Origin of the sequence: Lysinibacillus sphaericus (genome assembly GCF_006864135.1) — a bacterium.
Taxonomy (GTDB): domain Bacteria; phylum Bacillota; class Bacilli; order Bacillales_A; family Planococcaceae; genus Lysinibacillus.
Map to the genome: position 1 here is coordinate 1 of NZ_SADV01000029.1, position 48,362 is coordinate 48,362.

Sequence of the window (48,362 nt, forward strand, 5' to 3'; positions counted from 1 at the left end):
CGCTGATCCCCGAGGAGTCGCCCAGTCTCCACTCCAATCAACTATTTACATAGTAGACGTTTTAACAAAAGTCATCCACAACTTTTGGTGATGAACCCTTACTATAGCGACTGCACATGCTCATTCAAACGGTCCCAAGTTTCTGCGATGCCTTGTAGCATACCCATATCCATAACGGTCTTAAGGGCCTCTTCAGACACATATTCTGCACGATTTATCAGCTTAGTCTTTCCTCCCAAATCGACGAATTCCAATGTAATCTCGGTCGACGGCATGGAGTCATTCGAATTACCTTCAGCATCCGAAAAGTAATCGATATAGCTGATCTTCTCAGGCTCAATAATCTCCTTATAAACCCCTTTTCCCCATGCTTCCATACCAAAAAAGTCACCTAGGTTTTCATCAACGCACTTCATACAGTAGTGCCAAACTCCTCCCGGACGGAAATCAACTGTGCAGACTGGGATTTCCCATCCTCTCGGACCCCACCAATGTTTCAGATGTTCTGGCTCTTTAAACATATTGAATAGTAAGTCTCGTGGTGCATCGAAAACGCGCTCTAATATAAGTACGCGATCGTTCTCTACTCTTGATATCATTGAATTGTTAGACATGGTAGTTCCTCCTTGATGATGAAATGGTTTTATGATTTTTCTTTTTTCTGCAATTTTTTCAAATATTCATCTAAATTATCGAATCTTTCTTGCATTACACCCTGGAAGGACTGTATCCAAGAATCCAGCGCTTGGAATGGCTCGGGCCGGAGCTTATAGATTCGACGGTTAGCTTCAGCATGCACTTCCACAAGCCCGTTGTCACTAAGTACTTTTAGATGCTTTGAAGTTTGAGGTTGCCTCAATCCCAGTTGGTTGGCAATCTCACCCACGGTTAGAGGACCATGGCGCAGGAGTTCGACGATATTCATGCGGTTTGGTTCAGACAAAGCACTCAACGTCGTTAAGTTTACTCCTGGAACTTTCCCTGACATGTCGCTCACCTCGTAAAATGATGGTCGCCGGTAAATTATCATCTACATCAGCACAGGTTTTATGATCCTGTTAATCGCAATATAACTCAGTTAGAATATTCCTGTTAAGGAATATTTAAGAAAGTAGCCCACTTCAACCTTTAAGCCAAAATATTGTCTCTCACTTTAATATAGTTATACTAATAGCAAAACACTTAATTATAGAAACAAACCCTCTTCAATCCTTACTATTACTTAAGTATAAACGTTGAAATAAATATGTACGAAAATGCCTGTTTAACCAAGTACATTTTTGATTCCCTTTGTATATTACAACTTTACAGGGAGACTTGGCGATCCATTCCGCATCTTTAACATCAGTCTTACGACCGGGAGCCGCTTTGATATGTTGGGCATTTACAACTAAAAATTTGATATTCTCAGCCTCGAATATGTTTACAATAGGCTTCCAAAATACACCTGTACTTTCCATAGCTACGTGCGTACAACCATGTTCTTTAATTCAAGCAATTAACTGCAATAGAAAAACCGTTTTGGTTTGAATCACTTTGTCTTCTGGTGTCATAATACATCCGGTAATCGAATCCTTATGAATATCCATACCACATGCACGTTCAATGATGACTTCCATTAGAAACATCCTTTCTACGGCCAATCAAATTAGAGGCTGGTGCAGCAACCTGAGTAGGATGAATCTCCTATGAGTGCTTCCTGTGAGGGAGCGACAGTCAGTGATACACCGAGGTCGTTGGAGTCAGATTAACGGAAGGACTCAAGGCACTATACTTAGTATTCAATACCCGTTCTGAATATATTTTCATCTTCTGTGGTGTAACGCTAGCTTTTACACTACATGGATGGCTAATGGGGCAGTTAAATTTAATAAAAATTTTCGAAAATTGAAACTTATAGGAATAATAATCGTATTAACTTTACAAGAATAAATAAAAATTAATGATTTAAGGGGGAAATAATGAACTACATACAAACAATTCGTAAGTTAATTGGAAATGAAGTGCTAATGACTGTTGGTTGTGGAATTATTATTGAACAAGAGAATCAAATTTTACTACAACATCGAAAAGATCGGGATGTTTGGGGTATCCCAGGCGGTGTTATGGAGCCTGGAGAAACCTTTCTTGAAACTGCTGTCCGCGAAACATTTGAAGAGACAGGATTGATAGTTGAACAATTAGAGTTGTTTGGTCTTTATTCAGGAGGAGAAGGATTTGCAGAATATCCGAATGGAGATAAGGTCTTCAGCATCCAGATCATTTTCCATTCAAGTTGTTTTTTAGGAGAATTAATTCATGAAACAGAAGAAAGTCATGAACATAGGTTCTTCACTCGCGATGACCTACCACTTTTGAACGCACATCAAGAGCGATTCATTCAGGATTGGGTAAACCAAGTGACTTTGCCCATAATAAAATAATCTGACGGAGTTCGACATCAAAAAGGGTAGAGATAACAACCTTTTTCTTAATCAACTCCCATGAAAATAAAATCTCTGGCACTAAAAAAGTCCATGCTAAAAAGGTAAACGATTCGATCATAAATTTTTTACATAAAGAACTTTCCATGTGAACTGGGCTATTTAGTAACAGGTGCTAATGTTCAAGAAGTATAAGTTATTTAGTCATTTTGTATTTATTAAATTCATGGAACAAAAAAGCCCGATTTTTCAATTTGAATACTGAGAAATCGGCTTTTTGATATTGATGAAGCAATCACAATTTTTGTACTAGCTTAGCTGTTTTATTTTTGTTATAACATTAAATTGTTCTCGCAATGATTTGAATTGTATGAGTACTTATAATTAAAAATCCTAAAACAATACAACATGTCGCTAGCGTACTTTTTTTATGATTTTTTTGCTTTACAAGACAAAAAAAAATCAGGCATAGTCCAATCACAATAGATACTATTGATAGAAATTATAAAAAACGGTGTACCTATATCGGTTAATTGCATATAAAGTTCTCCCTTTTTTAGATTCAAAGTTTACATATAGCTCTTCACCAAAATATGTACTTCCCTACACATCACACTTTGTGAGAACGCTTTGCGCAGGCGTTGTTTGAGCCACCTCAGCCCTCATACCGAGGCATTTCTCTCTGCTTCGTATGCTAAAACACCAATAACAGGGAATTGTCACTATGTAATTTCCCCAGTTTCTACTTTAAATTGTACGAACTGATTTTCTCTTTTTCCTTACTCATTCCTTATAAATTTATTAATTTTAACAATCAATTAAATTGTAGGTTAAAAATTGCAGTCAGTGAAAAGTTTGAAGGGACTGTCAATATTTTAGTGTAACTGACAAGCCATCTTTTCGACGGGAATGATTTTGATTTTGGAAGGCCAAACTCTTCCCAAAAAACAAAATTTCGCTGCGTGTTCCTTCTCCTTCTTTTTGTCACTCAAACAACGCTTCAAGTTCTGCACTCGGGCGTAAAGTGATTAGATTTTATTATTAATCACATCATTACTAAAATGATCGACCAAAAAATACACAGTAATCTCGTTTACAAAAAATGCAGTGCGAATTTGTATATATATCGCACTGCGTATATAGAAGTAATTGGAAAGCGGAAAAAATTATCACTATTTTTAAAAAGTTACGATCAATATGTATAGAAATGTTATCCCTTAGTTTCCCCAAAATATGTGTTAAAATGACAATCCTCATTATCAGCCATGATTTTCAACTACTTCTCATAATTTTATTCAAATAAAGAGATGATTGCTATAATCCACACGCCTACCACTAGTATTAAAAACCACCAGCCCGTAAACTTTACGAACTTTTTTAAAAATGGTTTCTTAGTAAATTTATCTGAAAAGGAACTCATTTTTAAAAAATCTTCTGGAAACTTTAATAACATGTAAGAAAAACTACCGAAAATTAAAGTGACCAATATTGCCATAATAAACATTGTACCTACTCCTAAACTTTAAGTTTTTACATCACTCAATAATTATATTATGTAGCAACTAGATTGCACATCAAAAATTTAATAGCTAGTACATGTTTTAGAAACGAATATACAGATGTTGGTTTAATAAAGGTAAAATCCTCCTTGCAGTATTTTTTCACGTTTTTGGCATCTTCGTGAAAAGCGTATACATTGCCGCGATTTACACAAAACAATTCTGTTAATTCTTATCTAAGAATCAACAGAAGAAACTCCAATAAAATTCGTATGAATCTGTCATTAGGAGCAAATGCTGTAGGTATGTTCTAAAGTCTAAAACAGTAACTTCTCCTACTTCAATAAATGCGTACTCAATAGCAACATTAGCGCAGAACATCACAAAGTAAATAAAACTCCATCACTTTCTAAAGGAGGAAAAAATGAATATAACATTGCGTCTTAAAATAATGATTTTTCTACAGTTTTTTATTTGGGGATCTTGGCTTGTTACATTTGGTTCTTATATGATCAATACGTTGCATTTTACTGGTGCACAAGTTGGAGTCGTGTATAGTTCTAACGGGCTTGCAGCCATTATTATGCCTAGCCTTATAGGTATTATTGCAGATCGGTGGGTAAAAGCAAATGTGTTATACGGAATATTGCATTTCCTCGGTGCGATTACCTTATTTTTTGCTGCTCAAATTTCAGATCCTTCAATGATGTTCTGGGTAATGTTCTTTAACTCAATCGTTTATATGCCAACACTTGCTTTATCGAATACAATTTCTTATTTTTACCTGGAAGACAAAGGACTTGATGTTGTAAAGGACTTCCCACCTATTCGTGTCTATGGGACAATTGGTTTTATTCTTGCGATGTGGATTATTAGTCTTGCCAAAATTGAATTAAGTAATATTCAGCTTTTTATTGCTAGCGGCTCTTCGTTGCTACTTGCACTATATACAATTTCACTTCCTGCCTGCCCAACTTCTAATGCAGTTAAGGGCAAGTCGTTGGTAAGCCTTTTGGGACTAGACGCTTTTGTTCTTTTTAAAGATAAAAAAATGGCGTTGTTTTTAATTTTTGCAATGCTATTAGGTGTTGCGCTTCAAATTACTAATACATTTGGTGATCCATTTTTACACGACTTCGCCTTAAACCCTGATTATAAAAATAGCTTTGCGGTAAAATACCCAGCTATTTTATTATCAGTGTCACAAATTTCAGAGGTATTCTTTATTCTGACCATTCCATTTTTCTTACGTAAGTATGGCATTAAAAATGTAATACTGATCAGTATGGTGGGATGGACATTACGTTTTGTTTTCTTTGGGTATGGAAACCCAATTGGCGGAGGATTTTTCTTATTGTTATTATCAATGATTGTTTACGGCTGCGCCTTTGATTTCTTTAATATTTCGGGAGCCATTTTTATGGAAAAAGAAGTCGACCACCGCATTCGTGGTAGTGCTCAAGGATTATTTAGTACAATGGTCAATGGCATAGGTGCCTATTTAGGAGCTGTTATTAGTGGAAAAGTAGTTGATTATTTTACAGTTGACGGAATAAGGAATTGGCAATATATTTGGTTGTTCTTTGGAGCGTATACACTCGTTTTGGCCATCATTTTTGCCATCGTTTTTAAATATAACCATGCCAGTAATGAAATGAAAAATGTAACAATGAAATAGTGCATTATTTCTTCAAGGAAAAGAAAGAGCCTTACCGTCCATGGTGTAAGGCTCTTTACTATAATAAAACTACTTAAAGAATTACGCAAATTACGCTACAAGGAATAATTTTTTTCCACTCTTCAAGAGACATTTCATCAAAGCTCTCAACATCATCTAGTTTCAAGGGTGTAATTAATTCTAATGAATTAGCATGTGGAATATTTGATAGAACTAGAAGTTGCTGTTTAGTTGAAGACAACCACTCTTATACATGCTCAAGGTCTTCTTCGTCAATTTTAAACGCCAAATGTCGAATAGATGGATGGTATTTTAAGTGCACACTTTCATTGGTTTGAAATCAAAGGCTTTAAAAACCTGCACCTCCAAATTGTTAGAAACATCAACAATACGGGGCCGACCCGTTTTTTTGTATTATCAAATATTTTCAAATTTTAGTAAATAGTATTGTTGTAATGATACCTACGAGAGTAACTACGATACCAATTATTAAAGCTATTAAAAACCTCAAAAAGCGCGAGAAATCAATTTAAAAACGTTGATTTCTTGCGCTATTCTGATGTTTATTTTCTTCTTGGAAATATAATTATGTCACAGTCTCTTTTAGTCTACTAATAACCTTTATAGGCTTCTCGTTTTAAAAAGATTCCCTTTCCTTTTTCATAACAAGCGACTTTAATGTATCACTTAATTCCTGAATACGACTAGTTGTGTTCGTCATCATCTCTAGCATATTATGTTCGTCCTCCACTGAGTGTACAATCTCACCTGTGGAAGTCGCATTTTGTTCGGTCATATCATTAAGCTTTTCAATCTGTAATCGGATTGTTTCAAACTGCGAAATAGCGCTGCTTAGTTCATTCATTCCTCTTGTTAAATCGAAGTTAGACTTTGAAAATGAATCTTTTAAAATAGTAAAGAAGTTGCTTACATCTTGTAACAGCATTTCCCCTTGTTGTAACGCTTTTTCACCGTCATCAGAGCGTTGATGAGCTTCTGTGGATTTTGCGAACAAAGTTCTCGTTACATTCGTAATACTTACCGTAATAGTAGCACTTTCTTCCGCTAATTTCCGTACTTCATCAGCAACGATGGCGAATCCTTTACCATTCTCCCCCGCTCTTGCCGCTTCAATTGCAGCATTAAGAGCAAGTAAATTCGTCTGCTCTGCAATATGCCGTATACCATTTAGTAAGCTATCTACCGTTTTCAAGCTTGTCTGTAACTCATTCACAGTTTCAGCTGTAGAACTCATCGCTTGATTCATAACGCCCATTTGCACCATCGCATCTTGCATTTTCTCCCATCCTACTAGTATCTCTTGCTGCAATTCAGTAGATTTAGAAATAGTATCCTTTGAAATTGAGAATGTTTCGTTGACAAAATGCACAGATTCCTTCATCGTGCCATGAATCATTTGCAAGCTAGATGACTCCTGCTGAATGCTTTCGGAAATATCCTCTGTAGCTATAAGAATTTGTTTACTTGATCCAGATATTTGCTGCATTGTTTGTTGGAATTGTGTAACGTGTTCATCCAACGCTTGACTACTTTTTTCAATTTCCTGAAACGTATTTTCAAGCTGATTTAATGACGCCTTCACCTCATTTTGTTGAATTGTAGCATGTTCAATTAGTTCATTGCCCCATTTAGCGATTAAATATAATGCAATAATGACGCCATTCATTATCGCAAATAGCGTTATAAATACAGTCATATCATCAAATGGCCCTAATAATGATTTCGAATTAGCCATATAAAGAATCAGAAAGCAGATATTTGTCAGCACACCAAAAAATACAAGTAATTCTTTTTTAAAATAAAGGGCGATAATGGCCACCGAACAAAGTAAAATATAATGTTTATTTAATGAAAAACTATCAACTAAAAATAAAGCAAAAACAGTACTTGAAGGAATCATTCCAAAAATAAAGCCTTTAACATACGTGTTAATTGGTAAAAAGTAATTACAAACTGCTAATGCCATAACGGCTAGTCCAACAAATAAGAACATAATGCCCTTTGAGAGTATCAACGGTCCACAAATTAAAACAGCCAAAATTGAAATAATGGCTAAATTAACACGATGGACTTTTCTTGTATCGTAACGAATATTTTTCTCCATAATAGTCCCCCTAAAAAATGAATGGACATTCATTGCATTTTACTATTATTATAAAGTATAACAACTACTTTTTGTAGATAAAAAATGCGTTTTAGAGAATTTTTAATACGTTTCGAAAATAAAAGGGGGATTATTTAATGGGGAGAGTCCAAAAACTTGCACCAAATTTTTATTGTATTGATACACACGATTTAAATCGGGAACAGCGTACAAGCTCTTATTTGCTTATCGATGAAAAAATTGCATTAATCGAGACTTCCGCCAGTCCTTCTATGCCATTTATAGTAGAAGGTTTAGATGAATTACATATTTCTCTAGAGGATATTCAATATGTAATCGTTACGCATATCCATTTAGACCACGCCGGAGGTGCAGGCTTGTTTTTACAAAGCTGTCCAAATGCAACATTCGTTGTACATCCACGAGGTGTATCTCATATGGTTGATCCTAGTCGTCTAATTGCAAGTGCGCAGAGTGTTTATGGAGCAGAATTCGATCGTCTATTTGATCCAATTGTTCCTATCGATGCTGAACGCATTATAGAAATTGGACATGAGGAAGTACTATCTTTAGGTCAACATCAGTTAACGTTTTATCATACAGAAGGTCATGCAAGGCATCATGTATCTATGCATTATTCTGCTACGAATGGATTGTTTGTAGGAGATACTACTGGTGTACGTTATCCGGAAATGGAGAACGAATCCATTGATTTAATTATTCCCTCCACTTCACCGAATCAGTATGATCCAGATACAATGGAGCAGTCTATCCAGCTTTATGAAAAATTAAATGCTTCAGAATTGTATTTCGGTCATTTCGGTGCTTATAAAAATCCAGCTGAAGCTTATAGACAAGTGCGCTACTGGACACCGCTATTTTTAGCTGAGGGGAAAAAGGCGTTAACGGTATCTAGCAATTTTAAAGAACAAGTACAATTTTTAGATACTCGCTTGAAGGAACTTTTGTATAACTACTTACAGGAAAATGGCATCTCAGAAAATCATCCGGTTTATCAAACAATCCCATTCGATACCATTGTTTCGTCTATGGGGATTCTGGATTACTTAGAGAAAAAGAATTCCCAAAATTAAAGCAGACTTAACTGGAGAGGAGTAATCCTCTCTGTTTTCTTTTATGTTCTTTTTTCTTCAACAGTTATCGACTAAGGGAATTGTCAATTCAATAAAACCAACCTCCCCTTCAAACCTGCATTAATTAAAAAAACTAATAAAAAAATTACAAGGGAACCTAAATAAATATAGTTCCTCATTCTTATTCTTTAGTACAAATCTCCATAGTCTTTATAAAAGTAAGTGTTTTTTTAAATAACCTGGGCTGAATCTCAGGATATGTTAGAAATTTTGGTAGACTACTAAAAAGTTTTACTTCATCAATTTCAGAAACAGGTAATTGACCAATTTCCTTAATCCTTGCAAAGTATAATCTTCCATAAACTTTTTTTAAGGAATCATCCATTGAATAATCGCAGATTGGTGATAGGTTAATTTCTTTACATCCAGTCTCTTCAAACAACTCTCTTTTTGCCGTTTCATCAATCATCTCACCTGGTTCTCTGTGACCACCAGGTATCTCCCAAGATTGCCGATTAAAATGTCTAACATAAACCCATTGTCCCTGATAACAAGCACTTATCACAGAAAATCCTAACTCTTCTTCATTTACTGAACCAATATCATAAAATTCGATTTTCATTTTTCACCTCATACCTTTTTCATTTGCATAGGTTTTAATTACTCAAATTTTTGAATTTGCGAAATCTGTGCATTAGGACATCGTTTTTTTAACTCTAAAATAAACTTCATTTTATCTTCTGGTAAAATTTTTATACGACCATTGGCTGCCGTTTTATAAAATATTTCCAGCCCCTTATCAGATGATGAAATTAGATAACCAGTATACTTATCTGTCGTAGGAGAAACCCTTGTTATACTTTGATACGGAATCTTACTTTTGAATGGCCCACCTTTGACTAAAAGATAATTTTCACAGAAAACAAACTTAATCGAATTTGCGTACAAAAAAATAAAAACTATTGAAACAATAAAGGCCGTTGACATAATAAAAACAGTTGATAAAGATGTGATGAACGGAAGAAGTGATATAGCGCCAAATATCCAAACCAATAAAAACATAATGATTGTGAAAAAAATATTTGCTTTTGCTTGATAAACCATAATAGTTATCCCCCTTTCTTATTAATCTTCGCTAAAAAATCACCAATTTAACGAACAGAAATAATAAGTAAACTCAACCTTATAAGTAATTTAACATTAATTTTCGATTTATTAAACAAAACTAAAGCTATTAAAGCACCGACAATAATGCCGACGCTTGTTCCTTTACATCGAAGTTTTGCTCCTATCAGCCTGGTTATACATAGTAAGCACATCATTGCTCTTTTAAACGCTCTAAAGCTAATTTAAAATCCTGACTTTCCCCTACTTGACGGAAATTTTTAAATGGGTTGCTCACATTTTTCATTCGCTCCAGAACGGCGGGAATAGTAAAAAGGTCTGGTGTTAAATGCTCATTGACTTCTTCCCAGTGTAATGGCGTTGCTACTAACCCCTTTTCGTTGCCACGAGTCGAGTATGGAGCAATAATCGTTTTGCCTTCTGCATGCTGCACATAATCTAAATATAATTTTTGATGTCTATTTTTCTTTAATCGCTCGATCGTATACAATTCCGGTTTTTGCTCACATAAAAAACGACAAACAAATTCAGTAAATACTCGCACCTCTTCATAAGTAAAGGCATTTTCGGGTAACGGTATATATAACTGTATGCCTTTGCCTCCTGATGTTTTAACAAAAGATTGTAGCTTAAAATATTCGATAATTTCCTTTAAATCCAGTGCCCCGGTAACAGCAAGTGAAAATTGCTCAACAGAAGGAGGATCTAAATCGAAAACAATCTCAGTCGGATGCTCAGTTTGCAATGTTTGGAATGGTATGTGCAGCTCTAATGCAAGCTGATTACCTAACCATAGTAATGCTTCAAGATTGTTGCATACAAGATAATGAATATCGTCCATCCATCCTGTTGAAGCAAATGCAGGTATTTTCTCAGGACTACTTTTTTGATAAAAGCTTTCACCAGGCACTCCATGAGGAAATCGTATTAACGTAAGTGGTCGGTCTCGCAAAAAAGGAAGCAAATACGGAGAAATCATTTGCAAATAATACAAATAATCATCCTTCGTAATACCGATTTCAGGCCAAACAGGCTTCTCAGGATGCGTAATCTGCACCGAATCAGGGATAGGATAAAGTTGACGTTGCATATGCTGCCAATGACAGTCCTCTGGCAACATCTCCAGTCGGAATGCATGGAAACGCGGTTCTCGACATTTGCTTCCATCGAAATCAATACAGGCAATATCAAGGCAAATGGATGGCTCCAGCTCCCATGTTTCATTTTTCCTCTGTCCATTTGCTTGAAAAAATGCTATGAGTGTTTTCCGCTCTTCCTCTGACATTCCATGTTTAAAAATAACTACTTCAACTAACACTCCCTGTTGATAAATACTGCCATGAAAATAACCATTTCCATGATCATATTTCGTCACTATGACGGTTACATATCTCCAATTCTTTATTTTTAACCAATGGGTCGAGCGTGTATCACCTATCCATTTACTCGTTTTTTTCTTTGCAACCATTCCCTCTCCATTGTAAATCTTAATAGCCTGCCAAAGAGGCTCACTATGTTCCACACAGTTAATCACTTGCAAAGGACATGAATCCTCATAATTGACAGTCGCCGGGAGCTTTAAAGTTGTAAAAAGCTTAGAAAGTTGCTGTTTGCGTGTTTTTAAATATTTATTGCTCAGCGACTCCCCTTTATAGCTCAGTAAATCAAACGCAATATAATGACAAGGAAAGTCTTTTGCATGCGTAGCAATAACCTCTTTGTTTTGCATCCGCCCTCTTTTTTGGACAAGTGAAAAATCACTTTTAAAGTTATTCGTTAAACAAACTAATTCACCATCCAATGTTAATGGTAAAAACTTTTTAATGTGATTAAATATGCTTTTACAAAAATCAAGTATCTCTGGAAACAGGTGAGTTAAGTTATTGCCATTTCTGCTTATTAGCATCGGCTGTTCGTCCCATACTAACATACATCTAAATCCATCATATTTTGTTTCGTACATCCATTCCTCACCGATAGGCGTTTCGAGCACTTCTTTTAATAGCATTGGTTTCATTTGAATACCTACTTTGCTTTTTACCTTCAGTTTTTGACGATTTCACTTTAAGATACATAAAAATAAGCAAAATATATCATAGTAAGAAAAAACGAGGTGATACAAATGCATACAGTTTGGAAAGGCAGCATCTCATTTGGTCTTGTCAATATACCAGTAAAACTTCATGCTGCAACTGAAAATAAAGACATTAAATTACGACAACTCCATAAAGAATGCCATACCCCTATTAGCTATAAAAAGGTTTGTGAAGGCTGTAACCAAGAAGTAAAAGATGAGGATATTGTTAAAGCATATGAATATGCCAAAAATAAGTTTGTCGTATTAGATCCAGAAGAAATAGAGAACTTGCGGAAGGAAAATGAAGATAAGGCAGTTGAAATCATTGATTTTGTAAAATTAACTGAAATCGATCCTATTTATTTTGAACGTACTTATTTTTTATCCCCTGATTCGACTGGCGGAAAGGCTTATGCCCTATTACGTCAAACATTAGAACAATCTGGAAAAATAGGTGTGGCCAAAATTATTATCCGTTCAAAAGAGCAATTAGCCATTGTCCGTGTTTATCAAAACGCTTTAGTGATGGAAACGATTCATTACCCTGATGAAGTAAGGAGTGTTGGTGATGTTCCAAGTATTCCAAATGAACAAAACATTGTTCCAAAAGAGCTAGAAACCGCACTCATGTTAGTCGATCAATTAACAACAGAATTTAATCCTGAAAAATATACAGATGACTATCGCAATGCTTTAATGGAGCTTATAGAGGAGAAAAAAGCTACAAATACAATCTCGACAAGCGATAAACGTCCAGTACCTGATAATGTAACGGACTTAATGACAGCTCTTCAAGCCTCACTAGAAAAAACAAAAAAGCCAGCAACAAGAAAACGAGCACCGAGAACGAAAAAAAATGCTTAAAATGTACACGGAAGAAGCGTATCCATTATTTTTGGATATGCTTTTTTTAAAGAATCTGCCTCTTACTTGCTACGACCAATAGCTTGTCATAATATACTCCATATTTGTGATAAAAATTAGGTTTGCCAATCTCCTCAAAATAATGATTCCACTTAAACATTTTAATAAAAATTGCAAAAGTTAGTTTGTAATTGGATTTTTCCAAACCGAGTTTTTGTAGCGTAAATATTTTTATTATTCGATAGATTCTGATGAAATCATTTGTATCTAAAAAAATAATTAAGTCGGCATTCAAAAAGCTTTGTGCTACCCAGTCCTCATTATGAACGCCCTCAATAATCCACGCATTTGTAAGAATAATATTATGTAAATAATCCACTTTTTGTTGATCGGTCCTTCTAATATCACCGGAATTTTGCCTTATCCAAACAACATTATCTAATTCATAATATGGTATGTTTAATTTCGTGGATAATTCTTTCGCAAAAGTTGTTTTCCCACTAGCAACAGAGCCTATGACATGTATTTTGCGTGGAAATTTCTTGTTCAAACGAATCCCCTCTATTCTTTATAGTTTGTTAATTATGTAACTCATCACCAATATTTAGTGATGTCAGTTTATCAGTTGATTGGAATACTTGGAAATAAATACCATATTCATGGCATGGTCCGATTTGTGTGAATATTGGATTTATTACATAATATATCTCAAATAAAAATATAATTGGTGGAGTTGAATTATATGTATCAAAATGAGTTTAATGGAAATTTGCAGAAATATAATAACCCTATTGAATATGATGCACTTCATGAAAATTATAACGTGGATTTATATTTTATTGAAAATCTTCTTAACAAAAATAACGATACGATAATTGAATTAGCCTGTGGCACAGGCCGATTAGCTATTCCGCTTGCCAAGCAGGGATTCAATGTTTATGCAGTAGATATCCATGAAGGGATGCTGCAATTGGCAATTGAAAAAGCGAGAAAGGAGAATGTTAATATACATTTTACTGTGCAAGACTGTACACAGCTTCAATTACCAATCACATCAAATTTTGTCTTTATGACAGGAAATGCATTTCAACATTTTTTAAGTAATGAAAGTCAAAATGCTTTATTCCATTCCGTTAAAAAGCACTTACATCCAGGAGGAGAATTTGTATTCGATACGAGAAACACTATTCTAAGTGAACTGTCTATCGTAGATGAATACGAAGAAAGTTCAGTCAATAGCGAAGGTGGAAAACTAACTATTCAGCATCGTGAAGAATATGACCCTATCACACAAATCTTAACTTGCCGTTCTATAAATAAGCTAGAACACGCTACCTTCGAAGATTCAATTCGACTTCGCTATACATATCCAATGGAAATGAAGAGGCTATTAGAACAACTTGGGTTCGAAGTGTTACACATATATGGATCATGGAACAAAAATGACTTTACAAAAGATAGTCCATCAATGATTGTACACGCACGTTTACTAAAACAAAACGAAAAAACGAACACCAGTTTCGACATTCTGTTATAGTTAAGAAAAAATTAGGAGCTAAGTAGATGATAAACATTCGTGAACGCATGGAGTATTACCGTATTGCTGGCCTAAGTCTAGTAGCTATCGATAAGGGGAAAATCAGTAACACAGGTCATTTTGGTGTTCTGGAGGCAGGTACCGAGTAAAAAAGTTAATGAACATACCGTTTTTAATGCTTGCTCGATCAGTAAATTTCTAACAAGTATTTTAGTGATGAAATTAGTGGCGCAAGGGATGGTAGATTTAGATGAAGATGTTAATAAAAAATTAGTTTCATGGAAAATTCCTGACAATCCATTGACAAAGCACAAAAAAGTTACATTACGCAACTTACTATGTCATCAATCTGGTATTGTGGACCCTGATGGCAGTTTTATGGAACTAAAATCTTTTCACGAAATACCGTTCTTGGTGGAAATATTGAATGGTACAACTCCTTATTGCGCAACTTCAATCGAAGTGACTTCTGAGCCTGAAAGTGAATTTCACTATTCTGATGCAGGCTTTTGTCTTATTCAATTATTAATTGAAGATATAACACAAAAACCTTTTTCTCATCTCATGGACAATATTATTTTTAAACCACTGTGCATGACGAACAGTACTTTTTCTACTTCTCTTTCAACATCAAATTTAGATAATTTTGCATGTGGTCACGATCGAAATGGGGCATTAATTCCAGGGAACTATTCTATTTACCCTTATATTGCAGCTTGTGGTATATGGACTACTCCAAGCGATTTAACAAAATTATTACTGGATGTAATGAAAGTTGTTAAAGGACAAAGTAAAATCGGCATTACGACAAAACAACTAAATGAACTGTGCCGCCCACAAGGATGTAAAGAATGGGCGGGCCTTGGGGTATTTCTAGATGGCACGGGCGAAAAGCTCGAATTTTCTTCTCTTGGCTGGGGTACTGGGTTTCAATGTATGCTAGTCGCCTATCCACACCTCGAACAAGGACTTATTATGATGACTAATACTGATACAGGTACGCATCAAATGAAGGGTATCATGGGTGAAATCTACCATTCGCATGACTAAAAACAGAAAAAGAGGCTATCATTCAGCCTCTTTCTTCACCTCATAATGCATTTGCACCATTTGCCCATAGCGTTGTGTATTGACTAACTTCAAATCTTGATATGGGTTATGATCCTTAAACAGTGGAATTCCAGAGCCTAAAAGATGCGGTGTCATTGTAATAATAATTTCATCTATTAACGCTTCCTTCATGAAGGCATCAAGAATTTCTGCTCCACCTACCATCCAAATTTTTGAGCCATCCTGTTCCGTTAATTTTTTCGTAAACGCTACAACTTCTTCATTCACAAACTCAACATGTTCGTTTTTACCAGATCGTGATGTTGTGAATACATAACATTTCTTATCGGAATATGGAAAAGGCTCAATATGGTCTACAACGTAATCATACGTTCTCTTGCCCATAATAATAGTATCGATGGATTGATACATGTCTGAATAGCCAGCATCCCCTTCCCCCTCTGTTTCTTCTAGCCATTGTAAATCATCATTCTCTTTCGCAATAAATCCATCCAAACTAGTCGCAATAAATAAAATAATTTCTCGTGACATACTGTCATCTCCTTTTCTTTTTTGTAAAAATCATGAACAATATTTATACTATACACAATACATGACAACTACTGGCATGATTAAAAGAAAAGGTGAGAAAATGTCAAAAGCACAACGTTTATTAGATATCCTACTGTTTGTTAGTGCAAAAAAGAAATTTACCGCTCAGGAAATTGCTGATGAATTCAATATATCGATTCGTACGGTCCATCGATATATTTTAGATTTAAGTGATATGGGCTTATCTATTTACGCTGAACAAGGGCGAAACGGTGGCTATACTGTTCTATCGAGCAGACTTCTTCCCCCTATTTTATTTACAGAAGATGAAGCCGTTTCAATTTTCTTTGCGTTTCAATCACTGCACTATTATCGTGATTTACCTTTTAATACGGAAAGTAAGTCCGCTTCTCATAAGCTTTATAACTCGCTTCAGGAGGCGGCGAAGCGGAAAGTGGATAAACTTCAATCCTATATCGCGTTTTGGAATCCTAAACGCGCGATTGAAACACCTTTATTGAAAGCTGTTTTAGAGCTAGCTATTGAAAACAAAAATCTACATATTCAATATGAATCTAAATCGGGTACAACAACGAAACATATTCATCCTATTGGTGTTTACGCACATGATGGATTATGGTATATGCCCGCCTTTGATTTCACGAAACAAAAAATATTATTGTTTCGTGTAGATCGTATTCTTTCTATCGTAAAAAGCGAAGAAAACAAAGAGGAATTTTTTAATCTAGAGGAGTGGTTTGGCAACACCTATGAGATTAAACAACCCATTCGTTTACATGTACTATTATCAAGAGAAGGTGTACGACAATGCAAAAGCGAACCAAACCTTGAAGACTTAGTCGTCATCAATGAAGATGGCACAGGCTATATCGATTCCATGATAGACAAAGGTGAACTAAATTTTATAAGTCCCCTCTTTTATCGACTTTGTATGCATGCTCAAATTGTAGAACCAAAAGAATTAATCAATATTTTACGACAGCAGGCAAAGGACATCCTATCTATATATCCAGAAAATGATTAATGTTATATGACGATTTTGTAAGATTGGCGTAACATTTATCGTTACTACTTTATGGATAATTTTCTTATACTTTGTAAGTGAGGAGGAGAAAACATGCAACCAATTGAATTAAACAAACGAATTGATACATTAGATTATTTAAGAGGATTTGCTTTATTAGGCATTATTTTAGTAAATATTCCGGCATTATTATGGATTAAAACACCGGACACATCTATAGATATTGCATATAATAGATTTTTAATATTATTTGTGGAAGGGAAGTTTTTCTCGATTTTTTCATTTTTATTTGGTGTAGGATTTTATATTTTTATTTCCCGAGCAATGGCTAAAAATAATAACGCCTATCTTTTATTTATTAGAAGAATTATTATTTTATTGTTAATCGGGCTTGTACATTTTTATTTCCAACCTGGAGAAGCATTAACCGTCTATGCAATTTTCGGGCTAATTGCTTTACCATTTTACAAAGTTTGTAAAGAAATAAACGTCACTTTAGGGCTTATCCTATTAGCCGTAACAGCGTATCATGGCATCAAAATCGCTATGCCGTTTCCACTAATTTTACTAGGATTAGCTGCTGGGCAATATCGAATTTTTGAAAAGATCCATGACAATCGTAAAAGCATATTAACCTTTACATTTATTATGTTCATGATTAGCATAGGTGGCTTGCTGTATCAATGGAATTATGTCCCCGAGGCAATGGTGAACATTGACAATATGACAACGGATGAAATGACAGAACATATGACAAACATTGAAAAATTTTCATTAATCGGTCTTCAATTCAGCCCTTTTGTATCGGCATTTTATGTAGGTTTATTAATGTTATTACTTAAACTTCCTTTATGGCAGACCTTACTTTCACCATTAAAAGACTATGGCCGAATGGCATTAACAAATTATTTAGGGCAAACAGCGCTCATCTTACTAATTGGCAATGCTTTTGACCTTATTGGCAATATTCGTTTTATCCAATCTCTTTGGATTTGCATAAGCATTTACATTTTCCAATTACTGTTTAGCAAAATTTGGCTTAAATACTTTAAATTTGGACCATTAGAATGGTTGTGGCGAATGGGTACTTATTGGACAGTACCTTCATTGCTAAAAACTTCTAACTTTAAGGAACGCTCCTAACCAAAAAACTTAAAATGACAAATACCTAACAATTAGTTTTAATTCTTCATAAAATAGTAATGTACCTAATTCGCTTCCAACTTGCTCAGACAATGGGCAAGACACACACCCCCATCATTAATTCTTTACTTTTTGGTCACTTTTCTTAGGAAAAGTGACCTTTTTTCTATTTACTGTAAATAAAAAGCCGACAAAATCATAAAGATTTTGTCGGTAGTCTGCTTATTTAGCAGCCCAAATATCTATTTCTAATTTAATATCGGGGAGTCCTAAAGCTGTAATATAGGCTATCGTCATAGAAGGATAGGGATTTCCAAACATCGATTCCCATTGTTGATCGAAGTCATCCCAATCAATTTCTTCTGTTGCCCAAATATTGGCCTTCACCACATTGTCTGCATTAAGTCCCTCTGCCTCTAATATAAGTTGAATATTTTTCAACGTATTTTTAACCTGCTCAGATAGTGATGATGGCAACTCACCGCTAACCCCTACTCCAATCTGTCCAGATAATGCATACATTGTTGCATTCTTAGGGATTATTGTAAGATGACTGTAATTGCCAACTGGGCTAGGTACTTGGATAGGATTTTTGCGTGTTATTTTATGATTCATAGTTATTCTCCTTTAGGTTTGTATTTTCTAAAAAAGGGCAGACTCGTCCCTTAAAACTCAATTTTAGAAAAAAACAGCTGTTGAGAATCCAATACCCATACTTAAAAAACGTATTGATCTTTTTTTCATTTGGATTCTCCCCCTTACCTAAAGTTATTCTCAATTTACCATGTTTTTCATAAACAATCAAATCTCTACATTTTTAATTCATTTTGCTTTTTGGTGAAAATCTTAACTATCCCCAATAATAAATAAATCACGCTTGCCACTATAACACTATAAAATAACACAGTGATTGAGGTTGGACCCCATACTTTAATAAACGTCCAATTTGATCCCTCTAATAAAATTTTTGGGGACATACTGATAAGTGCAAAGATTATTGCAACACTTATAGAATGCAAGATTAATAATAAGGTCCTTTTCATATTTAAAGCCACTTTAATTCGTTGTTTTTTAATAATTTCCCTCAAGGTTGGTAACAATAGAATGCTTAAAAACATCCCAAAGCCTACTACAATAACGCATAGAAGCGAAACAATTTTATCAAGCTTCTGAAGGTTATCAGAATGAACAGTATCAACCGTTTTCCCTTCCCATAAATCCATCACACCTTGACCTATCGCCGTTGTATAGCTCGAGTTCATATTAGATAATATGGCCACTCCCAATTGTTCATCAGGCTGCATCATAAAATAAGATGTAAATGTTGGATTTTCGCCGGCATGAAATAAATATTGTTTTTTGTCTCTTTCTATAACTCCCCACCCACTAGCGTAGTATGTATCCTTATCGAAAGGTTCAACAGATTGATCTGGGGTATGTGATTCTTGAATAATTTTTTTATCAATCGAATAAATTTGGCTACTTCCTAACTGTAAGTTTAACCATTTCGCTATATCATTTGTGTTACTTATAATATACCCTGCAGGCACATTTCCACGGTAGATAGGTGGTGTGTAATCCTGCTCTTTCATAAGCCCTATCTTATATCCTGACGCCATCTCATTAGATTTAACTTGATGAAGCCCAACAAATGAATCCTTCATATTAATCGGCTCTAATAGATGCTGTTTGATATACATATCAAAGGGTTGTTTTGAAACTTTTTCAATAACTAGGCCCAAAACATCATAATTGAGTGTTGCATATTCATATGAGCTACCTGGTTGTCTATTTAAAGGCTGATCAAGCAATTTTTTGACGGTCAACTCAAGAGCATTCGGTTCGTTACTTTTTGGAATATTAAATATAGTGTTAGTAGCGACGCCACTTGTATGATATAGAAACTGATTAATAGTAATTGACTGAGGCTTGCCATTATATTTTAACTTTAACCATGGGATATACTTTTGGACATCATCAGAACGTTTTAGTAAGCCTTCCTTTTCCAATTGGAGAATGGCTAGTCCTGTGAATGCTTTCGATGTAGATCCTAGTTCAAATAATGTATTAGAAGTAACTGGTGTTTTTGACTGAACATCGGCATATCCAAAGCCTTTTTCATAAACCGTTTTCCCCTTCTCAACAATTACTACCGATATTCCTGGAATTTTACTAATCGCCTTTTGTTCTTTAACAAATTGATCAATCTTCTGAATTTTTTCAGTTGAATCTGCATTTGCTATTGTAGGCGTTATACTATATAAGATGACAATCATAACTACTATAAACGGATAGATTTTTAATGATGGTTTCATTTTCATTTCTCCTTTAAGCTAGGTACAAGGTTATAAACTTCCTTAACAACTTTGTTAACTATAACAAGGAATTAATACGATATCTATTGTTTTACATGACAAATAACATCACAACATGACAGTTTTGTAACGTACCGTGCTTATAGAAAATCTTGAATAAAAGCAAAAAGATCAACTACCCATAAAAAAATGAGAGCCGACCTTTTTTGCTGACCGTTAAAATTTAAATTTCTGCCCTAAAAGCTTTCCCTAGCTGGTACCCAAGTCCAAAATAATGACGGAAATTATAAATGAGTGGGCTCCATTTATTTGGATCAATATAATTTTCTTTAACAATAATTTCCTTATGAGCATGTACATGTATTACTTGTGTCTCAACAATGGCAAAAAAGGAAGCATAATCAGGGATTCGAATATGTTTTACTCTTGCCTCAAGTTGAATTGGACATTCCGCAATTCTTGTAGGCTTTACTGATTTAGATTCGTTAGGTGTTAAATTACTAATTTCATATTTATCTTTTTCAAATGTGAATCCATTTGCTCTCTTATACTCAGGAACGGGTATTTTTCCTGTAAATGGCGCTAATTTTTCTACATTCCCCCATAATGAAGGACCTGGAACATTAATGACACATTCAGGATGTCGTTCTAAATTTTCAATAGCCTTTCCCCCAAGCCCAATTCCTAAAATAATACAATCCCCTAAAGCCCATGATGACGAAAGAGGGCTTATATTTACTGTGCCATCTTCATTTAGCGTAGTTAATAAAATTACAGGTGTCCCGTAGTAAAGAATTTTGGGATTAATCATCTCTGTGTTAGCAATTTGAGTCATTTTATCTCCTCCTATCCGTACTTTCAATTTATATAGTACAAGATAGATATTTCGATTTTCATCGAAATATGGATTACATTTCTTTCTTCTAGATGCACTTTGGCATGGAGAAAAAGATGATATATGGGCAAAATACTAAAATTATAAGAGTAAAATTTTTGATGAAATAATAAATGACCAGGCTCAAAATGAATTGAGTATCTGGTCATTGCCTTTTACGCACTTACGGGCGTTTTTTATGTAAAAGCTATACTTTTTCCAATTAGTTGGAATTTTTTTTATAAATGGTGAAAACTTAGATAAAATGACCTTCTTTAATGTCTATCTAAAAAGTCAATGTACTGTTGCATAAAAGCGTTTACAACACTAATGGTTGTACATATTTTACAAGAACAATGAACATTCTCATAACTCCCTTTGTTAACGATTATCGTCTATTTTTAATAACAACTTCAGTTACAGCTAACGCTTTTCTTGGTTTAATATTTTCCATAATAATATCCGCGATGTCATTAGGATCCATTAATGTCTTAGTTTTTTCCTCGGTAAACACACCGTCCCAAAATTCTGTTCTCATGCCACCCATGTACACAGCACATACATTAATAGCGGTATCGCTTAATTCAAGTGCAAGACTCTCTGTAAATCCACGTACACCAAATTTACTAGCACAATAAACAGATTCTGTTACTTTTCCTTCTAAACCAGCTGTAGAAACGATATTGACGATTGTTCCTTCATTGTGTTCTTTCATACCTTTTAGTACTTCTTGTGTGCAAAAAATTGTTCCTTTTAAGTTAATATCAATCATTTGATGAACTGAATCCTCATTCAAGTTTTCAGCTTTATCAAAATAGCCAACACCAGCATTATTAATTAGTAATGGAATTGATCCAAAATCATCTTGTATAGAACGAATTATTTGAGCAACCATTTGTTTCGAAGTAACATCAACCTCATAAATAGAATAGCCATTGGTTAAAGCTTTAGCCGTACTCTCAAGTTTTGATTTCGTACGGCCGAGTAAACAAATGTGATTGCCTAAAGACGAATATTTTTTAGCAAGTGCTGCACCTAAACCACTACCAGCCCCTGTTATAACAACGATATTTTTGCTCATATTGATCATCCTCTCTCGCAGTTAATTATACCAGAAGAGGAACGCTAAATTGTATCGATATTCCCGCCCTATTCAATTTTTAAAAAATCTATGAGAGCACTAATGCACCTACTTTTTGGAAGCTAACACAAAATGAATTGAATATGATACCTAAAAGCTAACTACTCTCAAATCAATAGTAGTTATTTCTTTTAAAAACCTCAAACAGATAAAAAGATTAAAGAACTATAACGATATTTATTCATTTCGATGCATATAAGTTCCAATTCATTCAAACCCCCATGTCAATCAACACTTTTATGTCATTTTTTGGTTATTCTATACATATAATATTATATTTATTAATAAAACGACATAATTTCATCGAACACAGAATATAATTCTGGAGGGTGTTAAATGAATACAATTAAATCTTTAATTTTCCCCCAAGACTTGCATAGATTAAGCAAAACTCAACTCAAAGAGATTTGTAATAAATTGACTTTAGAAACAACTGGCAATGTAAATGAATTAGCAAGTAGAGTGTGGAACTCTTTTGATCATATTGAAGGCGATGTTCTTAAAATGATAAGCAATAATATTTTCTCCGGAGCAGTTTCTTTAGCTTGGTACCAGGCGACAAATAATACTGGTTTAATCGGATTTAAACAAAGTATTATTGATAAAATGCCATTTAACCCTTTCGAAAAAGTAGTTACACCAAACAGCGAAAATGTCCCTATTGATCCTACGATTATTGCCGCTGCTGAAATCGAAGGTTCTCAAGCATATTATTTAAGATTTATTCATAGAACTGGTGTTAATGTTGATTACTTTTTAGCTAACCGAAGAGAATACATTAAACACGAAATAACAACAGTTTATATTGATGAAGACAAGGGAATAATTGAAGTACGAGCAAGTTCAGCTGTTGCCAAAAAAATCATTGCTTGGTTAACTAAAATAGTCGATGATAAATATGAATTCAAACAACACGATTTGTTAGAGAAGTATGGGGGTACTCTTGAGTCTTTAGCTGATACACTTCAAGGAAGGCTTATTGATGCTACAGGAAGACCAGCAGGATCCGTAAATACATTTGAAGAAACACAGGGTCAATCAATTGTGAGTATACTTTCTGCAATTGACGAATACTATACTAATGGTGAATTATCCATTCTAGAGCAAAATTTAAATAGCGAAGATATTACTGGCATTTTAGAAACAACACCTTTTACGTTGCTCCTTTTAAGTGGTCTTGAAACAATAGGTTTAGGTAGTATTAGAGAACTAAGAGGTTTACCTTTATACAATTATTTAGAACCTTATCTATCCAAACAAAAAGGATCCATATTATTTGAACATAGTGTTGATGGCGTGGAACAAGAATATTCTATACGAATCGGTGTCAATACAAAGACATTTAAGTTCAATGCATTTGCGTCTGAACCTGTATTGGATTATATTAGAGAAAAATTGATTTACCAAATTTATTCTGCGAGGTAAAAGTATTGAGCAATTTAAAGCCATGGGAAATTTCTCAAAAAATAGATAATGCACTTGAGGCAATTGCTATCAGTAAGGTTGGAAAATTTTACCATAGTTATATTGCAAAAATAACTAACTTACCTCTTGGAGTAGTTATTGATACATTATCTGAATTAGAAAAAAAAGAAGCGCTCGTTATAAAATTAGAATTTCACTGCGAGGAATGTAGTAGAAGTATTTTAACTGCTAATAAATCTGAACTTGACAATATTGATTCCATTCCTTGCAAGTATTGTGGTACAGAAAACTGTTTTGATCCTTTAAACGCCATTCCAATAATCGAATTAAGTGATGATTTCAGACAAAGTTTTTCAAAAAAAAAATTAATAACAAAACGGAAAATGTCGGGTTAAGTAAGCAAAATAAACCTGAGAGTTTAAGAGAAATTATCGGTATTTTAGCCGAAGAAAATTCTGATCAATTATTAGAGAAAGTATCAAAGCTCGGGAAAGTTACTATTATCTTAGGAGATGGTTATATGGGTGATTCTAGTAAATATGGTGGTTTAACTTTTGGAGAAAACAAAGGTAATATAACTATTGAAAACAATGGTACACTCAATCAAGGGATAGCTAGCTTGCCTAATGACATTATCAATGCTTTACAACAGCTTCATGAAGAAATTCAACACCTAGCTGAGGAACAACGAGAGATTGCGGAAGCTAATTTTGAACTCCTACAAACTCATATAGAAAATGGAGATAAAGAGAAAGCTAAAAAACCATTAGAGAAATTAACTAGTATACTAGGTGTTATTAGCTCTATTGTATCGATCGCTTCTGCCTTAGGACTTGGTATTCCTTTAAAATAATTAAATAGAGAACAAAAAGAAAAACCAGAATGGAAAAATCATTCCGGTTAAAATCTAACTTTTGGGTTTCACTACATTTTTTATTAGTGACTTTTTTTATTAAGCTGTTTTTGAAAAGATTGTTGCTGTTAAAATTAAAAGGCAGATTTAATCTACAAAATGTGTAGGATAAATTCTGCCTTTTTGTTTGGATATATAGTTAAATGAAATCTATTCTTCATAAATTTGCAGATTATCGTATAAATAGTGGAATACCTTATTTTTTTCTTCAAATCGACCAAGGTATGCCAAAGGAATTTAGTGAAGAAGTATGGTCAGATACTAAAGAAAAAGCAATACAAGTTACAGTTGAGCATTTTAAAAACGAAAACAATATTGAAGTTAAAATAAATGAAGTTAGTTCTTCAGGTGAACTTACATTGTAATAAAAAATGGATGATTATCTTTATATACACATTTTAAAAATTCCTCTTTAAAGTCATCATTTCTTATCAGTTTTAATGCATCTTCAATGCTAAAAAAAACGACCTCTAAACTTTCTTTACTTGTTTTTAAACTTCCATTTATAGGTGTTCCTAACGACCGTATATTACATATATTTCCCTTCAACTCTTGTGAAACTCCACCAAAATTCAATAATATCAATGATTATTCCTGTTTCTTCTTTAACCTCTCTAACAAATTGCTCCGATAGTTCAATAAGAAAAAAGAGCTGCTTACGCAACCCAATTTTCTTCAAGTAAAGCACCCCATTCGTACTACAAATTACTCCCTACTATCAGCTTGTTACCTTCTTATAATTTCCCCATTAGTTCATGTCTTTGGCGGGAATTGTAGTAATGTGAGAATCAATCGTATATTACATTTTGTCCTTGTTCACTTAACTTTTTTAAAGATGTAAGCATATGATTTATTTCTTCATCGGAATGTCTTTCCCATGAACTTAATTCAGCTATTATTTTTAAAGGAGATATGGACCTATAAGAACGTGTTGGGTTTCCAGGAAATCGTTTGTCAGTTAAGTTCGGATCATTTTCAAAATCACCTAATGGCTCTACAATATAAATTCTCTCTTTTGATTTAGATCTTGCTAACTCAGCACCCCATTTAGCCGCGTCTAATGTTGCAGTAAAATATATATGGTTAGATTTCTTATCCTGATAATTGGATAAGTGCAAAGGTTCAAGTAGATCTCCGATTTTCAGTACTGATTTAGTACCATGAAAGAATGGACCGGGATCTAAGATATTTTTTTTGTCATTCATATAAAAGCACCCCTTATACTTTTTTTGACTTGCGTATAACAGTATAAGGTAAGGAATGGTGAAAAAGTAGTCTATAAATAATTATCAGATGGGGCTATAATATAAGTAGAGAGTAAGACGTAAACGGTATTCAAACGTTTTTTGAAAGCCGTAAACTGAGATGAAATTGTCCGAACATTTTTCCAGCTTCATAGATATCTTTTTCTTTGCCTGAGTATTTCTTTCCTTCTATAAGTGGAACAAGCTAACTCTTCCACTAATCTGCCCAGCCAGTTCAATAAGAAAAAAAGAGCTGCATATGCAATTCAATGATCTTCAAGTAAAGCACCCCATTAAATAATGGTAACGAAAAAGTTATGAAGTGCGTGCAATATTATAACCGACCATAATGAACCAGTCTTTTTGTACACGAATCCAAAGAGTAAGCTTAAAATAAAAACATATGCATGCGTCCCAAAATGAAAGAATATATCATTGTAAATCCAAACTGGAAAGTGTATTACTAAAAATAATAAAGCGGTAATAACATTTGCTTTCAAAAGGCCATTTTTTTATTTATCTCTTGTAAAATAAACCCCCTAAAAACAATTTCTTCAGCAATCCCAGCCATTAGAAAGACATTTAAGTAATCATCAATAGATAATGAAAATTGAAATGATTGCTGCCTAATGATATAAGTTTCAATAGCAAAATATAAGCCAACTAACAGTGAAAGAAATATTCCCCAAAAGAAACCTTTCTTAACATTAATGTTCATTTTTAAGTAGTCAAATGGATTAGTAATTAAATAATATTTTATGTATAACCAAGTTGGAACAATCCAAACAAGACCTTTAACCAGTGTTTTTACATCATTATTTTTCACGTTGTTTTCAACACTTAATTTCAATTCCATTTATACCTCCTAAAATCCAAGGCTTTTTCATTTTTCAATATTTACCAAATTAAGTATACCATGTCCTTAACGTTCAGTCTTTGAAATATACTGCTAAATCCGCCGTTTGTATCTCATAAATTCAACTAAATCAATATAAAAACATGTCAATTTCATCGTACATATTTGTTATACGTTGTTCCCCCTTAATTACCCCTTTTCAAGGTAATATGCAAGAATACCCAATAATAATTATAAAACAGAAAGGGGGGTGGATATGGAGCCAGAATATATAAGGGACTATGTGACGTACGCAGCGTTTTTAGGTATGTTTAGTTTTGCATGGTTTGGGTGGGCTCAGGAGAATCCCAGAGAAAATTGGCGCAAGTATATCGGGGTTGCTTCCGGAATTGCGTTGTTAGTATGCCTGATTGGCGTGTACTTAAGCGTGACGCACTGGGATGCGGCTACTACTTTGTCAGAAAAGGACACGTTTAATAACTACCTAATTGTTTTCTACACTGAATTTTTTATCGCGGGTCTCGGTGCTTTCTTGTTAATCCGGAGTAAAAAAAAGATTATGTTGCTCCGTGGGTTGCTTTTGTCGTAGGTGTCCACTTTTTCTGGTTAGTAAAAATCTTTAAAGACCCCAGTTTGTATATTTTAGCGGTACTCATTATAGCAATTGCGATCATATCACCATGGGGATCAAAAAAATTGGGCGTTGCCAGCAGTGCAATCACCGGAATAGGAGCTGGCATAGCTTTATTTTATTTTGCCATATTGGGATTAATTCGCTACCTTTTGGTATAAACATTATTTGCTAAAAATCACTCGGAAAACATTTGTCGTTTTCATGTTTTATTGACTGCTTTAATGGAACAATGCAAAGATCAATTTTTTTATAAAAACCAACTTTTCAACTACAGGAAAAGCATCCATTTTGAACAATCTTTTTTCAAAAATGGATGCTTTAGTTTATCGTAAAATATATGTTTGCAAGGTATTTTAATTCAAACTTTATTCGAAAGCTACACAATAAAGAAAAAAAGAGATGACTATGCAACTCAATTTAATTAACGACCCATTAGTTGAAGAAGAAAAATTACTACAAAGTCTGGGGAAACAATTGAAAATGGAAACGTCCAACTGGCAAAACGACCATAAAGAAAGTTACTTAATCAATTTTAGAAATTGATGAAAAGTATTCTAAAACAAATAAGCGAAACTGCTTAGCAATTGGCGTAAAGTAGCGCTTTTCGGACCATGCTAATCCAATAGTGCGTTGACAAGCTGGTTCAACTATTCGAAGTTTATGCGGAAACTCCCCTGATTTTGGTACCCATGATAATTCAGAAACGAAAGCAACACCTAATCCTTGCCTAACTAAGTCTGAAATAACAGTGGGTTCGTCACCTTCAAAAGCGATATTTTGGACAAACCCCGCTTCCCGACAATACTGGTCTGTTAGGTTTCGGAAGCCATATCCTGTATTCATGCTAATAAACGCTTCATCCTTCACCTCTTCAAGCCGCACACTTTCCTTCCCTGCTAACTTATGATTAGGTGGCACGATTAAAAATATTTCTTCCGTAATGAGTGGTTCCCATCTTATGCCTTCTCCTTCAATCGGAACTGAAGAAATACAATAATCCAGTTCCCCTTCCAATAGCATTTTTTTCATAGAAGAAATAGACTTTAGAAACTGTTGAAAACGGACATCAGGATATTCCGATAAAAATGAACCTAATAATGCAGGTAACACTTTTGGAATCGTAACGGCTAATATAATACTCTTTTGATCTTGGTTAATAAAATGATTAAGTTCTCTTTGACCCTCATTCAATTCTGCAAAAGCCCGGTCTACACGATTTAAAAAAACCTTCCCAGCTGCATTTAGACTAATTTTCCGATGTTCCCGATCAAACAATTCCACTCCTAAATCTTCCTCTAAACGAGAAATCGTTTTACTAAGCGATGGCTGGGCAATTTGAAGTTGTTCTGCTGCCTTCGTCATATGTTCCAGCCGAGCAACTGTTTGAAAGTACTTTAATTGCAAAAGTTCCAAGTAGATTCCCCTTTTAACATAGATTCAAATCTATAATACATAACTTTTAATGTATTATACAACATCAACATATTAGATTATTATGAAATAATCCTTTAAGAAAAGAAAGGTAGGATATTTGATGAAAGGATTACAATTAGTATTACAAGACTTAGTCGCCATTTGGAAACATAAGCACGGAAGAATTGCTTTAATCTTCCTTACTCTTGTTCCTTTAATTTACGCAGGATTTTTTTTAGCAGGCTATTGGGATCCATATGGACATTTAGATAAGCTTCCCGTAGCAGTCGTTAATCTCGATGAAGGTGCTAATATCGATAATGAATCCATTCACATCGGTGATGATTTTGTTGCTCAATTGAAGAAAGGTAAAGAATTAAATTTTCAATTTGTCTCTGCCAAGACGGCCAAAAAAGGGCTTGAAGCAGGCGACTATTATATGATCATCAAGATTCCAAAGGATTTTTCTAAAAACATAACAACGGTAATGGATAAAACACCAAAACCAGCTAAGCTTTTATATGAAGTCAATCCAGGGAAAAACTATGTAGCATCACAAATTACTACAACGGCCATTGAAAAAATGAAAACAAAAATCAATGCTAACGTTACAAAGTTCTACTCGGAAACAATTCTAACTAAATTCCAGGATGTTTCAACTGGCTTCACGGGGGCAGGAACTGGGGCACAAAAGCTTTATAATGGATTAGTTGACGCACAAAATGGAAGCAGCAAATTAACAGATGGTATTCAAAGTTTAAATGAAGGTGCACAAAAGCTTAAGACAGGTAGCACGGAACTTTCAGCTGGACAAAAAAGCTTATCTAATGGTGTAACTGCACTCACAACTGGTTCTAATTCCTTGCACAATGGATTACAACAACTTACGGAAGGCGAACGCTCCCTACAATCGGGAATGGGTCAAGTAAGCCAAGGTATTACTAACTGGTCAATTGGAAATACAAAGTTAGTTCAAGGACAAGAAAAAGCAGCTAGTACAGCTAGGAATTTGGAGGAACAATTAACCCAATATGTAAAAGACCATCCCGAAGCGAAACAGGACCAAAAATTCCAACAAATTATGGCTTTATCAGAGGCATTATCCGAGGCAGAAACTACTTTAAAAGCTGGCCAAGAACAGGTTGATGTAGCTGCCAAAAAAATTGCTACTGGACAAACCTCACTTCAAACTGGCATGGAAACGTTTGGGAATAAAATAACTCAGGCTACCGAAGGAGCAAAACGATTACAAGAGGGTACGACTGAAATCGCAAGCGGATTTACAAAATGGGTGACAGGCTATACTACACTTAACACTGGAATCACAACTCTCGCTAATGGAATCAGTCATGAATCAAGCGGATTAGCGGATCTACATGACGGGCTTTCTTCTCTAGTAACTGGCTCAAATGAGTTAGCGACAAAACTAAATGATGCAGCGGAAAAAACATCTAATCTTCAAAACAACGATTCTACCTCAACGATGTTTGCACAACCAATTGAATTAGTAGAATCCGAATTATCTAATGTTCCGAACTATGGAGCTGGCATCGCTCCTTACTTCTTATCTCTTGCTTTATTTGTAGGAGGTATTATGGCAGCCAATATCCTGCCGCTAGGACGTAGAGAACTTCTAAAAGTAACTGGTACTGTTCACTTTATCAATAAACTTGGATTAGTTTATGTAGTGGGATTAATTCAGACACTTATTGTGGACCTCGTAGTACTTTTAGGATTTAAATTAACAGTGGCAAGTGTACCGTTATTCATCCTATCAAGTATTATCGTATCTTTAACTTTCATGACCTTCATCCTGATGCTTATAATACTCTTTGGGAATCTCGGTAAATTACTAGCCGTCACACTCTTAGTATTTCAATTAGCAACCTGTGGTGGAACTTTCCCAGGTGAACTTGAAAATCCAATGTTAGCTAGGATTGGAGGGTTTTTACCGATGGCGCATTCATTAAAAAGCTTCCAGGAAGTTGTTTCACTCGGTGGATGGTCAAACTTAATCACCCAAGGATGTATATTACTCATTTATCTTTTACTCGCGTTCATCATCGGCTGGATTTCAAGTCATATCCAGCATAGAGAACCATCCAATGTAGAAATTGTAAAATAACAATTTGAGATTTTTTTACACAAAAATGGGGTACAAGTTATTCTTGTACCCCATAAACCTTAATATATAGGCATTTGTCAGACTATCTAAATATGTTGTGTTCATATAGGTAATCATATGAAAGATCGACGAATAAATACTCATGCTCGTTAATAGCAATCGAAAATGTTCTAGTAATTTCCCCTGTCTCGATATCTCGATAAAGCTCTGAGATTTCTCCACTTTGATCGTTGCGCATTTTAATGATTGTTTGTAGGAAGTACGGGCGCCAACTCCAGTTTTTATTGATTGCTCTAGGCTGCAATTCCCACTGTCCATCTATACGCATTACGTTTGGAGAAAGTTGGAAGCCATCTTCATTACAAATATATACTCGGAACGAATAACTATCCAATAGCTGCGCTAAATGCTCTAAAAGTGTGATGTTGTCACTAGAAGGTTTGACACGATGGACAATCGCTTCTAGCTCCTCTCTCAGCTTTTTCAACTCGAAATATTGTGCCTCTAGAATTTTCTTTTCAGAGGTAATAAACTGCTGGCACTCTTCCTTAAAACGTTCCTTTAAAATATCCTTCTCTACGAATGTTATGGCAGGGTTTGCCAAGTATCGCCCCTGATAAAATCGGCCCCCGTTCTTCCAAGCAAACTGCAATTGATACACAGTTTCGATTCCTTCAAATAAAAGATTTGCGCCAATTTTATAAGCGAGACTACCTATTGCTGATATCATATCAGACTGTGCAGACCAAGAATCATAATTTAAGTCTTGAATATCGACCTTTAAAATTTGTGGTGATAATAGAGCAATGTGCTCTAAATGACTCTCCGCTCCCACTTCCTGAACGGCAATTTTGACACCAAAAGTCGTAAAGTAACGTACTGCATGGTGCAGCTTATGAATATCACCTAAAAAACGATGCTCAGAAACAACTAATACAATACGATGTAAATCATCTTCACTTATATATTGTTGAATAATATTAAAATGACTTTCACCAAAATCCTGCATCAGTAAGTTCGGGTTACTAGGAATATAAATATCAATATCCTGTCCGATTTCTTCTACTTTGGCTAATGCAGCATGTAGAATTTTATGTTCCATGTCAATACGATACTCTTCTGGAATATCTTCATTATTCACAAAATCTTTTAAATTAATTTGTTGACCCTCGATTTGTAACTGTCCGGAAATTTCGTAGGCAATCACCGTATGCGCATCCGCGCTAAAAATAGGTTGAAAATACCCATGTATTTGATCTAAATTTGTTAAAACCTCAATTGCATCCATTGTCGAAACCTCCATACATGATGTTATCCAAGAATAACATTGCATTCACAGCTTATTACATGAAAAAAAGCTCTCTGACTGTATAATAATTTGTTTAAAGTAAATTGGCAACTTCACATGGCGTTATTTTATGGAAAAAATCTGTCCGGAAATTTAACAAACTTCCACCTAACGGATTTATTTTTTTCTGACAATTCATCACTAATAACGACTTTCTCGCCTAATAGGTTGCTGGAGTAAGCTTATTGTTATTTAGCGTCACTCAATATCATTCACAAAATTTTTCCTGTATCGCTGTTTAAAAAAATCGCACAGAATACCTTTATCTTATAACTTATGCAACAATTCAATATGAGAGCTATGATCATTAAAGGTTTTCATCCTTTATCCTAAAATTATTCAGCCGTTCACCCACACCAATAAAAAGCAGTATTCCAAAGTATGGATTATATCCTACAGGAATACTGCTCATGACTATTCTGACATAAAAAAATACCAAATAATAGCAATTGCAATTAAAGATAAGATAACAGCAATTGTTACACGAAGTGGTGAAATTGGGGCATCCCCACCTACTCGACCTGTTTGTCCATTTACCATAAATCGATAAATTTTCTCTTTGTAACGGAATGAAGAAAGCCAAATCGGCAACATTAGATATTTGTATGTAATATCATCATGAGTCGTTGAGAAATGTAAATTGGATACTACATCCGCATTATGTTCCCAACGTATTTTTGACGTAATTTGTGCATTTAGATGATCAGAAATTTCCCTCTTCGCCTGACTCCACCCATCTTGTAAACCAATACTGTAGCGCTCTGATAAAAATCCTGATACATATTCTGGTTTATAGGCTTTATTATTGAGTAAATTAAAGGGTTCTATTTTTCTCATCATATTACGATCATAACGTGTTGTCGCACTGATTAAATGATCATCTATAAATTCCTGATAAAAACCACTTGTAGAATACCAATCAGTTTCAGTTCGAGTATTTCCATCTTTATCTGTAACTGTGCGATGTCTACCGTACCTTGCAGAATACCTTGAGCTTGTTTTCGTATCAAAAGTCCAATAAGGAAGATATACCCCTTTAAATGAATCAGGCTTTGCACTCTCTTTTGCTGCTCTCGGTGTAAACCATTTTCCCTTAATCCAACTTTGGAAGTTCTCTCCCGCTTGCTTATCTGTTATTTCAAATGCGCATACCCCGTTCGGGGCTAGTGTATTTTCAGCACTAGCCTCCATAACCTGATTAGAGCCACAGTATGGGCAACTATCAGCTACCTGTAATGCATCATAAATCGTTTCTGCCGCACAGGATTTGCAAATGACTGTCTTTTTCTCAACACCCCAGTTAAAATTCCCACGTTCTTCAGCCATTGCAAAATCCATTTCCTGGGCAACTTTTTCCTCTTGCTTCTCTGGGGCTGCAATTTCAGTCTCATAGCCACAATAAGGACATGTTAGCTTTCCAGTTGCTGGGTTGAATTCAATGGATGCACTACATGATGGACACTCAGCGTCAAAATCAAGCTTTACTTGTTTAGCATTTTCAGCATCTTGCGTTGGCATCATTAGTCATCTCCTTACTTAACATCATTCTCATCAAACACATCACCACACTCTGGACAGAATTTTGGTGGGTTTGCAGGATCCTCAGGTTGCCAACCACATTTATCGCAAACGTATTGTAATGCTCCTGAAGGTTTTTTAGCACCACATTCGCTACAGAATTTGCCTTTGTTGACAGCACCACATGTACAAGTCCATCCTTCTTCTGCTGGTTTTGGTGATCCACAATTTGAACAGAATTTACCCGTGTTTTCACTACCACATGCACATTTCCATGTAGCTGAGTTCGTCGCTGTTTGTCCTTGTTGAGCTGCCTGTTTATTTTGTTCATTCATTTGGTAAAGCTGTCCTGCATTAACACCGCCCGCTTGTGTCGCCATGTTCATGCCCATAAATCCTGCCATTGCTCCGCCATCATTATTAGCTGCTGCAATCATTGCTTCCGCCTGTGCACCTGTTAAATGAGCTGCAGCCATACCTGGATCACGCATTACTGCATTTCGTTGTAGTTGTTTAATCATTGCTTCATCTTCTTCAGATGCTTTTAATGAACTAACGCCAAATGATACAACTGCTAAACCACGTGTTGCTAGCCACTTCTCTGATAACACTTTATTTAGGGCATCTGCTAGAGCAACCGTATGTGCAGGAATTTCACTATAGCGTACCCCGCTTGCTGAAATATGTGCGAAGGCCGGCTGTAACGCAGTCATCAATTCCGTTTTTAATTGGCTATCGATTGCATCTCTTGTAAATTCTCGTTCAACGTTTCCACATACATTTGTATAGAATAATAATGGATCGACAATTTTATATGAATATTCGCCATGGCAACGAATAGCAATATCAATATCTAGGCCGATATTACGGTCGATCACACGGAAAGGAATCGGTGCAGGTGTCCCATATTTATTACCTACGATTTCTTTTTTATTAAAATAATACACACGCTGATCCTTTGCAGGTTCCCCGCCAAATGTGAAGCGTTTACCAATCTGCTTGAATGTTTCCTTTATACCTTCGGACAAATCATTGCCATACATTATCGACGGCTCTGTGGATGTATCATAAACATACTCACCAGACTCCGCAGAGAACTCTACTACTTTCCCTTGCTCGACAATCATCATACATTGCCCTTCATTGATAGCAATAATAGAGCCATTACTAATAATGTTGTCATTGCCTTTATTTGACCCTCTTTTAGAAGTACGTTTATGCCCCTTTTCCACAAGCACATCCGCTGACAGTGACTCACAATAGAAATATTCACGCCATTGATCTTCTAAAACACCTGCTAATGCGCCAACTCCTGCTTTTAATAAACCCATATTTATTCCCACCTTCAACTTATATACTTAAGACTTATTTTATCATATCAATTATGACTCGGCTTAATTGCGTCCGGATTCGGCTTTGTGCTTAGACCTGCATGGGGACCGACACGATGCCAGTCATTTCGATATTGCCACAGGTATGTGGCGTTTTTTCCGGTGCAGCTCAGTTAGCCATTATCTCATGAACGCGATGATTTTAGGCTAACATCTAAAATGAACTCCTTGCCAAATCAGTGACATTCGCCGATAGATAAATAATCTAATCATTATGTAGTACGCATAAAACGGATAATTTGTTTCATTTTTTTTAAACTTCTCTATAAAAAGAGATAGCTCCAAAGGAACTACCTCTATCGTATTGTAAATACTATATCGTTTTTTTAGTGAATCTTAGCGTTTCTTAAGATAATGCGGAAATAGCCACAAGCACCCAGGCAACGATAAATAACAAACCACCGATTGGGGTAATCGCACCAAGCTTTTTCACACCTGTAACAGCTAATACATACAAACTGCCTGAGAAAAACACAATACCTGCCAACATTAAATAGCCTGCCCAAGAAAGCATACTTGAAGCGCCTAAAAGGGCTTCACTCGATAAAATCCCAAGCCCTAGTAAGCCTAATGCATGATACATATGGTATTGCACCGCAGTCTCCCAAATGGCTGCATAGTGTGGTGACGCAAATTTATCTTTTAGTGCATGCGCTCCAAAAGCGCCTAACACGACACCAAGACAAGACATAATTGCACCGATTGCCAATAAAAGTTCCATATATGATTCTCCTATTTCGTCTCGCATGCGATTTCTTTGTATTTCGCATCCCATGCCGGATCAATTTTACTTAAGGATACCGGACGTAACGTATCTTTTTGAGCTAGAATATGTACGGACTGAGCAGTAGCTGCAATCGTGCCATCTTCATGTAAAATTTCATAGCCATATGTTGTACGTAAACGATCGTGCTTTTCCACCCATGTACGGACCGTTGCCACTTGGCCATAATGCATAGCAGCCTTATAAGAAATGGATAAATCCATCACTGGCGATACATAACCGTCTTTTTCTAACTTAGCATACTCAAAGCCTGCATCATTTACTAACTGAGAACGGCCTATCTCCATCCAAATGATGTAGTTCGCATGATACACCACGCCCATTTGGTCGGTCTCAGCATATCGAATTTCAACTTGTTTTTCACTAACAAACATTTTCTTCACCTCGTCCTACATTATAACGTAAAAGTATTGATTTAGTAGGGTTTTTGCATTTTTGATTTTGTGAGATGAAAATTAATGGCTCGAACAAGTGTGTTGATTACTTAAAAACAAATTTATTTTATATTTATTTTTATTCCATATAAACTCGTATAAAATCTTTTATTGGGGTACTTTCTGGGGTACCGTTATTTTAATCAAAAAATACAAAAGCATTGAGAAGGTGCAATTTTATTAATATCAAATTATAAAAAAATCACTCATTTTCTATTTCTTAAATGAGTGATTTAAAGTCACAATTAGTTTTAACTTTTATCCGAAGTAATTAGTAACTTTAATGTGTATAGTCTCGATGTCCATGCTTTAGTATTTGTAAATTCTAATCTTTATGTACCAAAATCAATACTGACAATACATTCCAATATTGATATAATTTAATAGAACTAACAACATATACAAAGGAGACTACTTTACAAATGAAGAAAAAACTAATTTTTAGCGCAGCGTTAGTATTAAGTCTAGGTTTAGCTGGATGCGGCACAGATTCGTCAAATGATGCCTCTAACAAAGATGAGCAAAAACCTGTATCTGCTGAGGCTGAAAAAACTAATGCTGATGAAAAAACTAAAGTTAAAGACGAAGCTAAGGCTAAAGAGGAAAGTGTTCCTAGAGAATATAAATCGGCTTTAAAGAAAGCCGAGCAATATGCAAAAACTATGCAAATGTCAAAAGCAGGGATTTATGACCAGTTGACTTCTGAGCATGGAGAGAATTTCCCTGTAGAAGCAGCTAAATATGCTATAGATAACCTTGTATTTGATTGGAAAGAAAACGCATTGAAAAAAGCAAAATCATACGCAGAAATGATGAGTATGTCAGATTCTGCTATTTATGATCAATTAATTTCAGAACACGGAGAAAAATTTACTCCAGAAGAAGCTAAATACGCGGTTGATAATTTAAAATAAGTAATACTATCCACTCTAAATATCGTGGAGGCACATAAAGGTCACTCAAATGAGTGGCTTTTTTTATTGGTGACTAATCAATAACTTTTCTACCTGTGTTTTCAGTGCTCAATTTGCATACGTCAACACTAAGTCTTCGCCAGCTGTGGCAACGGTCAAATCACTCAGTATTCACTATTCTTTTCCCACTTTACTACTTTAATTTTGTCTTTTGCCAACAAGCGCTTTAAGTTGTAATAATCGTTAATGACTGCTTTTAATAAATTATCAAGGATTGGCAAATTTATTTTGCTCATTTTTAATGTTTCAATCGCTTTTTAATCACGCTTTAATGATTGTACAGCCATATCATAAACGACAAATTTATGAAGAAGTTTTCTTTGCTCCGCATTTATCATATGACCTCGCGCTCCTTGTGGAAGACTGGAACAACTGCCAACACACTTTCAATCATAAATGTATGTTTTGCCTGTTTACTGAAACAGTAAGCTTGAAATGAATCACCAACAATCTTAATGATTTTTATACGTCTTTTTGACACATTACCGTCTTTAGCAATGTACATCATATTTAAAAATTGGTTACGTTGCATTGTTTAATTAGTTGTTCTTTCATCATTCCACACTCCTCTAAACAAACCAATTCTTAGCTGTAGCGCCTGCAAACGCTGCGGCTTTTTTTATGTTACAATTTACATAAATTACATAACGAGGTGATTTAACGGATATGTTTTTGGACATATTTCCAGGTATATACTTTATCGGAAGACTGCTTTGTTTTATTCCGCCTATATTATTACTACCTGCTATAATGGTGGTTTGTGTAGCGATTTATAAAACCTTACTCGGAAAAATATTACCTATTAAGATTTATAATTTATTACTTGTTCCTATTGCCCTACTTGGATTCTTTATTTGGGCTATTCCGATGGACATGGGATTTTTTGAATTTTTTAGAGCGATATTATAATCGCTCTATTTTCGTTTAATTCTCATATTTCATTAAGGTTCTTTGTTTTTGCGACACTCTCCAATAAAAAAATAGAATAGGTTAACTAAAAACTTAATCTATGTTAACCTATAACCACAAACTATAAACCATACCATTATTTGGAGGTGTTTTTTTGTCTGTAAAGAATAAAACATTACTTAGCTCGGTTTTTGATTTGGCATTATTTACTTTAGGAGGATATAGAATTTTTACTAACAACTTAGAAGCTATGTCAATTCTAGTAGCATATATTTTCTTTATTTGCGGATTAATAGGTTTTGTTTTTAATGTAGTAAAGTTGTCAAGAATTCCTCGAACTTAGCATTGCTTTGTTGCAATGCTTTTTTATATGATTGCACAATATCTTTCTAATTTACGTTGCTGGCTCACACTCTCTCTTGGCTATACATTTATTGTATTCCCCTGTCATTTACTGTCCAGATTCCTTCTGAACGATCGTTGTGAATTTCTATTACTTGAAATTCTACTCCTATTTGGTCTGTATACCAATAGCTTTGCTCAGTCGCTTTTCGGATTCTTACCCACATGCAGTTAGCCACTTTTTATTTTTACTGAACATTTTCTTTCAAATTTCCACTTTGCCCCCTACGCAAACGACTAATCTGCTCAAGCTCCTCCTCACTGTTCCGTAGTTGCCTATAAGTCTTGTATTTCCTGCATTTCTTGGTTGGATCATTAACTTTCCATTTCGGACATCCACGACATTCGAGAAAAGCTATGTGGTCCTGTTGATTGATTAGCCTTGCTCTTCGCTGCAACTTTCCAACCTCTCTCCGTATCATCAGCACCAATCGTTCTAATTCTCATGATGACCCAGCCTTGGTGAATTTCTTTATATTTAGATCATCACCTAATACCTTTGCAACAGTTACTCTCCGCGCGAAAGTAAAATAGACGTTATTAATTTGGCGGTATTTTTGATTTAATGATTTTAGTGAAGTAAAAAAATGACTTGATTAATAGAGGTGATTCATAAAAAAGAATTTATATTATTTTTAACTATATGCCATATAAACTCATATAAAATCTTTTAATTGGGGTACCATTATTCAACATAAAAATATAAAAGCATCGAGCAGGTGCGATATCAAAAAATAGCTAATCTTAAAACCACTCATTTTTATTTTTAAATGAGTGGTTTTAACAGGTTATCCATTTTATAAAACTGCATTTATACTTATTGAAACTGCTCGACACTCACTTTTCAGAGCAAAAGAACAGTCACGCTCAAATGAACATGACTGAATGTTTTTCCGTATTTCAGACTAAGTAATGTACTTAATTAGATATTACTGCCCGTTTGTCACTGTTGGGATACCACGTTGAAGAAGTCCGGCTAAACCAGATAATGTACGATGTCCAGCCGCTTCACCTCGTCGACCATAAGCAACGATTGAAGAAGTTGTCCCCATTTCAACTGTACTTCTCCATAAACCTTCGCCAGATTCTCGTACCGCTTTATCGACTTTGTTAATAAAATCTGAATCTCCGTTATTAGCGAATGTATATAAATATCCTGTTGAATACGGATGATCATTAATTAGCCCTGTAAGGTTTAAAACCTCGTCACTAGTTGGCGTTTGAGTCCCAAAGAATGTTTTTGCAGCCGTGAAAGTAGACCCAGATAAAGTAGCTGGTGAGCCATTAGTTAATGGGATCATAGCCATCAAAGCATTTGATCTGTTAGCAAACACATAATTTTTGTAATAATTACTTAGCTTTATAGAAGCAGTAACTAGAGTCGATTCTGTAAGTGCATAAATATTATTTGTTGGAACAATACCATGACCTAACCAAACAAGAGATGCACCTACATATGAATCATATCCTGATGAAACATACGGTGCTCGCAATTGTGCCCAAGTAGTACCTTTAGCACCACCACCAATTGCAATCGAAACAGAATCCGAATCAACAGCGTTACCAAAAGCGTTAATCAAGTTAACTCCAGCGTTAAAAATATTTGTATAAAGAGGATCATTTTCAACTTCCGTTTGAGAATGGCCAAGAACAACGTCATGGTAGTAAGCTAAAGACCCTAACATCATATATGTAGTATTAACAACGCCATTAGCCACTTTAAAAGTTGATCCATCAGCTGTTGTGAATGAACGAACAGTTGGACTTGTTGTACCAAATGATCCCGGATCAGTCATAAGAGTTTTACCGTGACCTGAATTTTGGCAGTGATATAATATTTTTTGATAGTGTCGAGTAAGTGCTGTATTCAAGTACGCTTGTGAATCTCCTGAACCATTTACACCTAAATTATTATACGCATGAGTTGATTTACGAAGCATAGATAATGCTACTAACATAATTGGATAACCTGGATCAATTTCAACAACCCCAGCTTCCCAAGCTGTACTACCACTCGGAATTTCAATTGTGGCCTCCGTTTTAGTATGAATAGGTGTTGTATAGAAGATATTTAAGTTATGAACGATTGCACTCAACACTCGGGAAGAATCTGAATGATTTGGACCAATTTTGTCGTAAAGCGTTGTCAAGAATTGAATTTGCCATCCCATGCGTTGTAAACCAACCCCCGGAACTGCTCGCCCTGCGAAAACTCGCCCCTGTGCAATTTGGGCTTCTTCAGTTCCTCTATAAGAAGAACCTTCTGGAAATTGTTCGTTAAAGAATTTTAATGCTTCGTTTACTGTATTTAATACTGCCATTTTTTTCACCCCAAGAATTATTATGTTTAATAGATACTAGTTACATATCACTTTTAGACTTTTAGACTCTTATACTAATTAAGTCACATAAATATGAACCGGCCGAGTTTGTCACGCTCCAAACTAGTCTACCAAGCGCAGGTCGGTCGTCAGTCTGTCTCTCCCTACTATAAAGATATGACGAATACCAAGTTAGGGAAATATTTACATCACCTCCTACCTCCAATTATCTCTCATTTGTTTACTTAATGCACGAAGTAAACGTATGTAACATATGCACCGTTTGTACTTTTACAACAATTATTCAAGAATTTTATAAAATTTCCCCTTGAACCTCAAGTTACTTTAGGTTATATGATAAAGCTATACTTTTGATAGGAGGAATTTTGATGAATAAGGATAGCAAGTTTTCTATTGGTGAATTTTCAGAAAAGACAGGAATGCCAATACCTACTTTGCATTACTATGATGAAATTGGTTTATTACAACCCGAAAAGAATCCTTCTTCTGGGCATCGCACTTACTATTTTCAAGATATTATTACTTTACAAAAAATTATAAGTCTAAAATTTCTAGGGTATCGTCTAGCAAAGCTTGTGTTTTAATTTAGGATCTAACCCTAATTCCTACCCAAACTTGTCTTTCTCGTATACTACATGAGCATTAATAGACAGGATATGACCACTACGTCTCGCAAGATCAATCATCCCTTTGCAACCAATGTTGAATTAAACTACTGTCATCCACTTTTTGTTATTTTTGAACGGTAATAAGTAACAGTGACCCATTAAACCAAATTCTAATCCGAGCTTTGTTGCTTGCATGACTTCACCTAGTAAATGCCATTTGTTAAGTAGTCATCAATAGTTTTAGGCTTTGTTTGTTGTCCTTCTTTTAATCGTTTGCTATCCAGCCGAATAGTGGGAATTGTTTTTCAAGTGACCTCGGCGGTCTGAGTGCCCTTCTGCAACCTCACAGGATTATTTTGAGGTGATTTCCATACTCTTTTCGTGGCTTTTCCTCAACTTTTATCGATTCAATTGCATTTTACTGTTTGATCCCGCTTATTTCTTACTGTGTCTAGGCATCGTTTCCACATTCATCTTTTACTGAATATTATAAGAACATAACTAATAAGTTGAGGTGAAATATGGATTTCAATCATTTACGTTATCTTGCAATAGGCGATTCCCTTACTGTAGGTATCGGCGTCCCGTTTTTAGACCCTGGATATGTTGAATATTACAGATATCTAAGCCAGCAAAGTTTAACAAAGCGTATTTCTTATCAAAAACATGCAAGGTCAGGGGCAACGACTGAGGATGTTTTAGCCATGCTTAATGCGCCGATTGTGAGGGAAGCTGTAAAATGTGCAAATATTATCACGCTAACAGCTGGAGGGAATGATTTAATAAACGCGGGTAAAGAATTTCTCATAAATAAAAACGAAGAAAATATATCTCATGCTATTAAGCAATCAGGGAAAAACATCTCAAAAATATTAGAAAAAATTCATCATCTAAACCAACAAGAAAAATATATTTTACGGTTACAGAACTTATACAATCCATTTAGCGATATTCCTATAGCAGATGAGGGCATTCGAGCGTTTAATTCATTAATTAACCGTTTTAGTCGGGAATTGAATGTTAAAGTAGCTGATATCTATAATGTATTCAAGGGAAATGAAAAAGCTTTGCTGTCATCAGGAGGCATTCATCCCAATAGTAGGGGATACTATCAAATGGCATTAGCTCTAAGTAAGCTCGGATATTCCCCGTTATAAAGCTAAGGCTTGCAGTACAATCTAATCCTTTTTATTTTATGAGCTATTACTTATTATTTTTCTAGCAAGGGGCTGACAATCATTGTCAGCCTTTGAACCATATCAGAAATAGAAATGATGGAATTATAAATTCCTCAAATCACAACGCATTTACCTTATTCACATTTCTTCTGTCGTGTTTTTTTGACAAAAGATAAAATGATCATTAGGGTTCCAAATATGTAGATGGTCAGCACGGTATCCACGAAGCCATAAAACACCGTTAATTCGTCTAAGATAAAAACCTTTCGGAAAATTATCGTCTTCAGTTAGTTTTTCGGATGCTATTGTTATAGAGCCAGATGGAGCTTGGTGTTGCTGTAAAAAATCCTCTGAATAACCTTCAGTTTGATCCAGATACTCCATTCTTAGATAAGGTCCTAGCTCAAGCGGACACAATTTTAAACCAAGTTCCTCAGCTCTTTTAAAGATTCGATCCGTATTAGCTCCATCAGGAAAGCCAAGGTCTCCAACAGTTAGTTCAACCGTCTGAAGGCTATACTTCTTATCAGAGGTGGTAAATTTATCAGCAGTAAACAACTTCTCTCCATACTCATTCATCAAGATAGAGTACTGTTTCAATTTCTGAATAAGCTGTGATTTAGAAAGGCCGCCAACTTCCACCGTTCTAGTGATAAATGAGCAATGTGGATATATTTCGTTATTTTCAATACGCAATTGTAGTCACTCCTATCAGATTTAGTAACAGTTTGAAAGTATAGAATATTATATTTAATTATTCTACAATTACCAATAAATCTCCTTGTTTAACTAACCTGTGCTGTTAGTTGCTGGAAATCTTCAACATCGCAATCCCAATCACGTATGTAATGCGTTTTTTGCACTTCTACAATCTTTTGCTTGTATTTGTAATACTGTTTTTTTATTTTCATATCTATGTCACAGGCTATTCACTATACAAACATAACTATCACATCATAATAATAGTAAGGTAAAGCTAATTTAGCCTTACACCTCCGAAGATTTTACTGAGGGTCACTCCTATCCCAAGTGACCCTTTTTTATTTTCTTATCTCTCAAAAAAATATTTTTTAATGCCTATAGCTGTATGGTTTAACACCCCACTCCGTCTCTACAGCTTACATATAATAAATTGTAGAAAGGAGGGATATATATGGGATACTACGGCAACGTTGGTGGTATAAATTGTGGATGCTACTATGGTGGCGGATATGGTAGGGGTTCATCATTTGCCTTAATTGTTGTTCTATTTATACTTCTAATTATTATCGGCGCTACTTTTTTGAATAGAGAGTATTAATATTTTCGATTTAAGGGTCGCCTTAGCCTGGTGGCCCTTTTTTAGTTACTTTACTCATAAGCATCCTATCGGATAGACTTCGGTCTAAAAACAGGATGGCTAATTATAAGATTGAAAATTAAATAATTACTATTCTTCATTCTACCTTCCTTTTTGTCCAAACAACTGTATTTGATATGAATAAAATATTGAATAGAAGAGGAGGTGAATATAAATGGCATCATTTGAAATTGGAGCGAGAAGTCTTTTCAATTTTCGAAACGAACGCTTTTTCTTATTAGTTGAAGATGAAATTACAATTCCAGATCAAGGTGTGGAGATTGATCCCGTTAATATTTATGAGATTGACCAACAAACATTCAATTTTATCAGAGATGAAGGGGATACACCTGTGATTCGACCAGTTATTAAACTTCCAACTGTACCACCTGGATTTAAATTAGAACGAAAATGTATTTTTACAGTTGATAATGCATACTTCGTAATTTATGATTTAGAAAATGGAACAGATAACAATGTTTTATTAAGAATCGGTGCAGCTTTATTTAACTCATTGAGAAATTCTGGTGTTCGTGAATGTGTACCTCAAGATTTCATTAATTAATAAAATTAACTTGTTATATATTGATCAGAACTTTGATATTGACTGACATTGGGAATTTATAGAAAAATCTTAAAAATAATGAAGGCTCCACCTTGAACTTCTTCCCATATGTTCATTAATTTTTATTTCCCTTTTTACTAAGATAACTTATACTTCATAGTAAAAAAGGGACGATCATCAATGAACAATAGTTCAATATCAAAATTAAAAGCCTTAGCTAAAAAACTACAACAAAATTTATTTATACTTTATTTGTCCTATAAAGATCCCAGATCACCTTGGTATGCCAAGCTTGTGGCAATGCTCGTAGTTGCTTATGCTTTTAGCCCTATAGATTTAATTCCAGATTTCATTCCTGTTCTAGGGTATCTTGATGATTTAATAATAGTACCTTTAGGAATTATCTTCGCTTTAAAACTAATTCCACCATATATAGTAGAGGACAATAAAGAAGCCGCAGAAAAGTTAAAACTATCTAAAAAACCAAAGAATTGGTTAGTTGGGATACTTTTTATTATTATCTGGCTTATCTTTGCTGCTTGGATTAGTAAAAGTATTATTCAATATATTTAAAGAAATGTTCAGCAAGATTATATCTTCCTTGCTGAACATTTTCTTTTTAACTATTCACTTGTCCAACATCGGAAATTTTCGAAGCGTGTCTTTGTTTTACTTTTTTTCCAAATTTCCCGTTACCCTGTTTAAATTACCCGTAATCTTTGATCCTTGCTTTAAGAGGCTCAGCCGCTTTATCCGTTGTTTTTCTTCGTAATATACGACAATTTCGGTTCTTCGCTTAAGCTGTTTCGTTTATTTATCTATTCCCTCACTACACCAACACCTTTTGACTATATATGGTCAATATTTTAGCGATTCATAAGTTTGTCAGTGCCCTTTCTTAAACCTTCCACAGTCTTTTTACATCGACCAATTCTTGCCCATCGAATTCCATTCTGTATATGTCTGGCTTTGTTGTATGTAGTAAAAAGTTCAGATCGTATCTACTATCATAGAACCCCATCATTAAAGTCATAACAGCCCCATGTGTGCCGATTACTACTTTCTGTCCTTGATATGTCTTTAATAATTCTTTTAAAACTTTAATAGCACGTTGCTGGCAGGCAGTATTTGACTCGCCTCCCTCTAAAGCATAGATTGGGTCAGAAAACGACTTTTCTAATAAAGGGAATAATTCCTTGTCTGAGATCCGCTTATCCTCAGCACTAAAAATTTGCTCTTTAAGATCTTCAAACACAATTACCTCTTTTTCTATTTGTTCAGCTACTTTCTGAACAGTTAAGATTGAACGACTATACGGACTTGAGATAACAGTATCAATGCCCTCTTTTTGTAGAATATCAGTTATTCTTTTAGCGTCTAATCTACCTTTTTCAGTTAATTCTCTCGTTCTCTCATTTCCGTCTTTTGGTGAATCACCGTGTCGTACCATATATATAAATGTTTTCATAATGCCCCCTATATTGCTTGATTTTTTGATCTAAACCACTGCTTAAAATCCATAGAACTTCTACTGTTCAACTTCTGATATCGGTAAGACTGTGGAATATTTAATTTCTCGTAAAGATAAGTTCGTTTGAATGCGGGATATGCCCAGTCTATTTAATTTTCTTATAAAGCGATCTAATTCTTTTCGATCCTTAATAACAACCTTTAAAAGATAATCATACTCACCAGTTAAACAATGGCATTCTAATATTTCTGTCATTGTTTTTAAGGCATTTTCCAAAGCTTCTAATTCCTTAGCTTGATGAATATTTGTACTCATGAATACGTAGCACAGTAAATCGAATCCCAGTTTCTCTTGATTTAAAATGGCAACTTGTTTGTCAATAAATCCTTCACTTTCTAAACGTTTTATTCTCGTATGGGTTGCTGGCGGGGACAAATTCACCCGTCTCGCTATCTCTACATTACTTATCTGAACATCTCTCTGTAAAATATCCAGTATTTGAGTATCAACACTATCTAATAATTTTCCTTCAACATCTTTCATGCATTTTTCTCCCTTTTTTATATTCGAAATCCCAGCTACATTCGGCAACTTTTTTTAATTTTATTTCGAAAAATCCAGTTTTTCTTATTATTATTTTGTTTTTCATTCATCATACAAAATATTATACAGTTAAAAAGATAAAAATGTTATTATTCTTTTATCTAAAATCTCAATTATACATACCGAAATCAAAGGAGAGATCGTGATTGAAGAATGTCTATGTTTTATTAATGCTTTTAACTAGTTTACTTTGGGGAGGCAATTTTGTAGTTGCCAAATCTCTTGTTGATCATGCCTCTCCGTTAACATTGACGAGCTTAAGATGGCTTATTGCCGTCGCTGTGCTTCTTCCAATGGTATGGTGGAAAGAAAAAAGATTACTTCCCCCACGAGATGCCCTCCTCCCTTTATTGTTAATGGGTGTAACAGGTGTGGTATTGTTCAATATCTTTCAATTTTTAGCCTTAGAAAAAACTACGTCGACGAATGTTGGCTTCATTTCTACATTAAATACAATTTCAATTGCGATTTTTTCAACTGTTTTCCTAAAGGAAAAGTTTAATGTACTTCAAGCAATTGCAATGCTACTGTCACTGTTCGGTGTTCTACTCGTCCTCTCAAAGGGAAATTTCAACCTATTATTGTCTTTTCATTTTAATTTGGGTGATTTATGGATGCTTGCAGCTGTATGTGTCTGGGGAATTTATTCTGTGTGTAATAAATGGGCAATGAAAACGACCTCGCCACTAATGGCAACATTGTATTCAGGAATATTTGGACTTCTAATCCTATTGCCGTTTAACCTTAGGGATTTTACCATTTCTAATGTTGATCATTCTTTTATACTATCACTTTTATATACGGGGTTTATCTCCACTGTCGTTTGTATGGTACTTTGGGGCATTGGTATTCAAAAGTTAGGGGCTACCACATCAGGTGTTTTTCTTAATTTCAATCCCATTTTCACTGCACTTCTAGCGTTTTTATTTTTAGGAGAGAGCATCTCTTGGACGCAAGGAATTGGGGGATTGATAGTTATTATTGGATGCTTTTTATTTTCGTATTTTAAAGCAAAAACGAATCAATTAAAGAAATTATTCTTCAAATCTAGTTCAATAAAGCCCATTAACTAATCTTAGTGTAAAATGCTTCACTTAAGGTAGGTTGATTTCTCATAAGGATCGCGTCATAAGTAATACAAAGTTAAGTATAAAAAGTCCCCGAACCTTGTTTGAGGGCACTGAAAAAGTCTATATCTTTTCACATTGCGAGCTATTCAACGATTAAATCGTTGAATAGCTCGCTTTTTTCATTTGGCACTGTGACTCTACTGTTGTTTTCCGAAGCATTCCGCTCGCTTTCCGCGGGCGAGCGCCGAGCCTCCTCCTACGCTTCGCTTCGTGC

49 protein-coding genes and 4 pseudogenes are annotated in these 48,362 nt (G+C 34.9%); 21 read left to right on the plus strand and 32 right to left on the minus strand.

Annotation, left to right across the window (positions count from 1 at the left end; translation table 11 throughout):
* Window positions 1–101: 101 nt before the first annotated feature.
* The 3 genes and pseudogenes from C7Y47_RS21480 to C7Y47_RS26330 all read right to left on the minus strand — a co-directional run.
* Window positions 102–614, minus strand: coding sequence for an SRPBCC domain-containing protein (locus C7Y47_RS21480; protein WP_142510612.1), 513 nt, complete (start codon window positions 612–614; stop codon window positions 102–104).
* A 29-nt stretch (window positions 615–643) separates the two neighbouring features.
* Entirely contained in the window at window positions 644–988 is a 345-nt protein-coding gene (locus C7Y47_RS21485) for an ArsR/SmtB family transcription factor (protein ID WP_142510613.1), read from the minus strand.
* A gap of 331 nt (window positions 989–1,319) precedes the next feature.
* Window positions 1,320–1,619: pseudogene (locus C7Y47_RS26330) on the minus strand (IS110 family transposase); the annotation flags it as partial.
* Window positions 1,620–1,961: 342 nt separating this feature from the next.
* On the opposite strand from C7Y47_RS26330, the gene C7Y47_RS21495 reads away from it, so the two are divergent.
* Window positions 1,962–2,423, plus strand: a complete 462-nt coding sequence (locus tag C7Y47_RS21495; RefSeq protein WP_185903562.1) for an NUDIX hydrolase — start codon at window positions 1,962–1,964, stop codon at window positions 2,421–2,423.
* Between the two features lie 1,291 nt (window positions 2,424–3,714).
* On the opposite strand, the gene C7Y47_RS21500 is transcribed toward C7Y47_RS21495, so the two are convergent.
* A complete protein-coding gene (locus tag C7Y47_RS21500; protein WP_255505292.1) occupies window positions 3,715–3,927 on the minus strand; it encodes a hypothetical protein in 213 nt (70 codons plus the stop codon).
* Window positions 3,928–4,346: 419 nt separating this feature from the next.
* Between C7Y47_RS21500 and C7Y47_RS21505 the strand changes: the two genes are divergently transcribed.
* Entirely contained in the window at window positions 4,347–5,600 is a 1,254-nt protein-coding gene (locus C7Y47_RS21505) for a nucleoside permease (RefSeq protein ID WP_142510615.1), read from the plus strand.
* A 637-nt stretch (window positions 5,601–6,237) separates the two neighbouring features.
* Here the strand turns inward: C7Y47_RS21505 and C7Y47_RS21510 are convergent.
* Complete coding sequence (locus C7Y47_RS21510; protein WP_142510616.1) at window positions 6,238–7,725, minus strand: methyl-accepting chemotaxis protein; 1,488 nt, start codon at window positions 7,723–7,725, stop codon at window positions 6,238–6,240.
* 137 nt (window positions 7,726–7,862) lie between these two features.
* On the opposite strand from C7Y47_RS21510, the gene C7Y47_RS21515 reads away from it, so the two are divergent.
* The gene (locus C7Y47_RS21515; protein WP_142510617.1) at window positions 7,863–8,819 is read left to right on the plus strand and encodes an MBL fold metallo-hydrolase; all 957 of its coding nucleotides are present in this window, start codon (window positions 7,863–7,865) and stop codon (window positions 8,817–8,819) included.
* 181 nt (window positions 8,820–9,000) lie between these two features.
* Here C7Y47_RS21515 and C7Y47_RS21520 read toward each other — a convergent pair whose 3' ends face one another.
* From C7Y47_RS21520 to C7Y47_RS21530, 3 genes are all read right to left on the minus strand, one after another.
* Window positions 9,001–9,441: an NUDIX hydrolase gene (locus tag C7Y47_RS21520; protein ID WP_142510618.1), complete on the minus strand. Its 441-nt coding sequence runs from the start codon at window positions 9,439–9,441 to the stop codon at window positions 9,001–9,003.
* A gap of 38 nt (window positions 9,442–9,479) precedes the next feature.
* Window positions 9,480–9,923 carry a PH domain-containing protein gene (locus tag C7Y47_RS21525; protein ID WP_142510619.1) on the minus strand — a complete coding sequence of 148 codons (444 nt, stop codon included), beginning with the start codon at window positions 9,921–9,923 and terminating at the stop codon, window positions 9,480–9,482.
* A 214-nt stretch (window positions 9,924–10,137) separates the two neighbouring features.
* Window positions 10,138–11,961 carry a DNA ligase D gene (locus C7Y47_RS21530; RefSeq protein WP_142510620.1) on the minus strand — a complete coding sequence of 608 codons (1,824 nt, stop codon included), beginning with the start codon at window positions 11,959–11,961 and terminating at the stop codon, window positions 10,138–10,140.
* Between the two features lie 105 nt (window positions 11,962–12,066).
* Between C7Y47_RS21530 and C7Y47_RS21535 the strand changes: the two genes are divergently transcribed.
* Window positions 12,067–12,885 carry a Ku protein gene (locus C7Y47_RS21535; RefSeq protein WP_142510621.1) on the plus strand — a complete coding sequence of 273 codons (819 nt, stop codon included), beginning with the start codon at window positions 12,067–12,069 and terminating at the stop codon, window positions 12,883–12,885.
* A gap of 46 nt (window positions 12,886–12,931) precedes the next feature.
* On the opposite strand, the gene C7Y47_RS21540 is transcribed toward C7Y47_RS21535, so the two are convergent.
* Window positions 12,932–13,435: an AAA family ATPase gene (locus tag C7Y47_RS21540; protein ID WP_142510622.1), complete on the minus strand. Its 504-nt coding sequence runs from the start codon at window positions 13,433–13,435 to the stop codon at window positions 12,932–12,934.
* A gap of 192 nt (window positions 13,436–13,627) precedes the next feature.
* Here C7Y47_RS21540 and C7Y47_RS21545 point away from each other — a divergent pair, with 192 nt between their 5' ends.
* Window positions 13,628–14,422: a class I SAM-dependent methyltransferase gene (locus C7Y47_RS21545; protein ID WP_142510623.1), complete on the plus strand. Its 795-nt coding sequence runs from the start codon at window positions 13,628–13,630 to the stop codon at window positions 14,420–14,422.
* A gap of 26 nt (window positions 14,423–14,448) precedes the next feature.
* Window positions 14,449–15,472: pseudogene (locus tag C7Y47_RS21550) on the plus strand (serine hydrolase domain-containing protein).
* Between the two features lie 18 nt (window positions 15,473–15,490).
* Here the strand turns inward: C7Y47_RS21550 and C7Y47_RS21555 are convergent.
* On the minus strand, window positions 15,491–16,024 hold the full coding sequence (locus C7Y47_RS21555) for a dihydrofolate reductase family protein (RefSeq protein WP_142510624.1): 534 nt from the start codon (window positions 16,022–16,024) through the stop codon (window positions 15,491–15,493).
* A 100-nt stretch (window positions 16,025–16,124) separates the two neighbouring features.
* On the opposite strand from C7Y47_RS21555, the gene C7Y47_RS21560 reads away from it, so the two are divergent.
* Window positions 16,125–17,069 (plus strand): helix-turn-helix transcriptional regulator, encoded by a 945-nt coding sequence (locus C7Y47_RS21560; RefSeq protein ID WP_142510625.1) that lies wholly within the window; start codon window positions 16,125–16,127, stop codon window positions 17,067–17,069.
* Window positions 17,070–17,162: 93 nt separating this feature from the next.
* Entirely contained in the window at window positions 17,163–18,212 is a 1,050-nt protein-coding gene (locus C7Y47_RS21565; RefSeq protein ID WP_142510626.1) for a DUF418 domain-containing protein, read from the plus strand.
* A 222-nt stretch (window positions 18,213–18,434) separates the two neighbouring features.
* Here C7Y47_RS21565 and C7Y47_RS21570 read toward each other — a convergent pair whose 3' ends face one another.
* From C7Y47_RS21570 to C7Y47_RS21585, 4 genes are all read right to left on the minus strand, one after another.
* Entirely contained in the window at window positions 18,435–18,827 is a 393-nt protein-coding gene (locus C7Y47_RS21570; RefSeq protein WP_142510627.1) for a RidA family protein, read from the minus strand.
* A gap of 194 nt (window positions 18,828–19,021) precedes the next feature.
* On the minus strand, window positions 19,022–20,533 hold the full coding sequence (locus tag C7Y47_RS21575; RefSeq protein ID WP_436970132.1) for a serine hydrolase domain-containing protein: 1,512 nt from the start codon (window positions 20,531–20,533) through the stop codon (window positions 19,022–19,024).
* Window positions 20,534–20,750: 217 nt separating this feature from the next.
* Window positions 20,751–21,362 (minus strand): flavin reductase family protein, encoded by a 612-nt coding sequence (locus C7Y47_RS21580; protein WP_142510629.1) that lies wholly within the window; start codon window positions 21,360–21,362, stop codon window positions 20,751–20,753.
* 427 nt (window positions 21,363–21,789) lie between these two features.
* Window positions 21,790–22,482: an SDR family oxidoreductase gene (locus C7Y47_RS21585; RefSeq protein WP_142510630.1), complete on the minus strand. Its 693-nt coding sequence runs from the start codon at window positions 22,480–22,482 to the stop codon at window positions 21,790–21,792.
* A 396-nt stretch (window positions 22,483–22,878) separates the two neighbouring features.
* Between C7Y47_RS21585 and C7Y47_RS21590 the strand changes: the two genes are divergently transcribed.
* The 4 genes from C7Y47_RS21590 to C7Y47_RS21605 all read left to right on the plus strand — a co-directional run bounded on the left by C7Y47_RS21590 (window position 22,879) and on the right by C7Y47_RS21605 (window position 25,245).
* The gene (locus tag C7Y47_RS21590) at window positions 22,879–23,967 is read left to right on the plus strand and encodes a hypothetical protein (RefSeq protein ID WP_142510631.1); all 1,089 of its coding nucleotides are present in this window, start codon (window positions 22,879–22,881) and stop codon (window positions 23,965–23,967) included.
* Window positions 23,968–23,972: 5 nt separating this feature from the next.
* Window positions 23,973–24,362: a hypothetical protein gene (locus C7Y47_RS21595; protein ID WP_142510632.1), complete on the plus strand. Its 390-nt coding sequence runs from the start codon at window positions 23,973–23,975 to the stop codon at window positions 24,360–24,362.
* Between the two features lie 125 nt (window positions 24,363–24,487).
* Window positions 24,488–24,820, plus strand: a complete 333-nt coding sequence (locus C7Y47_RS21600) for a hypothetical protein (protein ID WP_142510633.1) — start codon at window positions 24,488–24,490, stop codon at window positions 24,818–24,820.
* A gap of 203 nt (window positions 24,821–25,023) precedes the next feature.
* Window positions 25,024–25,245, plus strand: coding sequence for a hypothetical protein (locus C7Y47_RS21605; protein ID WP_142510634.1), 222 nt, complete (start codon window positions 25,024–25,026; stop codon window positions 25,243–25,245).
* Between the two features lie 164 nt (window positions 25,246–25,409).
* Here C7Y47_RS21605 and C7Y47_RS25885 read toward each other — a convergent pair whose 3' ends face one another.
* The 4 genes from C7Y47_RS25885 to C7Y47_RS21625 all read right to left on the minus strand — a co-directional run bounded on the left by C7Y47_RS25885 (window position 25,410) and on the right by C7Y47_RS21625 (window position 26,980).
* On the minus strand, window positions 25,410–25,559 hold the full coding sequence (locus C7Y47_RS25885) for a hypothetical protein (RefSeq protein WP_255505293.1): 150 nt from the start codon (window positions 25,557–25,559) through the stop codon (window positions 25,410–25,412).
* Between the two features lie 109 nt (window positions 25,560–25,668).
* The gene (gene arr / locus C7Y47_RS21615) at window positions 25,669–26,085 is read right to left on the minus strand and encodes an NAD(+)--rifampin ADP-ribosyltransferase (RefSeq protein ID WP_142510635.1); all 417 of its coding nucleotides are present in this window, start codon (window positions 26,083–26,085) and stop codon (window positions 25,669–25,671) included.
* A 332-nt stretch (window positions 26,086–26,417) separates the two neighbouring features.
* Entirely contained in the window at window positions 26,418–26,624 is a 207-nt protein-coding gene (locus tag C7Y47_RS26190; protein WP_142510636.1) for a CPBP family intramembrane glutamic endopeptidase, read from the minus strand.
* A complete protein-coding gene (locus C7Y47_RS21625) occupies window positions 26,621–26,980 on the minus strand; it encodes a hypothetical protein (RefSeq protein ID WP_142510637.1) in 360 nt (119 codons plus the stop codon). Before C7Y47_RS21625 ends, C7Y47_RS26190 begins: the two co-directional genes overlap by 4 nt.
* Before the next feature lie 256 nt (window positions 26,981–27,236).
* On the opposite strand from C7Y47_RS21625, the gene C7Y47_RS25890 reads away from it, so the two are divergent.
* Window positions 27,237–27,569 (plus strand): hypothetical protein, encoded by a 333-nt coding sequence (locus tag C7Y47_RS25890; RefSeq protein WP_255505294.1) that lies wholly within the window; start codon window positions 27,237–27,239, stop codon window positions 27,567–27,569.
* A 567-nt stretch (window positions 27,570–28,136) separates the two neighbouring features.
* On the opposite strand, the gene C7Y47_RS21635 is transcribed toward C7Y47_RS25890, so the two are convergent.
* Window positions 28,137–29,027 (minus strand): LysR family transcriptional regulator, encoded by an 891-nt coding sequence (locus C7Y47_RS21635; RefSeq protein WP_142510638.1) that lies wholly within the window; start codon window positions 29,025–29,027, stop codon window positions 28,137–28,139.
* Between the two features lie 121 nt (window positions 29,028–29,148).
* On the opposite strand from C7Y47_RS21635, the gene C7Y47_RS21640 reads away from it, so the two are divergent.
* Window positions 29,149–31,152, plus strand: coding sequence for a YhgE/Pip family protein (locus tag C7Y47_RS21640; protein ID WP_142510639.1), 2,004 nt, complete (start codon window positions 29,149–29,151; stop codon window positions 31,150–31,152).
* Window positions 31,153–31,234: 82 nt separating this feature from the next.
* Here the strand turns inward: C7Y47_RS21640 and C7Y47_RS21645 are convergent, their stop codons facing one another.
* The 5 genes from C7Y47_RS21645 to C7Y47_RS21665 form a co-directional block, all read right to left on the minus strand.
* Entirely contained in the window at window positions 31,235–32,440 is a 1,206-nt protein-coding gene (locus C7Y47_RS21645; protein ID WP_142510640.1) for an EAL domain-containing protein, read from the minus strand.
* Between the two features lie 474 nt (window positions 32,441–32,914).
* A complete protein-coding gene (locus C7Y47_RS21650; RefSeq protein ID WP_132361118.1) occupies window positions 32,915–34,018 on the minus strand; it encodes a hypothetical protein in 1,104 nt (367 codons plus the stop codon).
* A gap of 14 nt (window positions 34,019–34,032) precedes the next feature.
* Window positions 34,033–35,349, minus strand: a complete 1,317-nt coding sequence (locus tag C7Y47_RS21655; RefSeq protein WP_142510641.1) for an SPFH domain-containing protein — start codon at window positions 35,347–35,349, stop codon at window positions 34,033–34,035.
* A gap of 406 nt (window positions 35,350–35,755) precedes the next feature.
* On the minus strand, window positions 35,756–36,130 hold the full coding sequence (locus tag C7Y47_RS21660) for a DUF423 domain-containing protein (RefSeq protein WP_142510642.1): 375 nt from the start codon (window positions 36,128–36,130) through the stop codon (window positions 35,756–35,758).
* An 11-nt stretch (window positions 36,131–36,141) separates the two neighbouring features.
* Complete coding sequence (locus C7Y47_RS21665) at window positions 36,142–36,567, minus strand: acyl-CoA thioesterase (RefSeq protein ID WP_142510643.1); 426 nt, start codon at window positions 36,565–36,567, stop codon at window positions 36,142–36,144.
* A 482-nt stretch (window positions 36,568–37,049) separates the two neighbouring features.
* Here C7Y47_RS21665 and C7Y47_RS21670 point away from each other — a divergent pair, with 482 nt between their 5' ends.
* The gene (locus C7Y47_RS21670) at window positions 37,050–37,541 is read left to right on the plus strand and encodes an Ltp family lipoprotein (protein ID WP_142510644.1); all 492 of its coding nucleotides are present in this window, start codon (window positions 37,050–37,052) and stop codon (window positions 37,539–37,541) included.
* A 1,400-nt stretch (window positions 37,542–38,941) separates the two neighbouring features.
* Here C7Y47_RS21670 and C7Y47_RS25100 read toward each other — a convergent pair.
* From C7Y47_RS25100 to C7Y47_RS21695, 3 genes are all read right to left on the minus strand, one after another.
* Window positions 38,942–39,079 carry a hypothetical protein gene (locus tag C7Y47_RS25100; RefSeq protein WP_185903563.1) on the minus strand — a complete coding sequence of 46 codons (138 nt, stop codon included), beginning with the start codon at window positions 39,077–39,079 and terminating at the stop codon, window positions 38,942–38,944.
* A 148-nt stretch (window positions 39,080–39,227) separates the two neighbouring features.
* Window positions 39,228–39,359, minus strand: coding sequence for a hypothetical protein (locus tag C7Y47_RS25905; protein WP_255505296.1), 132 nt, complete (start codon window positions 39,357–39,359; stop codon window positions 39,228–39,230).
* Window positions 39,360–39,841: 482 nt separating this feature from the next.
* Window positions 39,842–41,233: a hypothetical protein gene (locus tag C7Y47_RS21695; RefSeq protein WP_142510648.1), complete on the minus strand. Its 1,392-nt coding sequence runs from the start codon at window positions 41,231–41,233 to the stop codon at window positions 39,842–39,844.
* A 389-nt stretch (window positions 41,234–41,622) separates the two neighbouring features.
* Between C7Y47_RS21695 and C7Y47_RS21700 the strand changes: the two are divergent.
* Window positions 41,623–41,829 (plus strand): annotated as a pseudogene (locus C7Y47_RS21700) (MerR family transcriptional regulator); the annotation flags it as partial.
* Window positions 41,830–41,862: 33 nt separating this feature from the next.
* On the opposite strand, the pseudogene C7Y47_RS21705 reads toward C7Y47_RS21700, so the two are convergent.
* Window positions 41,863–42,072 (minus strand): annotated as a pseudogene (locus C7Y47_RS21705) (recombinase RecT); the annotation flags it as partial.
* A gap of 311 nt (window positions 42,073–42,383) precedes the next feature.
* Between C7Y47_RS21705 and C7Y47_RS21710 the strand changes: the two are divergent.
* Complete coding sequence (locus tag C7Y47_RS21710) at window positions 42,384–43,019, plus strand: GDSL-type esterase/lipase family protein (protein WP_142510649.1); 636 nt, start codon at window positions 42,384–42,386, stop codon at window positions 43,017–43,019.
* A gap of 159 nt (window positions 43,020–43,178) precedes the next feature.
* On the opposite strand, the gene C7Y47_RS21715 is transcribed toward C7Y47_RS21710, so the two are convergent.
* Both C7Y47_RS21715 and C7Y47_RS25910 read right to left on the minus strand, forming a co-directional pair.
* Window positions 43,179–43,736, minus strand: a complete 558-nt coding sequence (locus tag C7Y47_RS21715; protein WP_142510650.1) for a helicase — start codon at window positions 43,734–43,736, stop codon at window positions 43,179–43,181.
* A gap of 89 nt (window positions 43,737–43,825) precedes the next feature.
* On the minus strand, window positions 43,826–43,951 hold the full coding sequence (locus C7Y47_RS25910; protein WP_255505297.1) for a hypothetical protein: 126 nt from the start codon (window positions 43,949–43,951) through the stop codon (window positions 43,826–43,828).
* A gap of 242 nt (window positions 43,952–44,193) precedes the next feature.
* Between C7Y47_RS25910 and C7Y47_RS21720 the strand changes: the two genes are divergently transcribed.
* From C7Y47_RS21720 to C7Y47_RS21730, 3 genes are all read left to right on the plus strand, one after another.
* Window positions 44,194–44,340, plus strand: coding sequence for a YjcZ family sporulation protein (locus tag C7Y47_RS21720; protein WP_142510651.1), 147 nt, complete (start codon window positions 44,194–44,196; stop codon window positions 44,338–44,340).
* A 214-nt stretch (window positions 44,341–44,554) separates the two neighbouring features.
* Window positions 44,555–44,944, plus strand: coding sequence for a spore coat protein (locus C7Y47_RS21725; RefSeq protein WP_142510652.1), 390 nt, complete (start codon window positions 44,555–44,557; stop codon window positions 44,942–44,944).
* A gap of 180 nt (window positions 44,945–45,124) precedes the next feature.
* Entirely contained in the window at window positions 45,125–45,517 is a 393-nt protein-coding gene (locus C7Y47_RS21730; protein WP_142510653.1) for a YkvA family protein, read from the plus strand.
* A gap of 325 nt (window positions 45,518–45,842) precedes the next feature.
* Here C7Y47_RS21730 and C7Y47_RS21735 read toward each other — a convergent pair whose 3' ends face one another.
* Together C7Y47_RS21735 and C7Y47_RS21740 are read right to left on the minus strand one after the other, a co-directional pair.
* On the minus strand, window positions 45,843–46,412 hold the full coding sequence (locus tag C7Y47_RS21735; RefSeq protein WP_142510654.1) for a histidine phosphatase family protein: 570 nt from the start codon (window positions 46,410–46,412) through the stop codon (window positions 45,843–45,845).
* Window positions 46,413–46,472: 60 nt separating this feature from the next.
* Complete coding sequence (locus C7Y47_RS21740) at window positions 46,473–46,958, minus strand: Lrp/AsnC family transcriptional regulator (RefSeq protein WP_132360862.1); 486 nt, start codon at window positions 46,956–46,958, stop codon at window positions 46,473–46,475.
* Window positions 46,959–47,164: 206 nt separating this feature from the next.
* Here C7Y47_RS21740 and C7Y47_RS21745 point away from each other — a divergent pair, with 206 nt between their 5' ends.
* The gene (locus C7Y47_RS21745) at window positions 47,165–48,091 is read left to right on the plus strand and encodes a DMT family transporter (protein ID WP_142510655.1); all 927 of its coding nucleotides are present in this window, start codon (window positions 47,165–47,167) and stop codon (window positions 48,089–48,091) included.
* Window positions 48,092–48,362: the final 271 nt, after the last annotated feature.

Bases quoted from the DNA above. Each gene is read 5' to 3' on its own strand.
- C7Y47_RS21480 (WP_142510612.1), bottom strand. From the start codon at position 614: ATGTCTAACAATTCAATGATATCAAGAGTAGAGAACGATCGCGTACTT.
- C7Y47_RS21485 (WP_142510613.1), bottom strand. From the start codon at position 988: ATGTCAGGGAAAGTTCCAGGAGTAAACTTAACGACGTTGAGTGCTTTG.
- C7Y47_RS21495 (WP_185903562.1), top strand. From the start codon at position 1,962: ATGAACTACATACAAACAATTCGTAAGTTAATTGGAAATGAAGTGCTA.
- C7Y47_RS21500 (WP_255505292.1), bottom strand. From the start codon at position 3,927: ATGTTTATTATGGCAATATTGGTCACTTTAATTTTCGGTAGTTTTTCT.
- C7Y47_RS21505 (WP_142510615.1), top strand. From the start codon at position 4,347: ATGAATATAACATTGCGTCTTAAAATAATGATTTTTCTACAGTTTTTT.
- C7Y47_RS21510 (WP_142510616.1), bottom strand. From the start codon at position 7,725: ATGGAGAAAAATATTCGTTACGATACAAGAAAAGTCCATCGTGTTAAT.
- C7Y47_RS21515 (WP_142510617.1), top strand. From the start codon at position 7,863: ATGGGGAGAGTCCAAAAACTTGCACCAAATTTTTATTGTATTGATACA.
- C7Y47_RS21520 (WP_142510618.1), bottom strand. From the start codon at position 9,441: ATGAAAATCGAATTTTATGATATTGGTTCAGTAAATGAAGAAGAGTTA.
- C7Y47_RS21525 (WP_142510619.1), bottom strand. From the start codon at position 9,923: ATGGTTTATCAAGCAAAAGCAAATATTTTTTTCACAATCATTATGTTT.
- C7Y47_RS21530 (WP_142510620.1), bottom strand. From the start codon at position 11,961: ATGAAACCAATGCTATTAAAAGAAGTGCTCGAAACGCCTATCGGTGAG.
- C7Y47_RS21535 (WP_142510621.1), top strand. From the start codon at position 12,067: ATGCATACAGTTTGGAAAGGCAGCATCTCATTTGGTCTTGTCAATATA.
- C7Y47_RS21545 (WP_142510623.1), top strand. From the start codon at position 13,628: ATGTATCAAAATGAGTTTAATGGAAATTTGCAGAAATATAATAACCCT.
- C7Y47_RS21555 (WP_142510624.1), bottom strand. From the start codon at position 16,024: ATGTCACGAGAAATTATTTTATTTATTGCGACTAGTTTGGATGGATTT.
- C7Y47_RS21560 (WP_142510625.1), top strand. From the start codon at position 16,125: ATGTCAAAAGCACAACGTTTATTAGATATCCTACTGTTTGTTAGTGCA.
- C7Y47_RS21565 (WP_142510626.1), top strand. From the start codon at position 17,163: ATGCAACCAATTGAATTAAACAAACGAATTGATACATTAGATTATTTA.
- C7Y47_RS21570 (WP_142510627.1), bottom strand. From the start codon at position 18,827: ATGAATCATAAAATAACACGCAAAAATCCTATCCAAGTACCTAGCCCA.
- C7Y47_RS21575 (WP_436970132.1), bottom strand. From the start codon at position 20,533: ATGAAAATGAAACCATCATTAAAAATCTATCCGTTTATAGTAGTTATG.
- C7Y47_RS21580 (WP_142510629.1), bottom strand. From the start codon at position 21,362: ATGACTCAAATTGCTAACACAGAGATGATTAATCCCAAAATTCTTTAC.
- C7Y47_RS21585 (WP_142510630.1), bottom strand. From the start codon at position 22,482: ATGAGCAAAAATATCGTTGTTATAACAGGGGCTGGTAGTGGTTTAGGT.
- C7Y47_RS21590 (WP_142510631.1), top strand. From the start codon at position 22,879: ATGAATACAATTAAATCTTTAATTTTCCCCCAAGACTTGCATAGATTA.
- C7Y47_RS21600 (WP_142510633.1), top strand. From the start codon at position 24,488: ATGGGTGATTCTAGTAAATATGGTGGTTTAACTTTTGGAGAAAACAAA.
- C7Y47_RS21605 (WP_142510634.1), top strand. From the start codon at position 25,024: ATGAAATCTATTCTTCATAAATTTGCAGATTATCGTATAAATAGTGGA.
- arr (WP_142510635.1), bottom strand. From the start codon at position 26,085: ATGAATGACAAAAAAAATATCTTAGATCCCGGTCCATTCTTTCATGGT.
- C7Y47_RS21625 (WP_142510637.1), bottom strand. From the start codon at position 26,980: ATGGAATTGAAATTAAGTGTTGAAAACAACGTGAAAAATAATGATGTA.
- C7Y47_RS25890 (WP_255505294.1), top strand. From the start codon at position 27,237: ATGGAGCCAGAATATATAAGGGACTATGTGACGTACGCAGCGTTTTTA.
- C7Y47_RS21640 (WP_142510639.1), top strand. From the start codon at position 29,149: ATGAAAGGATTACAATTAGTATTACAAGACTTAGTCGCCATTTGGAAA.
- C7Y47_RS21645 (WP_142510640.1), bottom strand. From the start codon at position 32,440: ATGGATGCAATTGAGGTTTTAACAAATTTAGATCAAATACATGGGTAT.
- C7Y47_RS21650 (WP_132361118.1), bottom strand. From the start codon at position 34,018: ATGCCAACGCAAGATGCTGAAAATGCTAAACAAGTAAAGCTTGATTTT.
- C7Y47_RS21655 (WP_142510641.1), bottom strand. From the start codon at position 35,349: ATGGGTTTATTAAAAGCAGGAGTTGGCGCATTAGCAGGTGTTTTAGAA.
- C7Y47_RS21660 (WP_142510642.1), bottom strand. From the start codon at position 36,130: ATGGAACTTTTATTGGCAATCGGTGCAATTATGTCTTGTCTTGGTGTC.
- C7Y47_RS21665 (WP_142510643.1), bottom strand. From the start codon at position 36,567: ATGTTTGTTAGTGAAAAACAAGTTGAAATTCGATATGCTGAGACCGAC.
- C7Y47_RS21670 (WP_142510644.1), top strand. From the start codon at position 37,050: ATGAAGAAAAAACTAATTTTTAGCGCAGCGTTAGTATTAAGTCTAGGT.
- C7Y47_RS25100 (WP_185903563.1), bottom strand. From the start codon at position 39,079: ATGTGGGTAAGAATCCGAAAAGCGACTGAGCAAAGCTATTGGTATACA.
- C7Y47_RS25905 (WP_255505296.1), bottom strand. From the start codon at position 39,359: ATGAGAATTAGAACGATTGGTGCTGATGATACGGAGAGAGGTTGGAAA.
- C7Y47_RS21695 (WP_142510648.1), bottom strand. From the start codon at position 41,233: ATGGCAGTATTAAATACAGTAAACGAAGCATTAAAATTCTTTAACGAA.
- C7Y47_RS21710 (WP_142510649.1), top strand. From the start codon at position 42,384: ATGGATTTCAATCATTTACGTTATCTTGCAATAGGCGATTCCCTTACT.
- C7Y47_RS25910 (WP_255505297.1), bottom strand. From the start codon at position 43,951: ATGAAAATAAAAAAACAGTATTACAAATACAAGCAAAAGATTGTAGAA.
- C7Y47_RS21720 (WP_142510651.1), top strand. From the start codon at position 44,194: ATGGGATACTACGGCAACGTTGGTGGTATAAATTGTGGATGCTACTAT.
- C7Y47_RS21725 (WP_142510652.1), top strand. From the start codon at position 44,555: ATGGCATCATTTGAAATTGGAGCGAGAAGTCTTTTCAATTTTCGAAAC.
- C7Y47_RS21730 (WP_142510653.1), top strand. From the start codon at position 45,125: ATGAACAATAGTTCAATATCAAAATTAAAAGCCTTAGCTAAAAAACTA.
- C7Y47_RS21735 (WP_142510654.1), bottom strand. From the start codon at position 46,412: ATGAAAACATTTATATATATGGTACGACACGGTGATTCACCAAAAGAC.
- C7Y47_RS21740 (WP_132360862.1), bottom strand. From the start codon at position 46,958: ATGAAAGATGTTGAAGGAAAATTATTAGATAGTGTTGATACTCAAATA.